Genomic DNA, 56,920 nt, shown 5'->3' on the forward strand with positions numbered 1-56,920 from the left:
CGGAGACATTCCCAACCGACAAGTAGGCCTGCAACTGGCTGAACAATACGGTGTTGACGGAATCATGATTGGGCGTGGTATTTTTAAAAATCCTTTTGCCTTTGAAAAAGCTGCCAAAGACCATTCTCCTAAAGAACTGCTAGGACTTTTGGCGCTCCAGCTTGACTTACAAGACCAGTACGCCAAGCTTGTTCCTCGTTCAATCGTCGGCTTGCACCGTTTCTTTAAGATTTATGTTAAGGGATTTCCTGGAGCTAGTGACTTACGCGTAAAATTGATGGGAACGAAATCCACGGCTGAAGTCCGTGAAATTTTGCGCGACTTTTATCAGCATGAGCCTAATGAAGAATAAAAAAAGGGTGTCAATCAAAAATTGACATCCTTTTTTTACTTACAGATCTGAAACGATTTAGTAAGCGCGACAACTATAAGCAATGGGTTCTGCGTAGTCAAAACGTTTTTTAAAGTCTTTTGTTTTAGCGTACATACTATAAAATTTTTTATTTTTTACTGATTAGCCCTACCCAATCCGGGCAAAGATTTGTCACCTGAATGCTACGATTCTTTTCTGATTTTTCTATCCATCCTTGTTCTAAAAAATGGCTGCATATGTTTTTTCCTAGTGAACCAGCCAGATGAAAGGTCCGTTCACTCCAATCCATACAAAGTTTTCCGACCAGACCTTCTGTGCGTCTCATTCCAATTCCTGCAAAAAATTTCTTACCACAATCTGTTACAATAACCTCGTATCCTTTTTTTTCAACATAACTATTTTCGATTAAAAATTCAAACAAGCTTACACCAAATTTTCCTGCCAAATGAGTATAACAGGTTCGGGCATCGCTTAATTCTACATATTCTTGTTTTTGATTGTATGACTGAATTGTTTTGGGTGCTGAAACATTCATTAGCGACTCAAGTATTGTCGCAATAGATTCATCCACTAAACCGTAATAGACATTTTTCCCCTGTTTATAGGTCTCAATCCACCCTGCGTCCGTTAGTTTTTTCAAGTGATAGGATGTGGTACTAAGAGAAACATGACCTTTTTTTGACAGTTCTGTCACCGTGTAATAACGATGATCCAACAACACCGTTAATAGTTCAATTCTAGTTGGATCACTAATAAGTTTTAACGTTTCGGTAAGATTCGGTACACCGTCCATAGCTTTCATCCTTTTTTTACACTTTGACTGTCATCAAAGTATTTTTGTGATAATTTGGACTTATTATAACAGAATGGAGATGTGAATAATATGACAATCAGTCCACAACAACAAAAAAGAGCCGCAACTTTTCAAGCAATGCACACACAAAAAGAGCTTTTCATTCTACCCAATATTTGGAATGCTGGAGGTGCAAGAGCGGTTGAAAAATCCGGATTTAACGCACTGGCAACAACAAGTGCAGGCATCGCTTTTGCAAATGGCTATCCAGATGGAGAATCGTTCCCTTTTGAGCAGTTGATTGCAAGTGTCCAACAGATTACTAGTCGGATCACCATTCCCTTATCTGTCGACTTTGAGCGCGGTTATAGTGAAAATCCTCAGAAAATACAGGAAAACACGAGACAATTACTTTATGCAGGCGCTGTGGGGCTAAACCTAGAAGATGGACTGCCAGATAAAAAAATTTCTGAGTCTCACTCCATGCAAGAAAAACTGGCTGCTTTGACACCACTCAAAAAAGAGTTGAATCTTGATTTCCTAATTAATGCAAGAATAGATACATACTGGAATCAAATAGGCACACCCTCTTCACGATTAGCCGAAACAATTACTCGAGCCAATCATTATATTTCTTGGGGTGCCGATTGTGTGTTTGTTCCGGGAAATATTCCACTTAATGAATTAGAAGTTTTGCTAAAAGAAGTTGAAAAACCTATTAACATTTTGCTAAATAATGAATTAAAAAATATCCCTAATCTCCAAAAAATTGGCGTCAAAAGAGTCAGCTTGGGGTCCGCATTAAGTCGAAACAGTATCCATAATTTTTTCCATCAAATGAAAGAGATAAAAGCAGGGCATTTCGATTCATTATTGGATGACTCACTTCCATATGAGTCCGTCAATCAATTCTTTATAGATTAAGAAGCATTATTGCTGAAATTTGTTAAAAATTATCATTTCTATATCATGCAGACTTTTCTGAAAGCAAATAGTTTAAGTTTCACACACTCCATGTCGTAAGCGAATGGCTATTTTTTGACACGGATTCTTTTCAATAGTAATATGGCGTTAATAGAAATTTTTAGTGATAATTTAGGCAGAAAGAAGGAATACACTTGGTAAAAAAAGTCGCGTTAATCGGTGATCGTAAAGAAAAAATAAATCACGCCAATATTGAAAAATGTTTTGCATGGGCGCAAAAAAATCAACTTGACATCCGCTATGAGTGGCTGTCTACAAACAAGCTCTGCCTGAATCACATAGAGTCTTTTGATGGCGTATGGCTCACTCCTGGTGGTCCATATCAAAATGACGAAGCAGTCCTTGCTTTAATCTCACACATGAGACAAAGAGAAACGCGCCCCTTTTTAGCAAATTGTAGCGGATTCCAATATTCTTTAATGGAGTATTTAAGGAATGCTTGTGGCGTTCAGGACGCGACTACAGAAGAGCTTGATCCCCTTTCCCCTCATTGTGTGATTAGTAAATTGTCTTGTTCTCTTTCAGGCAACCTGGCACAAGCATTGCATCTACCAGAAGACTCAATTTTGAAAAGTATTTATGGTACATCCGATATAAAAGCACGATACAACTGTAATTTTTCTTTAAACCCACTATATCAATCGTATTTTAAAGCATCTGCAGACTGGAAAGTTGCAGCCACGCATTGTGATGAAATCCGAGCATTAGAACTGACCAACAAAAGATTTTATCTCATTACACTTTTTCAACCTGCAATGGATTGGGCCGATTACGATGACTTAAATCCTATTGTTGCCTCTTTTTTCCACGCACTCTAGCTAGATGAAAGCCTTATTCACAAAAAAATCATCCCTGTTGAACTCCGACATATCAGAAGAAGTTCATAGAAATTTCTCTTCAAACTTTAAGAATTTCAACCGATTGCTGGAGGCCCCTTCAGCTCATTTTTTATTTAAATAGTTCGCTCCTAAAACATACTTTTGGACGCTGCACCATCAGTATTGATAAAAAATATGACGCTTTTCCCATCCTCTTGCTTTCTCACTATTTATTCCGTTTGCCAATTAGTAAGTCTCAAAACATTTTCTTGGCTTCTATGTTTCTGGTCGAACCCGCTTACAATATAACACTATCTTTTTAATTTAACGTAAACCCTTGTAGGGCGCGATTCTTTTTGTGTTTTTAAAGCAAGCAACTCAATCTAGTCGACTTTTCACTTGTTTCATTCGACATTTTGAATGTACGCTCTACAGCTGATAAAAGGCGCCACAAAGAATGCTCAAAACCGGCTGTACTTTTTGTAGTTGAAAGAAAAATATGGGCTAAAAAGCCCCTTAAAACCTTTCTCAAAGCACTCTAAAAAAAGGGAGAGAAAAAAGGGGTTAACACTTGCTATATAAGAGTTTTGAGGTAATAATATTGAGAAGATACTTCTTAAAAAATTACCTTGGCACAATTAGGAGGAAAATAAATGCTAAAAAAAATAGTCAAAGCCAAACCTTTAGAAAAAAGGGGCGAATACCCTTTCAATTTAGCCTGGCTCCATCAGACAGATGAACTAGCGTTTAAAAAGCCGCTCACTTTTCTTGTTGGTGATAATGGTGTCGGAAAATCAACACTGCTTCAAGCAATTGCGATTCAAAATCAGCTCCCCCAACTAACAAACGAACGATACGAAGAGGATCCCGAGTATCAGACTATTGCCAAACTAGCAACATATTTGAAATCCCATTGGGACATCAAATCCAAGCAAGGGTTTTTCTTTCGAGCCGATGACTTTATCAGCTTTATCAGGAAGAACAGACGACTTCGAAAAGAATTAGAAAATGAATTAGATTTACTCGATGAAAAAGGAGTGCCAAAACTGGCATTTGAAAGACAGCCCTATCAAAATTCTTTAACAGCACTAAAACTCAGCTATCCAAAAGAACTCCACCAGCTCTCACATGGTCAATCGTTTTTGTCGCTATTCAAAAGCAGGTTGTCTCCCAATAGTTTGTATTTATTAGATGAACCTGAAACCCCACTAAGTCCACAAAATCAACTAACCTTGTTGTACATGATTGACGAACAAATTAAGCAAGGCTCGCAATTTATTATTGCCTCTCATTCTCCCGTATTGACAGCCTACCCAGATGCGGATATCTATGCGATTAATCCCGATGAAATCAGGCAAATAGCGTATGAAGAAATTGAAAATGTTGAATTTATGAAAAACTTTATGGCCGACCCCAAACGATTTATGCATTATACATTCAACCAGTAAACTCATCCCTTGTCCTTATCCTTGTTCATCGGTTGACTCAATGGTTATTCATGCACTCGCCACTGAACAAAAGTCTATAACACAACTATCTCACACTCTAGTTCTTTTTTATTGTTTTATTACCCAAATTTTTTTAAATGACTATCCGCCCAATAAACAAATACGCATCTCGCAGGATCCCCCTCACAACTAAAAAATATTCAAGCTACCATTGGAAAAAACTGTCTGAAATTACAAAAGCCACCGTCCACATACTTGGACGGTGGCTTGAGACGCTTTAAATCAGGTTTGGAAATATTCAGTTAAATATCAAAGAAGCTTTTTTGAGATTTTGAATAATCGCTTATTGCTGTCTAATACACAATGGCGCTTTTCTTCAATAAATCTCTGATTATTGGCGAAACCTTATTATTTTAATGCATGAAAACGTTCAATTTAATAATTTGGATAAATGATTCGCATATTTTTCCATGCCAGATATCTTTATAACGTCCAAAATGCTCTCTAATTGACCAGATTCGACTTTCTCGCCATTTTTTTTCAAAATTAATAAATAAAAAAATTTATTAATCATTTTCAGAAAAAAGTTCTCTGGATTGGTAGATTCTTGCTCTATTATTTCACAATATTTTAAAGCTACATTGCTTAAATTATTTTTAAAACAGATTATGACAAAATTGACTAATATAACCATTATAAATTTTTTTTCTTGAAATGAATAGGCGTCTATACCTTTTTCTAATATTGATTTGATCATCATTAAATTACTATCAATATCGTATAATGCTATTATTTGGCTATATAATGATAATTTTTGATAATTCCATGATAATAATTCAAATAACTGTGTTTGGAGTACTCTTTTTGTTTCAGCTTGTAAGTTTTGTACATCATTAGAAAGAATTGAAGTTAATAATTGTAGCAGTGACTCTAAAAGTTTTTTGTCCGTTTTGCTATACGCTAGATTCACATTGGTTACTTTTAATAAATTCTGGAGTCCATCAGTATCATTTTTATAGAAGTAATCACTTATTTCTGAAACCACCGAATGGATAGATTTTTCATTTGAGATTTGCTGGAAAAAATAATTTATATCAATATTATTTTTTTCTAATAGTTCCACTAATACTTCTACTGTAACACTATGTAAATTTCTTTCTATTTTTGAGTAATAGGAAACTGTCACTATATCGTGACAAAATTCTTTTTGTGTCTTACCTTTTTTTATTCTTTCTATTCGTAGTAAATATCCAACATCCTTATATGGTTATCCTCTCAAGCTCAATTAGTAATATATGACATTATATCATTTTATTATTCGTATTAACTATACTGAATGAAGTAATAATAAAATAATCTATTGTTTGATATATTAATAAAGGAGAACATTATGAGAAAAATCGTAAAAATATTTTGGAAAGAACATCTAATTACTCTGCTATTCATGTTAGGATCTGGGATTAGCACAACTATAGTCAGCTTTGTCAACGCTTCGATTTTAAATTCATTGATTAAATTCAATTTGCATTCATTTTTAATCAGCATTTCAAAATTAATTGTAGTTTACATGTTTTTTTTACTATTTACTTACCTTAAAATACTACAATCTAGAAAAACCTCACAAAAAATGGCAAAATTCTTAAGGGATAAAATAATTGATGAGGTTTCAAATTTTTCACCTAGAGAATTTAAAAAGAGTAAGGTAGGGGATTATACTTCATGGTTAAGTAACGATATAAATCAAATTGAAGATCAAGGATTTACTGTTTTTTTTGAACTACTCTCCAATATAATTAATTTATCATTAGCCCTAATTTCATTGTTATATATCCATTGGTCATTGTTTATAGTGACTATTATAGAAATAGTTATTATTATTCAGTTACCTAGATTATTTAAGAAAAAAATGGCCGAATCTACTAAGGAAATTACAAAAGCTAATGAAGGAGCTCTTTCTAAGACCACAAACTTATTATCAGGATTTTCGACTTTTTATATTTTTAAAAATTTAATGTACCTCAGTTCAAAATTAAAACATGAATTTTTAAAAATTGAACAAACAAAAAATAAACAAACCCAATTTTTAGCAAAAATTGCAATTATTGGTGGATTAGGAAATGTTATTGGTCAAATAATATCGTATAGCCTAACAGGTTATTTAGTTCTATTGAATCTGTTATCTGCAGGCATACTAGCTACAACTGCCTCATTATCTGCTAATGTATTTAATACGGTTGGGAATCTTAGTCAATATATTGCAATTATCAAAAGTGTTGAACCGTTGTTTGATAAGATAGATATATCTTTAGAAAAAACTAGAATAAAAAATAGTCAGTTGAACAAAATACAAAAAGGAATTGAATTAAGAAACCTGACATTTGGTTATGATAACATGCAACCTATTATAAAAAATATGAATTATACATTTGAATTAGGGGAAAAATACGCACTATCAGGCGAGAGTGGTTCAGGTAAGTCTACTATTTTAAATTTAATCATAAAGGACTTACAACCTACTGATGGAAAAGTGTTGTTGAATGGCTTAAACATCAAAAATTTATCTTCTCAAGAAGTACTTTCAAGTATTACATACATTGAACAAACACCTTATATTTTTAATAACACAGTAAGAGAGAATATTTCTTTAGGCGATCCTATAGAAGACGAAAAAATAAAAAAAGTTTTAAAATCTGTTGGTTTAAAAAAACTTTCAGAACAATTAGATACTGTTATTACAGAAAATGGTGGGAATTTTTCTGGAGGACAAAAACAACGATTAGCATTGGCCCGAGGTCTTGTGAGAAACAAAAACATCATACTTTTAGACGAAATCACATCAAGTTTAGATGTAAAAACTGCTGTATCTATCGAAAAATTTATTTTGAGCATTCCCAATATTACAGTCATCATGATTTCTCATCATATAAGTGAAGAGATTAAACAACATTTAGATGGTATATTAAAACTAGAAAAAAAGTAACCCACTATTTAAAAATCCGTGGACTATCTATTTTTTTAATCCAACATTTCCCTAATTATATTTTTGCATATTCAGCATAAAAAGCATACTCATTATTGGCTTGCACCGTTAGTTTGGCATCATAGACACCATTAATACCTAAAACTATTAAATTCATTTAAACCTGTCTTCCATAACAAAATCTAGAGAATTAAGTATATCGAGCTTTGGGTAAAAGCAATTTCATTGATTAACATTGCTTTTTATCATCTCTTTTACCCAGTTACTGATTTCTACATTCTCCTGACATACAAACTCTTGACCTCTAAAAGCAGATTGAAAATAATCAGTTTTCCAAGAGTTTTCATTGTGGTAAGTTATTGTTTTATTCTGGAATATATCCGGTAAATCCCACTTACTTCTTGACATACCATTTTTAGTTAACACCAGCGAATCATCATATTTTTCAAATACTCCGTACCCTTTAATTTTATTATCTATTGTTAAATTTTCAGTTCCTATATAAATACAATTATTGGCATTATCTCTCTTATTATTATTCATATGAGGGTGATACTCCAGCCAATCAGGAATTGGATCGTTTTTAGTATAAATCTTTCTTTCAACTTCCAGCCATCCATAAATCATATGGAAACCATCACCTTTACAATATTTCAGTTGTCCCTCTTTATCAAAGTAAGTCCTATTAAACCAACCAAAAAATAAGAATATATCTCCTTTTGAAACGTGTGCATTTGTTAAAACTGTTTGAGCTGCTCCAATTTGTCCAAAACTACCTCTCCAACTCTCAGATCGTAGATATGCATCCACATTTATATCAGGATCTAAATGGCACTTTATTTCTTTAGAGAACATTTTTTTATTCTTCCCATAGTGAATGTTTTTGCTTACTTTAGCTATAAGTTCCGCTAAACTTTCTTTACTTTCTTTACAATAATAAACATCATCATAAGTAATTTTTTCATCATCATCTCCCGGAATAGGAATACTTACGATTTTATTATTGGGTAAAATTATACTAGGCAGTCCCCCAGCCGCAGAATCTGTACCTTTTCTACTTAAAATAAGTTTCATTATACCTTCACCCCTTCACTTCATCTATATAATATATTCAGGATTATTTCCATTTGTAGTACTAGTATAACACGCGTGGCACCCATAGCTACCCGTACAGTAAGCGCTATGTTTACAGCTTTCCCTTCCATCAGATTTTCGTGTGAAAATTGACTATTCTTTATTCATCGTTTGAATTTTTTTATCACTAAAAAATAACTCCATAATTGAACCGCCTTTGCCTTTAATACTGTCATAAGACTTTCGACTAACATCTACACTGATACAAAGCTGTTTAAGATAAGGAATTTTGTGGAAAGTTTGAAAAACATCTTGCTGAAGAATAAAAAATAAAATTGTAGAAAAACTATTTTATAGTTTATGTCTTTATAATCAAGATTTAAACCCTAAAATTTGTCACCAAATTGGGGCCCCCGTGCTAAAAAAAGACACCCTCCAACGAATTGGAAAGTGTCTTGACATTATTCATTGACAGGTACTCGATTTCTGAAGAAATCTCCGTCCCATACTGTATTCGTAATGACTACAGCAATTAATTATTGAGAACTTATCGTTGGACAAATATTCCCATTTTTATCCTTTACTACCCCCACCTCCGAGTCCAGAAGAATAGGGTTCGCAATATCCTAAAGTGAAGCTAATGGCAATACTTGCATCAACTACATTACCACCGGTTTTGAAGACTTTATACCCAGTTTCATTAGCAAACTAATGTTAACTGCTAACTAAATTTCTTATTATACTATTCCTTAATATACTCGGAAGCAATTGGGAAGTTTTGTTTGCAATATTCATAAACAATTTTCGCGTAGTCTTGAATTTCTTTTTGTGCATCATGCTCAATTCGCTGATTAATAAAGTGCATCACAGATTGTAATGAAGCCGTCCAATACCATCTCACATATAAGCCATAGGCTGGAAGAAATAATCTAGCTTGCTCTGGGGCAACACCATTTTCAATCGCATTATCATATAAGGCTAAGCCCTGATTAACATAACCTGTTAATTCATCGGTCAATCTTTCCCCAGTCTGATAGTCAAAATAATCTCCGCTTCCTTGTTTAGAATTTTCTGGTTTTTGTCTCCAGCAATCCGGTTTTGGGATATAGAAAGTTGGTTTTTCTGTTACGTATCTTCTGCTAGACTCATTCCATCCTTCTAAAGAATCCCCTGTTCCTTCTTGATGAGAAGATCCGACAATATACTTCCACCATTGTCTTGCAACCATCAAAGGCGCATAAATTTCAAATTGAAGCATTGCATGACGAAAGGGAGAGGTATGATCATTACTAGCTAGAAATCGAATTAATCGCTCATCCTTTTCTGATAACTCAAAAGACTCTTTTGCATAAGAAACTCTAGCCGCATTGACAATAGTCAAATCACTGCCCATAACGTCTACAAGTCTTACATAACCATACTCATTAATCATTTTCTTTTCATCCTTTTTCATACTATTCCTCCCGATGGCTTACTCTTTTCTAATTCTATCATGAGAAAGTGACCTAATTCTACACTTGTTCTTAAGTTATCATGTCAAAAAGAGCAGATCATGGAGGTGGTATCTAAAAAAAGTAAGGCGGATAAACGTGAAAAACTTTAGCCTACTGGTTCTTTTAGTAAATCTCTAGTAGAAAATCTAAGTCCAATTTTGTCTAGTTTAAATTGATCTCTCGAATGGTCTGCTGTTCTCCAGCCAGCATTATCTATTCCAATACTTAAAAATGGTATTTTTTTGACCACCAGTTAATAAACCACTTGTTACAATATCTGATGTATCATAAAATAATAATCTATTTTTGAAAAATTATGACCAAAATATTTCATTCTAATTTTCTCGGCATAAGCTATGGTTATATTGCTGGTTATTACAGATTCTGGGCATCCAGGCACTTCTTTTAATTGTTTAACCGGATTTCCTCTGTATTTTTTCTAATTTCTCCTACTACAATCAACTAATTTGTAATAATTATGATTTTTTATGATATTCATAGTTACTCTCCTATTTAAGTTGATAGATATTAAAAGACTGTTTAGGCTTTAAAAATTGGAAACTCTTTTTCAAAGAAAACCCTGCTTTTTCCATTATCAGTTGTATCTCATTTTCTGCTGTACAATGCCCGGTTCTTCCTTCGACAAATTTGGTATTTGGCAAAAATTCTACGATGACCACAATTCCTTGCTGTGTCAGGTTCTTGCTTAAATTTGAAAAATATTTTATTGGTCTCTGAATATCATGAAAAACATTTCTTAAGAAAAATAAGTCTATCTCCTGTTTCTTAAAGGGCAGATCGTCCTGATTCGGTGTGATTAAGATAGGAAAAATATTTGGAATGTTCTTTTTACGTGATTGTTTTTTTACAAATTCCAGATGTCTTTCATCCACATCCAAAGCAAAAACTTCACTAAATTTATTCATTTGTGCAAATTGAAAAGAATAAAATCCGCCTCCACAGCCGATATCTACAATTTTTTTTCTACCATAAACATCTATTTTTTCAAGAACACTTTCTCCAGTTGCTTCTGCTTGTTTATTAAGATAATGCAATAATATATCGTAAGTAACTCCCATAAATCTCCTTTCCAAAATATAGCTTTTTATAAAAACTATATATTTATCAACAAAATAAAGTTGACATTCGTACAATAATAAAACATTAAATCGATTGATTCCTTATTAACTTTTGACCATTTCCGTATCAACTAAAGTATCTTGAAAGTTTTCTGGTAATTTCTGTACTAATTCATTTAATCCCATAATCACGTCTTTATAAGTAAAGTACCCTGTTCTAAGAAATTCTTCTATTTCATTAGTCCTTCTTCATATTTTGGCAGATTTTTACCTATATAAATCTCGGGAGGAGTTACATTTTCATCTACTAATTTCCAAAACTGAGTTCCCCATTTCTGAACATTCTTAGACTCTCCACATTGGATTCGTATCATTATTTCAATTTCATCTAATCCTATATTATTAAGCTCTTGTCTCATTTTTCTCATAACTAACAAACAGTCTTGTTTGTTGTTGTAAAAATAAGTCAATATGATCATCCTATACATTATTTGGATTTTTTTTCCATGCTTCAATAAACTCTATAATATTTTTCATTTACATTCTCCTATTTCTGAAGAAATCTCCATCCCATATTGTATTCGTAAGCGAATAAATTCGCAACGACTCCCGCAATTAACGTTTTGAAAAAAACTGTGAAGCTTTACGAGCTTTTTTAAGACCTGGTTTGCTATGCCAAACCTTGAATAGATTTCAAAATGCTTTAAAATCAATATTTTATGCTAGTATTTAAGAAGAAAAACTTCATTAAATTGGATTAAATTTTAAAAATCGTTACCAAAATCTGTAACCAAATAAGACTTGCACGTCAGAAGACACTATTATTAAAATCCAATGTATTCCTATCAAAAATTTTATCCTGTGATTTCTTCTTCAAAATGATTGGTTATCTCAATAGACATATTTTTATTTTCCAATTTGTTGAGACTCATTTAAAACTTTCGGAGCTTTATCAGCCCCAAAATAAAAAATTAATATTGCACTATTGTGTATACGTTAAATGGGATTTTTTCTTCTTTCATTAATTGGATGTATTTTCCAAAAGGAACACTCCTTGTATTACTTCAGCATCTCCACTTTGATATCTCGGGTGTATAATAAGTGTTTTTACTGGAGATAGTTCTATCATCTCTTCCAATAATGTCTCTAAATCATGTTGATACTTTTTTTCACAATTAATGGCGTAAAATCTTCACGGTCCTCTTCAGTTAACCATGGTGTTGGTACAGGTAACGGTTTATCAAAGTCTGCATCAATAACACCGAAAAGCCACCACTCCATCTCACTATCTTCTAATTCACCTAATGTATACCATTTTCCTTTTAAGCTATCCTGAAATCTATTTAGGTCATTTTTTACTAAATGTTCACTATTCCCTATTTTTTTCACCCTTTCAGCATATTCTCCTGGGGTTCTTCATAGTGTTTTCTAGCAAAAATTTCATCTACTAACTGATATTTTTGCTTTTCTGCTTGATTTACTACTAATACATCTATTGAAAATGACATGTTATCTCTCCTTGTCTATGGTAATAAATACCAATCTAATTTCAAATTAGTTACAAGTTCTACTTTCAATTCATGATATCCTCAATAATTCCACAAATTATTAAACTAATTTAATATAAGAATAATACTTACCCAATGTATCTTCAAAATATGATTTGTTTTTTCTTTTTATAGTCACTGTAGATAAAAACTGTTTAATTTCTTTATCTGCTTCTCCAAGAAACTCATCCATATCAAATGAGTATACATTGTATTGACTGTCATCATAATAAGATATTTCGCCACAATCATTAGGTGATAAACCCATATAAAATTCTGGAGTTTTCGTTCCTCTTAAGTGAAAATGATGATTCTCAAAGTAATCAGATAGATAGTCTTCATAATCAAATTGTTCTTGTAAATCTGAAAAATCATCCATTTTATCGAATAATAAATCTCTAGATTCTGCTATCGAATTTGTAAATGGAAAAGGAAATGATTCTACTTTTAAATATTCCTTTTTCTCTGCAAACCATTCTATGAAACTTGATACATCCCACTCTAAACTAAGTAAGGATACGTCGCCATAGTGCAGAGTAAATTCTCCCCATAGTTCTAACAAGGCTGATGATTCATCTTTATATGGATTATCCTTTATCTTTAGTTTTATTCTCAAATTTTCCATAACTATTTCCCTCTTCTCAATTTATTATATTGAGAATTACTGATTTTTCCTTCTTTCAACCAATTTCTCAACACATCAGCTCCACCTTTTTTATCAGTCAATTCTGTCCCTTTTATTTTATATCCATGCCATCCACCTGCTCCATCAGGCTGAAATTCATAGATTTGACCATTTTTTAATCCATATTTTTGATTTCCAACTTGTTTGGATTCATTTAGAACTTTTTGAGCTTCATCAGATCCCAAGTCCATTTCAGATCCCCATCCACCTTTGCCTTCAGGTGTATGTTTAGGGCTAGAAACGTACTTTCCATTTGGATATAAAGCATCTTGACGATTACCATAATTATTCGCAAAGCTATAGCTAACTGATCCAGAGGTCACACCCATTTTACGTATTGCATCAGTTACTGTTCCTGCTCCTATTACCGTCGTGGTTGTTCCTATTGCAGCAGCCCCTTGACTAGCACCAACTAATGCCAGTGTTCCTCCCGAGAAATAAGTTCCTGCCAAGTCTAAACCGTTAATCCCCAGTCCTAATAGAACTTCTGTTACTCCTGCAACTAATTGCGGTAACACTTCTTTTAGTTGTTCTAGTCGCTTAGAATCGTACTCTTTATTCGCTTGCGCCGTTAGTTTGGCATCATACACACCATTCTTACTAACAATTACGCCATCCCCTGCACCTAAGTTTATCGGTTCCACACGTAAAAGATTACCCTTATCATCAAATATTAGGAGTTCATTTAGCGAATTAATCGCTTTGTTCCACTGGTTAATTGGAGTATTTTTTAAGGCTTCTCGCATGATTTTTTCATAATACACTTGTGCTGCTTTCGGTAATTGTAGTTCAGACATTCCTTTGTCCAAAGCTGCCTGTTCTCTTGCTTCTGGATCAACTTTCGCCCACTCGTCATTCACTCTGTTTTGCCAATTGGATTCTACTTTATTAAATCCATGTCCATTCCATGATCCTGCACCAATTTTTCCAGTAGAAGGGTCCCCTCCAAGTAATTGAAGTCCTTCATTCATTAAATTTTTACTTTCTTCTGTTCCAGCAAAGTAGGACGGAGATTTTCCATTAAATGCAATCAATTTATCGAGTTTTTTCTGAATGATATCTTGTTCTTTTTCATTGGTTGAAATGGAATCATTCAGGCTGTTGATTCCCTCTTGATAATCATATCGTATCGCTTGTTGCATCGCAATATCAATTCCTCGATACCACGTTTCTTGGCTCATTTTAGAAGATTCTAAACTTTTAATCATATTATTCTTTTGATCAATTTGTTTTTGTAATTCATCAGAATCTAAAGACTTTCCACCGCACATTGAAACGTATCCATCAACGTACGCTTGATTCGCTTCTTCCACACTGTCTGCATGCATCACCATTGCTTTCGCAAGAGTTGGATACATGGATGACAAATATGATTTAATCGAATCTCCTGTAGTCCCACTAATTCCAACTTCTAAGCCAAAAGCACTTGCCACCGTATTGAGGTTCTCTGCCCCTTCTCTTAATGACTGACAATAAGATTTAATTTGTTGAGTCTGTGTGCGAACTTCCCCCAGATTCATTTTTACCATGTGCATCCTCCTTTCTTAGCTCATTTAGTTCTTGTTCATAAAGTGATTCATTCTCTTCCTCTAAAATTGTTTTTCGTTTTGAAAAATGATGCATAATCTCACCGCTGCTTTCTAAAAAGCGTCGCTCATTTCTCCTGTTTTCTTCAAGCCCTTCTTCAAATAAATATTGTTCGGATTCTCCGTAAAAGTACTCCAAAACCGCTTCTTTATTATGTCTGTCTTGAATATAAGACTGCTGAATCTCATCTTGCTGGTATTCAAATTTTTTTCGGTTCAACAGTAGTTCATCCTGTGCCTCTTCATTCCGTTTTCTTTTTAAACGAATCTCCTCTAACTTCATCAAATTGTTCCTCCACTTAAAAATTGATTGACTGGAGATTGTTCCAACTGATTTTTAATTTGCTCATCTGTTCGCATAAAGGTTGAAATAACACTTTGGATGGCTTTTACATCTCGATTCAATAATTGCTGTACCATCATGGTATTCTGTGTTAAAGATTGAAAGGTACTTTTAGCGTCACTATTTCCTGAAATGGTTGTGTCATCTGAAAACGTCACAGTCTTTGAAATAGACAGTTTATCACTTGCTTGACAAATCTTCGTTGCTTGATTCTGTGCAACCATTGGATTGACTTCAATTGTGCCCATTACTTTCCTCCTCAAATTTTTTTATTTAACAATACTGTGGCTTTTAATATTAAATCCCTTATATATTGCTGTTTTCAATTCTGAATCCTTCATTGTCTCGTTAAGATTTTTTTCAAAAAAACTTTCCTAACATCAGCTACACTTACGTTTACCTCACCGTTCACCAATTTTCTATTGTACTGACGTTTCATCAAAATAAATAATTTTTTAAACTTACCACACAAAAAATACCCCGATAATATACATAATAATTATATTATACCAATTTCCTAAATTTAAGAAAGAAATCAGCAAAACGCTGATGCCTTAAAACTATTAAATCCATTTTAAACTGACTTTCATACCAAAATCTATACAATTTGGTAACCAATCATTTATTGGTGTTAGTATCAAAACGAATGACTCTCGATTATGTACTTCAAACCTTGAAGAAAATAAGGCATTCTTATAGTCGCATACGTCTTATACATACCCTAGGATTTAGCGTATATGCCGTTTCTATGGTTACGTTGATGAAGGTTGATCGTAACTTTATCTCAGAAATTCGAGAAGAGACACTTGAGACCTTTTTGATTTCACTCGATTTCTGAAGAAATCTCCATCCCATACTGTATTCGTAAGCGAATAAATTCGCAACGACTCCCGCAATTAACGTTTTGAAAAAAACTGTGAAGCTTTACGACGTTCTCCATTGCCATGTAAAATTTTGAAGATGGAAGCTTTAGAATGGTTAGCGCTTGGCTATCGTCTAAATAGATTTGTTCATTTCCAGATAAACCGCCACCACTAACAGTAAATTTTTTACGTAAAACGTTCAATTTGGTGAAACTATCAATTTGAGTTTGAAGCCTCTTATTTTCTTTTTTTAAGCATTGAAACTCTTTTTTACCGCCCATTTTATCTACACCATAATGTTCTAATCTCCGCATCTGCATCTTATTTTAAACGATACTTTGCGCTAAAAGAGTTTGTTCGATTGAGATACCACCATTTAAATCGGAATAAACTACGATATCTCCGTATCTATTAATATAATTGCCTTTTTTATCTACTTTGAACTGATCTCTTGAATGACCAAATAACTTCCACCCTTTATTATCGATGCCTATACTTAAGAATGGTATTTTTTCTGACCACCAGTCATCCATCCGCTGGTTACCACATCCGATGTATCATAGATATTGACAATAACCCCTTTATAATTTTTAATCTGTGCATCCGTTAAACCTAATCCAGCAGCACCATAAATTATGGCATTATATCCTTTTAAAACAGCAATATAGATAGCTTCTTCGCCACCTAGTGAGTGCCCTGTGGTAGAAATAGTGTACCCATTTTTTTAGAATAACGTTGTTCAATGACATTAGCATAATCTAAAGCAGACTAACAAGCACCGTCTCCATGCTTGTCATTTTGAGCTATTTCTCGAACATCTGTTTTAACGTCTTGCCAACTTGATGTTCCTGCATAAGAGATAGTAATATCTTTATTAATTACTGATTCAGGGTAACCAGCTACTTTTTGTAATTTTTTACTATCATAGGACCGATATTCTTTCTTTATTGTAGCTGTTGTCATTGCTTGCATACTATTACCTTTGGGGATTTGTTCATTTCCTATTATATCTTTATCCGTATTTACGACATCTAGCACTAAATGATTAGTGTCTTCTATTATCTGATTCTTCCTTACTTGCCCTGATTCCACATCATATGAAGCTCCTGAAAGCAGTCTATTTTGATCCATCAGTTAACCCTACCTTCATAATAAATGATAGATTTCTCAGGCATTACTTCATTTGTTTTTTCTTTTTTCTTTTCTAAATAATACGGACCATCCCCATTATATTCGCCGATGTGATAAATCAAATTATTCGTTTCTGCAGAAATTGTGTCTAAAGATACATCGTCCTCATAAATATCATTAATCGTAAAATATGCCTTAACTGTATTCATTGGTGTAATAGAAAATTTTGTAAACTCAACTTTTTTAATATCAGAATAAATTTGAGCAGATTTTAATTTTTCTAAATATTCTATATCTGTCAAATTACCTTTCCCTTTATTATATTCTTTGTCAATTTCAGCTACTTTAGTTTTATCATCAGTGTATAGTATATAATTATCATACAAATAATTAGCTAAATCAGTTTGAATCTCTATTAACTCTTGTTTGTCTTTCTCTCTTTCCATGTACCACTTCCCTCCAATTATTAAACCTAATAAAATTATTATAGCTAACGCTATGAATGTGTTCTTTTTCATTCGTTTCTCCTTAAAGTAAAAGTAGTTTAACTATACCATAATTCATTTTTTTGAAAATCACATATATACTAAAATAAACTTATTCTCCACCTGTATCCGAGGGCTTTTCTTTTAAAACTTCCATTCGTATATTGGTTATTTTCGCTTCATTTGTTTCCTCATCCACAGAAATAGAATCAGCTACAAAAAAATTTTTTCAATCAGGAATTGTTAGAGGAATTATATATGTTTGTATCGGACTAATAATTTTTATACAAATTCAATATATGGTATTTTACTTATTGGCGTATTGAATTCATTCAGTGATTTATTTGGTAAATATATTACCCTTTGTGTAGAACCATTTATTATATTGTACCTGAATCAAAAATGGAGAGGGCGTTATCTGTAAATTTCATAGTTACCAGTGGTATTAGTATGTTTGCTAATTTTTTAGGTGCAACACCTCATAAGCTAAGACATACATTTGCGACATTAGCAAAAGAAGGCAACTATGGCAGAGGTTTCACAAGCTTTAACTCATTCTGATACAAAGACAACCGAAGTGTATATCAATACACCAAAAATTGTAGATTTGTCCACTCATCAGAAATTTGAGAAACGTTTACAAGAAGCCAAGACACAAATTAAATAACAAGAAATAACGTAGAATACGAGTGCGGAGAAAATAGAAAAATCTAGTACACAGCAAAACTCGTACCCGTTTACGTACCTATCCGTATAAAAAAGACCCCCTCCAACGAATTGGAAAGTGCCTTGACATTATTAATTGATTGGTACTCGATTTCTGAAAAAATCTCCGTCCCATACTGTATTCGTAACGACTCCAGCAATTAACGTTTTGAGAATTGTGAAGCTTTACGAGCTTTTTTAAGACCTGGTTGGCTATGCCAAACCTTGAACAGATTTCCAAATCCTTTAAAATAGAGATTTTGAACTATCATTTCAAAAGATGAATTTCATTCAATTGGATTAAATTTTAAAAGCTCGTTACCAAAATCTGTAACCAAATTAAAAACTTGCACGTTAGAAGGCACTATTGAAATTAATTTATTATCACTGTATCTGATAGGACTCAATAATTGTAAATTCGTATACTCCATCTTTTTTTACTATATTTACAACGATTCTATTAAAGTAATTTCCAGATAAATTTTTTCGCCGATACACACTTAAATTTTTTTCTTTTTTCAATTCTTTCTTTAAAAAAGATGTACTTCTATCATAAGAATAAGTTATAGTGTTAGAACTGTATCCTTCATGCAATAGTGATAAAAAATACTGTGCTATAGCATCCTCTGAAATATCTTTCTCAGATATATTTCTAGAATATATTTCTTTTCTTTGTTTCACTTTTGGCTCTATTTTCTTTTTAAATAAAAGTTTACTATCTGATTTAATTAACGAAACATGACCAAAATTCAACGTGCTCACATGGGACACCTTATAATGAATTCCAAATATAATTATTCCTGCCAATACTACTAGGCATAATATTACCTTGATTTTCTTTTTTTTCATATTTTTATCTCATTTCATTATTGCCATTGATTAAGTTTAATATAAAGGATGCAAAAACTTTTTGCTCCTCTTTAGAAAGTTTGTTATATTTAGGTGAATTTATAAATGTATTGTAATCTCCTTGAAGTTTCACTATTCCCTCACCATAATCTCCATTACCTATATTTTTAATAAATTCTTCTGCTCTATTGGTTTTACCAGAAGAAATATCGTGATTATAATTATTTATCGCATTAATAATATCATCATTCTTTAATCGATTAAATATATTAACAGCATCTAAATCAGCTTTATAATCATCAGGACCCATACTTGGTGCAACACCATTAGTCCCAACTGCATCACCAATATAGCCAGCATTTTCATCTAATCCTTCAATTCCAAAAATAGCACCAATAATAGTGCCAGACTCATCTTCAAAAAATGAATTATTTTGATAAGATGCAATGATAGCTGCTAAATGAGAGAAGTCTGTCTTGCTATTATATCTGTTCCACATATTCAAAATTCTATCTCGCTCAGATTGATTTAAGTTCTTCCATGCAGTAGGTTTATTCAGCGAGTTATAATAGTCTTCTACTGTTAACGCACTACTTGAAGACATACCATTTTGATTCTGAATCATAGAAATAAAATTACTAACTTCTTTGTCAGATATTCCCAAAGATTTTAATAGTTTACGAATTTCTTCTTCATTAACACTCCCCGAAACATAGCTCCATGCAAATCCATTATACACTGGTGATGCTAACAATTGCCAAAATAGTTTTTTGCCTTTTTCTCCCTTTTCATCCATTAGATTTTGATATATTTTATAGATTAAAGAAGCTTCTTCTTCACTAAATCCATACTCATTCATAAGGTTTTTCTTGAATTCAAGTTCTTCTTTATTCCACTCATCATTCACACGTTTCTGCCAATCAGATTCTACTTTATTAAATCCATGTCCATTCCATGAGCCTGCACCAATTTTTCCAGTAGAAGGGTCACCTCCAAGTAATTGCAGTCCTTCATTTGCTTTCGCAAGAGCTGGATACACGTAAGTTTACCTCACCGTTAACCAATTTTCTATTGTACTGACGTTTCATCAAAATAAATAATTTTTTAAACTTACCACACAAAAAATACCCCGATAATATACATGATAATTATATTATACCAATTTCCTAAATTTAAGAAATAAATAAAAAAAGAAATCAGCAAAATGCTGATGTCTTAAAACTATTAAATCCATTTTAAACTGACTTTCATACCAAAATCTATACCGTTTGGTAACCAATCATTTATTGGTGTTAGTATCAAAACGAATGACTCTCGATTATGTACTTCAAACCTTGAAGAAAATAAGGTATTCTTATAGTCGCATACGTCTTATACATCCTCCCTAGGATTTAGCGTATATGCCGTTTCTATGGTTACGTTGATGAAGGTTGATCGTAACTTTATCTCAGAAATTCGAGAAGAGACACTTGAGACCTTTTTGATTTCACTCGATTTAAGAATAGTCCCCACTGATATTTTAAAAGTCGTACCCAAAGGCATAAAAAAAACACCTTCCAACTGAATGGAAAGTGCCTTGATATTATTAATTGACTGGTACTCAATTTCTGAAGAAATCTCCGTCCCATACTATATTTGTAAGCGAATAAATTCGCAACGACTCCAGCAATTAATGTTTTGAAAATTCTCTACTTCAAAACAAGAAATATTAAATACCTATTAATCCTTTTATATTAATATTTACGAAATATAAAAATACTTATATGATGATAAAACTCCATTAAATTGGATAAAGTTAACACCAATTAACACCATAAAATAGACTAGTCATTTATTTGAATTCTTTTTAACTATACCTAGCACCCCAGTCGCTAAAATCCCTGCAGTTGCCAAAGAAAGTTGCTTTCCACGATTTCTACAATTCTTGCAAATACTAATTTTTGTCGGTGATGTAATCGTCTTACCACAAGTCAAACAGCATCTTTCCTTCTCATTATTACTATTCTTCTTCATGATCTAGGGCTCCCTTACTTAGTAAACTGAATTGTTTTCCCTCTTTCATTTCATCATTGATATTCAGCCATGAATCTTTATTTTCTATAGTATATCGATAATTATCATGAATTGTTTCTAGTAGACTGGGAAGTTCTATCTTTTTAACATCAGGTATTATATTATTTATGAACGGCAAACGCTCAAATGTATTCGAAATAATATTTCCGGTTTCACCAATATTCCTACTAGAATACAGCTCAAAAATATACTTTACAGCCTCCAGCCGATTGTTTGCGACTTCCTCATTATCAAGAGTTAAATCAATATATGTTTGCATGCCAACTATTTTTAACAAAAGATTGATATCAGATAAAATAAAATTAGCATGCCTTTCAAACGTACTGTATCTGTACATGGGTTTTTTTAGTATTTTTTTAATGTGATTCTTATTTGAGATAAGGTCTGCTTTAATGGCACTTACTGCTTGTTCCATGCTATCAGAAGCAGCTTCTAATAATTGAATTTTCCGATTTAAGTCATCACTCTTTTTAAACTCTAGTATCTTTGTACGAGCAGTAAAAAATGGTGCTAAAATACTATTGTTTCTATCCCAGTGAAGCTGATATTCTTGTATTTCCTGTATATCCACTACAATTTCATATATCTGCTTAAGTTGTGCCTGGACAGCTAAATCTGTTAAAGTACGCGCAATATTTTTATCTACAACTACTTCTTTCAAAGTTAGATCTTCCACACGTTGATTTGAATTAGTACTATCAACTATTACTGCTCTCAGATTTCCTTCAATTTTCTTTGATTCTCCAATTTTAAAAATGCCAGACTTTATTTTTTCTTTAGTATCATTCGATAAACTATCAAAATCTGGTTGATAAACAAAACCATTTTTACTACTGAATAGAAGCTCTTTAAAATTAATAGAAGTTCCCGCTAAGCTAAGTAGGCTATTTCCGTCTAAACTAAAGATATTACTTAGCTCTCCGGTTCCTCCTTTTTCCATGTACTGTGAGAGTAAAAACTCGTAAGGACTACTTATCTCGAAAATATCTAAAGTATTTTTATCAGTATATGAAGTAAATAATTCAAAATTTTTAATATTGTCTTTTATAGTTTTAGATATCTCAAAATTTTCTTTCTGCTCATCCACTATTTATACACATCCTTTTAGGAGTCTAGCACTTCAAACTCTGGTAACTCATCAATTAATTCTAGAGTTTTCTATTCATTCTTTAAATTGTTACTCTTATAATAATAGCGAAATATAAGTATCAAGTCTGTCTTCACTAATTTCAAATTGAGAAGATATTATATCTTCTTTTCGGATTAAATATCTAAAAGGAAACATAGATGCATGATTGTTAATTTGTTCAACAGTCAATGAATCACCAACGTAATTTTGTATAACTACAAGTACCAAGAGATTTAGTTGAAACTCGTTAATAATCTCTAATAAGTTCTCCTTAAAAACATAATGATTCTTACTACTTCCTTATGATAATATCTCCCAACTCTTCAAACCATTCAAAACAGCATTGACTCCCTTATAAACTGACTCTGCACTTCCATATGAATTTCTCATTTCAGATAAAATAACACTAGATTTAAAAGTATCAGACATTTTTAAGTATCTCCCAACAAATATTGTCGTTTCACTAAAGAATGGAAACGCTAAAGAAGTCATCAAATATTGATAGATAATCTTATCATTTTTATCTGATACATTATATTTGGCTAATACTTCTTTTTGAAAAGTAGATGCTTCTTTTTTACCACCTGACCATACTCTAGTCAAATTATTTATTATCTTTCAACGACCTTTCTTTCCTTTAAACTCTTTGGCTAAAACATCATCTAATATTTCAAATGTATCAGGTATCGAATACTTAACTAAAAGCTTTGCTGTTAAGTCTAAGTGGTCAAATCTCAATGGGCGAAATAAACCGACTGTTTTCCTCACTCTACTCATTCCTTACCTTGTTACTTTAACAAATGGTACAAGTACTTCTTCAATGCTTGTCCCACCATGCCCAACAATTTTATCATTTTTAGTGATAAATGCATAATTTTTTTTCGCAATTAAAGGATAATAATTCTGTGGTAAAAACTGGCTATCCCAATTCTCGCTTACTTCAAAATAGTCTTCTCTAGTTCTATTTCGTATACTTTTATCATCATATACTCTGACTCTTTCTCCCTTTGAATTCGCTAAGACACCTTGATTAATCCTTCCAACAACTTGAGATTCGATATTTCCATGATCTGAAGTTATATATATTTCAAAATCATTCTCAATCAATTCTTTTAAAAATGATAGTAAAAATCCTTTATTCAACCAATAATTTAATTCAGAATGAACCGACCATAAACCTTGTTGAGCAGCATGCATAAATCTATGTATACTATCTATCACACAACCAACAATTTTTTTATTTCTTAGTATATGTTGTAAGTCCATTTCCAAATAATTATCACTTCCTAGAGCCCTTTGATAAAAAATATCAGACTTGTCAAACCCTTTATCTATCCAAAATTCTTTCCATTGTCTTTCTTCATAATTTGTTGTCCTAATAGTGTCACCAAAATTCAGCGGTATTTTTCCAGAAAAAATAGCTTGTCTTGATACCGAGGTTATCGAAGGTATCCATGCTAAAGTTGGAGTCACTTCTGTTTTAAATTGATTATCTATAAGATAGTCGTTTATTATATTCCACTGAGTAAAACACATTCCATCCATTACAATTAATACCTTTTTCTGATTATAGTCACTATGATTCATAAAATCAATGTTTTATGTTTTTTTAAAATAATTAAGAATGATAAATAAAACTATTTTTTATAGGTATAGCTAAATCAGTCATTTTTTCTCATCTCTTTGCACTTGTAATAATGATTAGTTATCTTTAGAAATACTTAAAATAAATTTCACGAATAAGGTAATTTTAGCATTCTGTGGACTATATTTTTTAACCCAACATGTCTAATATAACAGAAATCAAAATTATATTTTTGCATAATTTTTTCTACCTTATTTATCAAATAAAGGAATTTTAACAATTACTTTTCCATGATTTAATTGATTGTTAGTTATTTCAATTACCCCACCATAAGATTCAATAATTCGAGTTGAAAACGTTAAGCCTAATCCATAATGTTTATTGTGACGTGCTTTGTTCTCAGTGTAAAATAATTTTTTTCCTCGTTCTAAACTTTCTTCAGTAAACCCATTACCAAAATCTTCAATCGTAATAAGCAAATGCTTTTCTTCGGTCTCAATTGTTATCTTTACTTTTTTGTGCTTTGGTGTTCTTTCATGTGCATTAATGATAATATTCCCAAGTGCTCTGTAAAAATCCGATGCATTTACATAAATTATTTTTTCTGCAATTGTCACCGTACAGACATCTATTTTAATTATTGAAAATGCTCCTGGCTTCTTAAATTCATCTATAATATCAGCTATATTTAAAGATTGCACGCTATTATCTTTTTGTTCTTTATGATTAAGATTCGAGTCAATAATCAACTGTATATAGTCTTCTATTTCCTTAATAGATTCCTCGATATCATTGTAACTCTCCAAATTCTTTTTTTCTTGATTTTCTAAAGCTAAAAGTTCCGTATTGCCTTTCACTACAGTCAAAGGTATTTTCAAATCATGTATTAAAAAACTGATTTGCTCTTCTTTTTCTTGCTGCAGTTTCATATTTTCATTAACAGAGTTACCTAAAGCTAAAGAAAGATGCTCTAACGCTTTATAAACCGACTCATATTCCTTCAACTCAAGTATTACGCTATACCCTAGTGAAAGGTTATATCCAAAAGAATCCTTATGATTTGTCGGAGATTCCTGTAAATACAGACTTGAAGAACAAAAAGGAAGAAAAGCGTCAGCAAAATTATTATTCTAAGGAACTCATTCAGCAAGTGTTAACTTTGATGAAGCAAGAATATGGGGTGCGAGACTATACGTTACTTTCTTTGATTTATCAATTAGGGGCAGCCAAAGGAGAAATCTATCCCTTGGTCTGGTCAGATATTGATTTCAAAAATAAGATGATTTCCCTCACGTATAAATTAGTAAAAAATAAAGCTACCGGAAAATACGAGCGGGTAAAAAGAATGAAAAACTCCTATCGCTTTCGAACTACCCAGTAGCGGATTCCATCATTGAACTATTGGCAAAATGGGAAAAAGTGCAATTTAGTGAACTGCAATAAGTCAACATTTTCCCAACTAATGATCAATTTATCTTCACCTATACGACTCAAAAGAGAGAACTGAACCAACCTTTGCATCCAGACTGTCTTAACAATAAACTTGATGCTCTTTCAAAGAAATTTGACCTTCTCAGAATAACGCCCCACGGCTTGCCACATACTTTTGTCGGTGACCTTTTAAATAATGGTGTGGACAATTTTATCGTAAAATCTCTCGTAAATTATGCAGAAACCTCAAATATGATTCAAGAAGTTTACGGACACACGAACGACCAGACAAAAATAGACACGCTTAAACCCTTAAAAGAATACAGAAATGCCTATCAAAATGAATAACTGGTTACGAAGTACGAAAAAAGTCGTTACCAAACAAAAAAAGACACCTTCCAACAAAATGGAAAGTGCCTTGACATTATTAATTGACTGGTACTCGATTTCTGAAGAAATCTCCGTCCCATACTGTATTCGTAAGCGAATAAATTCGCAACGACTCCAGCAATTAACGTTTTGAGAATTGTGAAGCTTTACGAGCTTTTTTAAGACCTGGTTAGCCCAACCATTTTTTCAAACAGCTTCACAATACTTTAATAGCAACGATTTAGAGCGATAAAAACACGAAAAATTTTATTGACTTTCAAATTATTTGAAAGCAATGGTGTCAATTTTTAATAAAATACTGCGAGCCGATTCAATTCTAACGACCAATTTCTCATTATCAATCAGGCTCTATCTAAAAACTTTTAGCTATCCTATTCTATATTATCTGATTCCAACTTAAATAGTTTCTCTATCTCTTCACCAATTTCTGTTACAAGTCCTACAACTAACGCATTTCCCATCGTAAAATACCGATTTGTTTTAGTGATTCCCTCAATTTTTGTCCAGCCTTCCGGGAACATATTAATTAATTCTGCTTCTTCAGGGGAGATTAATCTTTTTTTATTATTTCCTGGATCTCTAACAACATGACTCATTCTAGAAATTGTATGCTCACTCGTGACCATTGTCCTTGCTGGTTCGTCCAAACTGTCAGGATAGGCGATTGCTCCCATTCCATATTTATAAGGATGACCCGTTTTAGATATTTTTATTTTTCGAAAACCCGCCTTTAGCTCAGCAAACTTATTTTTTTGCTCCTTTGATAAATACAATGAATCATCTTCAATATTCGGCTTGATTATTGTTCTTAAAGTACATTTGGGTCTCATAACTGGTTGATAGTTTGCCATATAGACATGACCATCAATCATAAACCCAGTTTTTCTAAATCCTCTTTTGATTCTAAAATTATCTGAAAAATCCTTTAATTCAAGTTGATTCATAAGAGAAATTTCCTCAAAATCATGTATTTCTTTATTTGCTAATGTACTAGATAGAGGAGACATATTTGTTAAAAAGTTACGTATTTCATCTTCGTTTTCCAAATTTATATTTTTCATATTCTTCATAAAAATACTATCTTTACGAAATGCAAAAATAAATGTACGCCGTCTTTTTTGTGGAAAGCCATAGTCTGAAGCATTAATCATTTTCCAGGTTACACCATATCCCAAATCTGATAATGTACGTAGCATTATCCCAAAATCTCGTCCAGGTTGTACTGTAGTCACACCAGGCGAACTCAGAAGTCTATCAACATTTTCTAAAAAAATATATTTTGGCTTTTTTACCTCTATCGTTTTACGGATATCCCACCACAGCACCCCTTTTTTTCCTACTATTCCTTTTGCTCCTGATGCAGCAACAGAATAATCCTGACAAGGAAAACCTCCTACCAGTAAGTCCATATCTGGAATACAGGTCTTATCTATCTTACTAAAATCTTCATTTGATGGTTCAATTTCAGGAAAACGTTCTTGATATATTTTAAAAGCAAATTGATTCTTACGTGAAGGTTCAAACTGATTGGCCCAAATAATTTCAAAATTAGGACTCGCATTTTTTAAACCAAGATGAAAACCTCCAACGCCCGCAAACATTTCAGCAACTCTAATATTTGAATTATTCATTTTGATCTATTAATTCTCTCTCTCTCTTCATCGATGATTTTTATTGCATCTAAAATTTCATTTTCACTATATTCGATGGATAGCGTATTATCATCGATAGCTTCATACATCACTCGTTCTTTTTCTTTCAATCGCTTATAAACTTTTTCATCTATAAAACCCGGTCGATTGCTGAAAATATCCTCTGCTGTTGTCTGTAGATAGTGATACCGAGTATATTGATCTGGTTCAAGTCCCAGGCGATGAATACGATCTCGAGACTGAAGCATAAAAGTCAAATTAAAATCAAACTCAAAGTAAACTGCATCATGAACTGTTTGATGCAAGGATATGGATTCTCCCAAAGTTTGTGGATTTGACACTAATATTTGAACATCGCCATCTCGAAACTCATCAATTAATTTAACCCTCTCGGATTTTTCTGTTCCCCCATAAACCAAGTTAACCTTATAGCCCCTCGACCGCAACTCGTTCGTTATTTTTTTGATTGTATCAACAAAAATTCCCCAAACAAGAACTTTTTTACCTTGATTAGCAATGTCGGAAACAAGCTCTATTCCACGAATGAATTTGGAAGAAACCATAGTATCAAAATTGATATTTGAATATATATCGTCATTAGTAGACTGAGCAGCACCCAACAGCTCATTAAAATCTTTTTCTGAAATTCCTTTTATATCACCATCATCATCGTAGGACATTAATTCGCTGTAATTAATTGATTCATTTACAAGAGATGGATTAGTTGATGCTTGTAATAATCGAATGAGTTTTGCAAAACTTGATGATTCATTAAAATAGATGGCTTCTGCCAAGTCTAATTGTTCTGCAGTTGGAGCAACTAACTCTACATGGTCTTCTTCTGCTGGTGGTACTGACAAATCATTTTTATTCGTTCTCCAAAAAAATGGATGTATTTTCCGATTGATTTCTCTAACCAATCTATATTTTGGATCCACAAGGCTTTGAGAATCCCAACCAAAGAATGAACTATACTCATTTCCGTATAAAATATGCAAAAAGTTATATATATCTTGATAAGTATTCGGAATTGGCGTCCCAGTTAGTACATATTTAAATTTAGGAATTTGAGCTATTTCCAAGGCTTTGGCAGCTCGCTTACCATAGGGATTTTTTATGCGATGTACTTCATCAAATACAAGCATCGTTTTACCATCAATAACTTGTTTCAACTGATCCACATAGGAAGGTAAAGATTCATAATTTACTAAAACTAAATTACTAACACCCCAATCAGTATTAAGTTGATATCTAAAATCATTCGAACTTTGACAATCGATTGGACGCAATTTCTTTTTATCACCGAATACAGCTTCGAATTCTCGTTTCCAACTGTCAAAAGCATTAATCGGTGATATGACCAATATTCTAGTAACTCTTTCATTCTCAGGAGCACCAATTCGATTCAAAAAAGCAAATACTCCTAGTAACATTGCAGTTTTTCCTGCTCCAGGAACTGAAAAATTTGCTGCGCGAGCCATTTCATATTCATAATATGCTGCGCGGAGATGAAGATCATATAATGGGCGTTGTACTTCGCTTTGAACAATTCTAGAAAATTCTTCGAATGAAGCCAATTTGTCTTCAGGAAATTTTTCTAACTGATCTTTGTAAACTCTCCCTAAAATTTTATACTGCTCAATCGAATACTTATTTCGACTAATAAATTCTTTGACTGCATCAGATATGTTCACTTCAATGCTTTTAAGATTAGCCCGTTGCTGCGTAACCAAAATAATTCGCTCAATATCCTTATATGTTGTTGTAAATTTAATAGTTTGATTATCGTCCTCGAAAAACTGATCCAAATCACTACCACGTTTTAACTTACGATCATTACTTGTTAATTTGCTCAAAGTAGTATCATATCGAATAACAGAATTTTCTTTCATCATAAAAGTAATTGAATTTTCTGTGAAGGTTGGCTCATCATCCTGAATATCTTGATACTCAATTTTAGATTGTGTTTGATATTTTGCTATTTCTTCATAAGCAAGATCAGACGCCTCGATTACTTTAACCCCAGGCTCACAGTCATTCCATAAACGAGTAAAGCGTTCTCTGTAGGAGTTCAATCGAGATATCACATTTATGCTTTTATCCCACGAAACATCTACACTTATGCTTTCATAGTTTCTACTGATTCCACTTAAGGTTTCATTTGCTGATCCACTAAATAATACGCATTCTTCACCTGAATGAATCAATCCAAATTTATCATGGAAAATACCTTTATCTGTCAATGCTACCTTTACCCGCGCACGGCCTGATGCAATCATGAAAGCTAGGTTTCCTAGTTGTTGCTGCATTTTAGTATTCAATTTATCATTACGCTCCGCTAGTTTCAAAGGTTTAATTTCATTTAACAAATTATACCCGTCTTGAATCCTATGATAATCATCAGCACTGATTTCTTTAGATATGATAAATTCAACTTTCCCACCATTTTTCGCTAATTCTTCAAGCCCTTCGGCGTACAAATCCAATCCAGCAGAACTAAAATAGCCTGAAACTCTTTGGTAGAGATTAGCCTCCGATAATAATGGTTGATAAAATAATTCCACTAAATCAGATATATATTGTGGTTGAATTGTTTGTTTAATTTTCTCTGAAAATTTCATTTAATCAATTCCTTATTTAGTTTAAATACTACATCCTTAATGTCTTGGATAACACCTTTTGCTTCAAGTCGCTCATCTACAGTCAATTCATCAAAATCTTCGGGTCTCATATCTTCGAGAGTTTCAAAAATATTTTCAAGCTTTGCAAGAGCTTTCATTCGTTTTGAGTCATTCTCTCCTTTATAAATCAGCCGTTCTGCAGAACGGTTTAGTGTATCTGCTGATTTTTGCAACTCTTCATCATTTGAAAAAACAATTTTAATATCATTTGCAGAGTTAATAGGCTTCTCCTCAAAAGCATCCACAATAATATCGACTTTTGAGTCAACAGCGTCCACATAATGTTCTAAACGTTCAGAGTCTTTAAGGATATTCTTTTTTATATCCCGCATTACCCGGGTTGTATCCTTTTGTTCTTCATCTGATTTCAGAACTGCTAGATGAACCAGTACAGCATCGGTAACAACCTCCTTGTTTCCTGAGTTCAGTTTAGTAATCGTACTTTCGATTTCTTCTATCGGCCCATCTAATTTTAAATCTCTGGCCAAATAGAATTTATCAACTTGTTTTTCTTCCGAATCTTTACTTGGTGAAACAATATTGAGAAACTTAAGAATTAATTCTGCAAGTCTTATGTCGCGATTAATTCCCCTCGTATTTCCTGCTCCAGATGCTTTTTTATATTCTTCAACAGTCATGAGTTTTTCTACTATAATTGTATTGTATACGTCAAAAATCCGATCAATAGGATCATAATTAACTCTCTCTTCTCGCCCCAGCTGTAAATCCAGTTCTAACTCTTTAATTTTTTTTTCGTCTACTTTAGCATCAAGAGGCAGGACCACAGCACTAAAAGTTTTTTCAATATTATCTTCTCTTTGAAGCATCCTTAACGCTGTAAAACGTCTATTCCCATCTATTACACGTCCATCAGGCAGAACAACACCTGGCTCTTGTTGAGATTTATCCTTAATTGATTGTACGGTGTCTTTCAGTGCTTGTTGGTTTGAATCAAATATAAACTTTTCAAAGACCTCGTTATATTTAGTATCACCAGCTTCAGGTTCTAGCATCCCGAATTCAGCCTTATATTTCTTATATGCAGTATTGATACGGCCATTTTGATCATTATAATAAAGATATTTCAATGGTATCGCATAAACAGCATATGTATCTCTAATCTGACCAGGAACTGATAATTTTTTATTCTCATTTGTGGGATTCAGCTGATTTGCTGCTACTAGCTCTAATAAATTCATATACCTAAAATTCCCTTCCACTTTTCATTCTAGTAATAGTCTTATAGAAAAATATTCATTCACTTGATTATACCTTTTTCTATAGCAAAAATATCAGAAAACTTATCACCTCTTAATATTTGTACTGTAATCTCAATTTTTTATAAATTAATTTGTTACTCCAAAGGATTACATTTAGACCTACTATAAAAACAATGCAGCAATATAATATAAGGCTGGTACAAAGTCAATATTCGAGACATTTTTTAGTAAAACTACTTTCAACACAGAAATTTCATTACCTGCTCTCAAACCAGTCCTCCAGATCGTCTGAACTAACTTTTTCATACAACTTAATCAATGCTGGACGCACTGTCTGGATGGCTTTAATCAGCCCTTCCCCTTCAACTCGTGTTGTGAACGTTTTGGCAGTTAGCTCTTGAGATAATTGATTAATCAACTCACTGGTTTCTTCGTCATCTGAAAGAATATTGATCAATTTACCAATTACGTATCGTTCTTCAAAGACTTGATCTGTGAAAAAATCAAAACTCGCGACTTCTGTTTTCACGAGATGCTTCATCGTCTTCTTATCTTCATAATTGAATTCTCCCGCCACATCCATATATTCTAAGATACCGCTTGTAATAACGGTAACTGCCTCATCTTTCTTCTGTTTAGATAATTCATCGGCAATCGGTAAATTTTTTATCTGATCACGTACCATTTTTTGAAGTTCTTCTTTAATGACTTCTTGTTGCAGTTCATAAAAATAATCATCCATAAACTCCTCACATGGATAACCAACTTCATTTTCCCATGCCGGATTTTTAAACTCCCCAGTGTAAAACTCTTCTTTGATTGCTTTCACAACTTCTGGATGTTCTTGCACAATCCTGTTCTGCCCTTTTAACTGCAAGTAGTCCGCAATATATTCTTCAATATCACCAAAGTAAAACCAGCCTACCGGTTTCCCACTAATACTAGATAATTGGTTAATGACACTTTCAGGGGCTAACGCATAGCCTTGAACATACGAGCTGATTGTTGGTTTCTTTATTCCCAAGCGATTGCCCAACTCTGTAAAGGAAAGATTCATACTTTCTTTGATTTCTTTGATTCGTTGTCCTACCTTCACTTTATCCGGTTGCAATAAACCAAACATAGATTACTTCCTCCTTGTCCATTTTTACTCATTATACCACTCGTATAAAATTTCGTATATATTTTTTGCTGAATCTCTTGACTTCGTATAAACAAACGTATAAAATACAAATCATAGATGGCCGTCTATATTTTTTTAAACCAATCGTATAAATTATCGTATATCAAAAGGAGGGCTATTATGCCAATTAAAATCAATGATCTCACCTTACCAAAAGAAAAACTCGAAAAAGAATACCAAGTTGTCAATGTTACTCGTTGGCAAAAAGATGGAGAAATTCTAGGTTGGAGTTATGAATGTATCCTACCAAAACTGCGCTATGAGAAAATCAGTGTCAAAGTCAAATCTGAAAATCCTATAATTACTCCGGAAGAACTTACCCAACAAAGTTTAGCCATGGTTACATTTACCAATTTAGTAATTGCACCTTGGGGTCGCTCTAACGGTCAATTCGTCAGTTATGGTTTATCGGCCACAGCAGATATGGCAACTTTGGTTCCGAAAAAACAAGGTTCCACTACGCAAAACTAATTTTCCTATGGGTTTGTTGGGTGCTTTGGACGAAACGGCGGGGCAGCGCCATAGAGCCGCTTCTGTCCGTTAAGACCACCCAATAAACACATAGGCTGGAAGGACTGCTTTGCAGGACTTCCACTTAACTTGATTTATAGAACAACATCTAGAGAAAAATGATGGTTCTTTGACAACTGAATACTCACCAAGGAGTGATGATTTTTGAAAGCTTATAATCAAAAAATCATTGAGACTACCACGTACCTTGAAATTAATGATTATGAATCAATCATTACTCCCAAACAAAAAAAGAAAATATTGAAACCAATCCAAAGCGAAAGAAAGAATTAGCTTGGCTTTATGAAGAAGAGAATCCAACTACCGAGAAAAGAAAACACTATGATGACCTATCTGCTCAAGGGCAATATGACAGCTTAAAGCGAAAACAAAAACACTATCAAAATATGCGCTATGAAATCGCCCGACTCATAGATATGAACTTTAACAATCAGACAAAATTTTTAACCCTCACTTTCAGAGAAAACATTCAAGACATTGCCTATGCGAATAATGAATTTAATAAATTTATCAAACAACTAAACTACGAGCTCTATCTCACAAAAAAATCTAAACTAAAATACCTTACCACGTGGGAAAAACAAGAACGAGGTGCCATCCATTATCACATAATTTTATTTGATTTTTCTTTTATCTCCGTCAATCGCCTTACTACCATCTGGGGACATGGATTTGTCAAAATCAACAAGATTGATGTGGATAGTATCGAAAATCGCGGACGCTATATCAGCAAGTACTTCGATAAGGACTTGGATATGAAAGAGCATAAGAAAAAAGCGTTCTTCAAGTCGCGCAACCTCAAAGTACCCAGCGTCACAAAGCAACTCGTGGATCAACCTTTTGACATCACAAATCAAGACGTCCAGTATTTTACAGTGCGATAAATGAAGGTGGAAATCCTGAACAAGTGATGGATTTTCAAGAAAGCATTGTTCGCTATACCAAGATAAAAAAATAATTCATTATTCCGTACGCAAAATTCAAAGGGAGTGAGAATATGACCGAAATGAAAATTTTACTCAGTGATGATTAGATGGGCATCATTTCTACTCAACTATTTGATTTAATCACAACTGAAATCAAAAAGATTAAGACACAGGAAAACCTGCAACATCGCTATATGAATAAGAAGCAAACTTGTCACTATTTACAGGTTTCTAATAATACGTTAGATGGCTGGATTAAAGAGGGCTTACCCTTCATTCAAATCCACTGATCAAATAGATTTGATTGTATCGCCATTGATTAATGGCTTGCAATCCTAGCAAAATAATTCCGACATCGTTATGCTCCATGTATAGTATTTGATTTCGGCTCGCAAATTCGGAGGGAAATACTATGGCGATTAGCAAAACAGAAAATGTGACTTACCGTTTACGGCTTTACTATCCACTTAAATATATTTATCAAAAACTACTTAGAATAAAAATTATTAATTAACTTCTCTGCTTGTTCTTTTTCAGGTATAAGTTTCTTTTCAATAATTTGTAAAAATTCACTAAGTTCTTTGGGTATTTCTTCTAAATCAGAAGCTATTTCATTAACTTGATTCTTTAATCTATCTGCCTTTTTCATTTCATCTATATCTTCAAATATAGGTTTATAATGAACAAACTTATTTCTTAACAAATTTATCTTCTCTATTTTAACACGCAAGTTATCATCAAATTCATTTCCTGTACTCAAAAGAAATAACCATGTCATTTTCCCTTTAATGTTAGTTGAATTTAAAACTTGAAAAATATAATCCTCTTCAAAATCATGGCATTGACTCAATATTTCTGTATAAAATGAATTGAATTTATGTTCAATTAAAGTTCCACATAAAATTATTGCCGTTTGGTTTCTAGACTTTTCTTTTTCAGATTTGATTGCTTTTTCAAAATCTTCTTCAAAAGTTATTGAAACATTAAATAGTCCCTGTAATCCTTCATTTAACTGTTCTTCAACAATTTTGTCCACATAATTTAAATCATCAATTTTCTCATTGTCTATTTTACCACTGTAAACGAGATGACTCAAAAACTGTTTGAAAAAAAACTCTCCTAGTTCTGATTCTATTTCTCTCAATTCATTTTCTGTATATTTTTTATCACCCTTATTCTCAACCATTTAAATTTCCTCCAGTAAGTTTAAATTTTTTCTGTATTCTCCACAAAAAATAATAATCTTCGCTTTTTACATCATAACCTTTTGATTTTTCCAAAAACTTGCCAATATGATTACTTATTGGTATTGCTCCTGATAATCCTATATTAGTTAAAGTATCTAATCCATAATATTTGCCAACAGAAAAAGTAATTAATGGGAATCCAATATTACTTCCTATATTTTTCCACCTATGCTTGTTAATATACTTTTTATTTTTTTCTACACTACTATTTATCTTATTAATTTTTGGCTGAATAACATCTCTTTGAAAATCTTCATAACTTTCCTTTGTCATATCAAATTTTTTTATGTCCTTTGAAAATTCATCCCTAAAAACTTTAAAAGAAGATAAGTCGCTATCTCTCAAACTAATTAGCTTTTTATAGTCAGTATCTTCTATATAGGGAAACGCATAATCCACTTTCTCTAAAATTTGTGAGTCAGAAACATTTTCTATTTTTCTTACCGAATTAGATAACATATTAATAATTTCCCCATCAATACTTCTATTCGATAAATACGTTTTAGAAGTATCCTCAAAGAAGATTTTGCTGTAAAAAATGTCATTTAAAATAGGTGTTACATAAGTAGGTACTATGCAATAGTCAAATATAAACTTCCTTTGTTTTGACGTCAAACAATGTTGTTTTCCACTTTTTATATTTCGTAACTCTATCCTTCCAAAAATATTATTCAAAAAAGTACTATCTACTATAATCAAATGCATCTCATGTTCAAATCCATATTTCAAGTTTTCACAAACTCTGACATAAAAATGATCCTCTTGATACGCTAACTCAAATTTAATTCCTGTTTCAATAAGTTTGTCTATTTTCAACTGATTATTTAAAATTAATTCTCGAACTGTATCTTCCTTTACTTTGTTTTGTTGATAACAATCTGCACATAAACAAATATATTCTGAATAAAATGAGACTATGTTCTTGTCTATTAACGGTTCCATGATAATTAAACTTTCGATATCAAATAACAATTCATCCATATTTATAAAGTTTTTTTCCATTAAAGTATTAATGTGTTGGTCTATAGGTGATTTCAAAGCAGTCTTATCCGCATATAATACTGCAAAATCCAAAGTTTTTTTTAATTGTTCTTTTCTACATTCAAAGCTGGCACAAGGAATTGGTCCACCAGATATCGTTCTGCCTGTTTCAAATTCAAAAAAACTTTCTTTGTTAGATTTATCATCAATTAAAACACCTGACAAGTCTTGAATCATATCGAATAATTGGTCTTCATTCAAATCAGTGATTCTTTTTATATTCTTTTCTCTATTTAAATCTTTAAATCCATAGTGTGTAAGAACTGACTTTACTTTCGACATTCAATCCCCTCCTATTCTATTTATATAACCTTTTTCTTCAATAGTTTTCAAGTTCCAATATTATTAGCAATATTTTAAATAATAATTACTCTACCTATCTAACTTTACTCATTTCCATTCATCATCAAATTTTAATAGAGACATGTTTTCAACTATTTGATTTGGTTCTCTAGTGGATTCTTTTTTACTTTCTTCAATCTTTATAATCATAGTCACTTGAATTATTGCTTCTCTTGTAAGTATCAATAACTCAAGCGTCATTTTTTCAAAATCATGAAAACTAATATTATATGCAAACTCATCAATTTTAATATCTTCCTCATTTTGAGCAAACTCATAATAATCTAAAATTTTTAGATATCTATGCTCCATGGCATTTCTCACATCAGACATTCTTTTTAAGATAGGATCAATATGTTTATCACCATACTTTGTCTTATTTTTCAAATCTTTGTATATCCACCACAATCCATTAAAAGCATAATTTTCTCTTTGAATAGATTGGATTTCTTTTCTTCTTTCTTTATTCCTAACATCTTTGTACCATAAATTCACAAAACTAATTCTTCCATCTGGTATTTTCAGTTTTAAATATTTATTTAGAAAATAAGCGATTTTATCAAATATTGAATATATACTTCGATAAGCTGCCTTTACTTTTTCAATTCCTATCCCATACATTGGATAATCAAACGTATTTATTAAATATACATCCTTATCAGAATAATGTGTTGATCTATCAGTCAATCCTTCATAAATCCAAAATCTTGCAGATACATACTCTTGCTTAATTTGATTAAAAATACCATGATATCTTGGAAACCACACATTTTCTATATCTTCTACTATTTCTGGTAAATGTAACGGATCATAACCAACTTCTATTTCAAAAAAATATCATTTACTTGATTGAGAGACAAACCATGTGCCCCAACCCATTTTCTGTAAGCCTCCTCCTCCTTAGACATATTTTCTATAGGTTCTAAAAAACCAGTTAAAGAAAACTCCGTTTTTAAGTATTCCAAACTAATACTACTCTTAATCCCATCTAAATATTTATTAAAAATTACTTGAGCCATATCTTTTTCAGGAAATGTTACTTTTTCATCTAGAATACTTTCTAATAAATAGAATGCGTAATAAAACATAATTTTTCTATGACTAGCATCAAAATAGGCATAATCTACTATTTTTAAAGCTAAGTTCCCAAGAGCCATTGGAAAATTCAATTCTAAAACCTCATTCAAATTATTAATCGATTTTACATATCTACCACATTGGGAAAGAATGTTTCCATAATTAACAGTTACCTGTAGAAAAAGTCCATCTATATAAGCTTTTGAAATTTCATATGCTTCCGTACTTAACATCGACACCTCATCATATCCCAACAAACACAAGTCCTTTATCACTTGAAACAAATAAAGGCACCGTTCATAAGTCTGTTCTACAGCATCCGTATTTCCCTCTTTTGATAAAATCCCCATTAAGCTGGTAGCAGAGCAATACAAATAACTAGCTTTCATCATCGTTTCTAGCTCTTCTTTATGTCCTAAATCAAAACATATACCGCTTAATTTTAAAGATGTGATTGTGTCGCCAGAATCCAGAGCTTGGTCACATCTAAGTTGCATATCTTCTAGCTTTTGATCTTCCCACCATTTTTCGATTTTTAATTCCTCCCTTGAACACAGTAAAGTTACTCAATATCCTTTAATTGAATAATTTCGTCAATCACATCTATATAGTGACACTCATTGTTCACAATCCTGTCGACGCTTCTTCAACAGTTTATTTTTATCGTTCTTTATGTTTTCAATATCCTTTCTAATGAATGTAGTCAAAAAAAAGTAGAAACTTTGCTTCTTTTAATTCGCAAAATCACAATCAATACTATAATTAATTGTGGTTTTCCAAATTTATTGATAGCTAGCAACTTTTTTATAGTAACTTTTTTATCACTACAAGTTTGGTTAAAAAAACTTTGAATCTTGCTATTAGAAATATTCTTATTTACCTTTAAAATTTTAACACTCTTAGATAAATTAAAAATATGGTTCATATTAACTTCAGTTCCCTTTATCGAAAAACAATAAAAAATATTTACAATTTGACAAAATGAATAATAGTTATAGTATAGCTCAAAAGAAAGCAAACGTAAAATCATATTTATAATTTTAATACTACAAAAATACCGACTCTATTTGCTGTAGAGTCGGGAAGGATAAATTATTATCGCTTCGTGGCGATATAGTACTTATTTCAATTGTTTCATTCTAACTTTTTCTGCTCCAGCTAACTCTTCAAGCTGATTTTCTACATTAAACATCAAACTAGAAAATTGTTGGTAAAAAGTAATAAACAAGATTGAGTTCGCATGGAATTCTCTTACAATCTTCTTCTTGTTTAATGGTTCTTCATTTTAAAAAAATTCATGAATACTATTCAACGGTTTCTCCCATGAATTTAGTTGTTCTATCGTTTCTTGCAACCGATAAACACTTTGATAGCTAATTTTTTTACTGGTTGATTATTATTCGTTAAGTAGCTAGCTTCCTTATTTCCCATCTTCATTATCTCCGTTCAAGTTTACTATATTTTTTTCAAAAGAACTTTCTTTTACTTTAAAGTTATAAATTACTTCTAATATTGCACCGTAATCTTTATGAAATAGAGTGAAGATTTTTTCTATCGCATAATAATTCTTAACCATTTCTTCACATTTTAATTCTTTGTTACTCTCATCATAAAGTGCAGAATCAAAAAATTTATCTACAACTTCCAACGCTTTATACCACGAATCCAGCTTTAACAACTCATACTCTAGTGTTACTGATTTTAACTTTCTATTCATTCGCTCTTCGTTCTATGCGTTTATTGCATAAGACAACTCATGCGAATATTGCATAAAAAGTCAATATGCAAAAAACTCATAACCTAAAATAATGGTGAGATGATACTATGTTTCAACGCATTCGTAACTTACGTGAAGATAATGATCTAACGCAAGAACAACTTGCTAGACTTTTAAATGTCAGCCAAGCAACTTATTCTCGTTATAAACAAGGAGAGTTAGATATACCGATTCAGTCTTTAATCAAGCTTGCACAATATTATTCCACTAGCATTGACTATCTGGTAAATTTAACAAATACTAAAACACCCTATGATAACTTATCTGTAAGTATTTTATATTTACAATCCAACTTCTATATCCTTACAATTTCCTTTTCAAGCTCCTCTATGAACATTTCTAAGTAAATAGAATCATTCGCTTCACTAATCATATAATTATTTTCTTTTTTGTTATACTGAAATAATCGAATGTCTTTCATTTTTTTGTCCTTATCTATTCCATAATAAATGATAGAGGAACCTTCCAAAGTCAATCCTAGTTCACCAAAATTTTTTGTAAACACTTGATGCTCACCTTCGTTTTCAATATACATTGGAAATCCAAAAAATAAATTACTATTCTTCTCATTTACTGAAAAAGGAATAACATGCAATCTGTTTTTCTCAACTTCTGCATAAATATAATACATTATTTCTAATTGATTGTGGTTTTCACTTTGTTCAATAAATTCGTCTTTATATCGTCCAGCATATAAATTAGGCATTCCCAACATTGAAGTATAGACTAAATGTCCTACTCTTTTTCCATACGTTCCATTGTTTAGAACATACTTAGCTACCGCTAACCACATCATATCGTCATATGTACGTTTTGCTGGTGGAATAGCTTCAAAAATAGAAAAAAGTATACTATCACTAAGTTTCACGTCAAAATTCTGCTCAATCAAATCATATAAATATTCATCAGCTCTCCCATACAAAATCTGATCTGGCATCATTTTACCTAACAAAGCTATCTTTTCTAACTTATCTCGTTTGGGAATACTAACCCCTTTTTCCCAATTATTAACAGAGCTTCTTGGAGAATTACCTATTAATTTCCCAAACTCCTCCATACTATAACCTAAATTTGTCCTAATTTCTCGTATTCTATTTGCAACCTTCTTTTTATTAGGCTTCATAATCATTGTTCTTTTCAACTAATATGCTAAATCTACCATAACAGATTCTATATTTAGAGTAAAACACATTTGTACTATTTTTCGTACTAAAACATATTAACAAGCCATCTATTCTTGTTTTACACTATTTTTATACTAAAATATGTACTAAAAAGAAAGAAGGAATGTAAAAATGGCAGTAAAAATTAGTGATTTAGTTTTACCTGAGAACAAATTAGAAAAAGAGTATCAAGTAGTACAAGTAACAAAATGAAAAAAAGACGGTGAAGTACTAGGTTGGACATATGAATGTGTCTTACCAAAATTACGCTTTGAAAAAGTTAGTGTAAAAATCTCGAGTGAATTTCCTGTTATTGCTAAAGAAGAACTGGAAGCTCCAGGAATGGCATTAGTTTCTTTTGAGGGATTATCAGTTTCTGCATGGGGCCGTGCTAATGGACAATTTGTTAGTTATAGACTTTCTGCTACTGCAACCTATGTAAAACTCATTACTCAAAAATAATGGGAAAGCAATTTTTTACCGCCCATGAAGTCATTCAACAAGTTCATGGGCTTCACTCTCTATCTACGTTAAATAAGTGGGCAAATTTTATTCAAAAAGAATGTGATTATACTTTTCAATACGAATACATCCCCTTTGTCAGTCATGGACGAAAGGGACAAACGAAACATCATCGGAAAACAAGGGTACTTTCTACAGAAGAAATTCAGAAACTTCAAGAAGTCGCTCATTTAATTCCGAAAATCGGACGCAATAAAGCTTTAAGACAATTGTTTGATGTTCACGAGAAAGTTGATTTGATGAAACATCATGAACTCATTAACTTTATTACAGAGATTTTCAATGAAAAATTGATAGAAAGAGATAAGATTATTCATGTGCTAGTCAGACAGTATAATGACTTAGACAAACGACTCATTGATTTATCCCATAGAGTAAAACAGATAGAGAAAACTTACGTACCTGATTCTGATAACACTTCCAGCGGGTGGTTTCGACGGAAGCGGTAGGGCAAGCAAGCCCAACACCGCTTTCCGCTCGAAAACAACCACACGATGGACGTATTGTCTGGAATAAAGGTACAAGACTTTGTCAGTCATTCACCACTCAATTTCTAACTTTAGGAGTGATAAACGCTGTATACGAGTTACAATCAGAAAATCATTGAAACTCCTACGTATATAGGAATTTGGGAATATGAGCAACCAATCTATTCAAAGCAATCAAAAATAGAAGAAACAAAAAAAGAAAAACTTGAACGGCTAGAAGATAAAACAACACGAAAAAAATTTGATGAACTATCTGCACAAGGACAATATGACAGCCTAAAACGAAAACAAAAACATTATAAAACGAAACGATTTGATATTGCACGATTAATTGACACAAATTTTGACAAACAAACGAAATTTCTAACATTGACCTTCAAAGAAAACATAGAAGATATTAAATATACAAATAGTGAGTTCAAAAATTTATTAAACGATTAAATTATCAATTATATAAAACCAAGAAAGCTCAAATTCGCTATTTAGTTACGTGGGAAAAGCAACAGCGCGGAGCTATCCATTATCACATTATTCTCTTTCACTTCCCTTACGTTCCTCATAAACAGCTTTTAAACACTTGGGGACATGGTGAAGTTAGAATTAATAAAATTGATGTGGATAGTATCGAGAATCGAGGAAGATATATCAGTAAATATTTTGATAAAGGTTTAGAGCTAAAGGAACACAAAAAGAAAGCTTTCTTTAAATCTCAAAATTTACGCCTTCCTAAAGAAACAAAAAAGCGAACTAACACACCTTATAATATTGCAAATCAAAAAGTATTAGTAACGAAAGAATATACAAAAAAGAAACCATTCTTTTTTAGAGAATGGAACTTATACGAAGTCACGGAACCAATACTTATGTTTGAAGAAAGCAAAGTTCGTTACACAAAAATCAAAAAAAACGGAGTAGATATTCATGAATGAACTCACTATTCTATTATCCAAACAACAACAGCTACATTTACAACAACCATACATCAATTATTAACAACCGAAGTTAACCAATTTAGAACAGAATTTGCTTTAAATACACGTTATATCAAAAAGAAACAACTCTGGCACTATCTCAATTTATCCAACAACACCTTAGATAAATTAATTGCAGAAGGTTTGCCCAAAATCAATATTCAAGGGGTTGTTCTATATGACAAAATAGAAGTTGATTGCTGGTTAAAAAAGTTTAGTCAGTTAGCTTGAAGCATGTTCACTCACTTTATAGTAGTCTTACATTCTGACGTGCAAGAAGGAAAGTAGGAAAAACTATGGCAATAAAAAAAATGAATAATGGAAAATATAAAGTAAATGTCTACATGGGTGATGGTTTCTCTCGATTTGTTGCCTATGCCGATTCAAAAGAAGAAGCTATGATTCTTGAAAAAGAAGTGAAACTTCAAAAACTAAAGGGAGAATTCAAGAAAAAGAAAGGCGATTACACCTTTAAAGAAGTTTATGAAATGTGGTGGAAAAAGAAGTATATTATTACTAACCATCATGAACAAAGTACGTTAGACCGAACGAAAAGTGTTTTTCGCCTTCACATTCTCCCTTATTTAGGAGATAAAAAAATAAAGCATGTTTCATTTGATATTCTAGAAAATCTTCAAATTTTATGGGCATTTGGTGACGAAGAAAAGAAGATTAAACCGTATGCAAATTTCAAAGTTTGTGTATCTTATACAAAGCAAGTAATGAAATATGCTTTATTGAAAGGCTATATCACCACTAACCCTTATGAATTATTGGAAATGCCTGTAAATGAAGCACTCAAACGAAAAAAATATTATTCTATAGAAACTGTTCAAGAATCTTTAGAGTTAATGAAAAAAGAACATGGCTTTCAAAACTATACCCTCTTAGCTTTAACTTATTATTTAGGAGCAACAAAAGGTGAAATTTATCCTCTTATTTGGGCTGATATTGACTTTCAAAAACAATTAATCTCTTTATCACATAAGTTAGTTAAGAACAAAGAAACTGGCATATATGGGTGTGTAGAAGGAATGAAAAACTCCTATCGTTTTCGAACTACCCAGTAGCGGATTCCATCATTGAACTATTGGCAAAATGGGAAAAAGTGCAATTTAGTGAACTGCAATAAGTCAACATTTTCCCAACCAATGATCAATTTATCTTCACCTATACGACTCAAAAGAGAGAACTGAACCAACCTTTGCATCCAGGCTATCTTAACAATAAACTTGATGCTCTTTCAAAGAAATTTGACCTTCTCAGAATAACGCCCCACGGCTTGCGACATACTTTTGTCGGTGACCTTTTAAATAATGGTGTGGACAATTTTATCGTAAAATCTCTCGTAGGTTATGCAGAAACCTCAAACATGATTAGAGATGTTTATGGACACACGAACGATCAGACAAAAATAGATACCCTTAAACGTTTAGAAGAGTATAGAAATGTCAGCCAGAATGATTGATTGGTTGGTTACGAGTACGAAAAAAGTCGTCACCAAACTCGTTACCAAATCAAAAAGACACCTTCCAACTGAATGGAAAGTGCCTTGACATTATTAATTGATTGGTACTCGATTTCTGAAGAAATCTCCGTCCCATACTGTATTCGTAAGCGAATAAATTCGCAACGACTCCAGCAATTAACGTTTTGAAAATTGGCTTGCTTTTCTTGCCTTTTTCAAACCTGGTTTTTTACGTTCTACCATACGAGCATCACGTGTAAGAAGTCCAGCACGTTTTAATGCTCCGCGGAAATCAGGGTCAACTTCTAGTAACGCACGAGCGATACCGTGACGAGTTGCGCCAGCTTGTCCAGCATATCCTCCACCGTCTACGTTTACAAAGACATCATACGCACCTTTTGTTTCTGTAACGCCAAAAGGTTGGTTGATGACTTCACGTAAGTCAGCATGTGGAATGTATTCTTCGATTGTTTTGTGATTCATAGTAATTTTTCCTGTACCTGGTACTAAACGTACGCGAGCTACAGATTTTTTACGACGGCCTGTGCCTTGATATTGTACTTGAGCCAATGGGTTTCCCTCCTTAAATTAGGTTAGTTAAATCTAGTACTTCTGGTTGTTGTGCTGCATGTGGATGTTCTGCTCCACCGTAAACGTTCAACTTAGACAATTGTTTGCGGCCTAAAGTGTTTTTAGGTAGCATTCCTTTGATAGAAGTTTCGATCAGTCTACGAGAGTTTTTAGCACGCAATTCGCCAGCTGATACTGATTTCAATCCACCTGGGTATTGGCTGTGACGGTAATACATTTTGTCTGTTTCTTTTTTACCTGTTAATTTTACTTTGTCTGCATTGATCACAATCACAAAGTCACCTGTATCCACATGTGGTGTGAATGTTGGTTTGTTTTTTCCACGTAGTACAGATGCTACAACTGCTGATAGACGTCCTAAAGGAACATCTGTTGCATCTACTACGTACCATTTACGTTCTACTTCGCCTGGTTTGGCCATATATGTTGTACGCACGTTAATTTCCTCCAATTTTTCTTCTGATGTTTGACACAATAAGTTTCCGGGGCTCATCGTGGGGCAAACAATACCATTTATCATGATACAGTGAATCCTTGATAAAGTCAATATGATTCGAACAATCTAGTCAATTTTATCGTAAAAAACTTGATCCAGATACAATCCCTCTGGATGAGCAGTGGGTCCCGCTAGGTTTCGGTCTTTGCTGGCAATGATTGTAGGCATGCTTTCTGGGTCTAGGCGCCCATTGCCCATCTTGAGTAAGGTTCCGACCACAATTCGAACCATTTTATACAAAAAGCCATCTCCACGAAAAGTAAATAGTAATTCGTCTTCATCTTTTCGATACTCGACTTTTGCTTCATATATAGTTCGAACTTTGTCTTCGACTGAGGTGCCTGACGCACAAAAAGCACTAAAATCATGCGTTCCTAGTAAATAGGTGCAGGCTTTTTGCATCGCTGCTATATCGATTGGATACGGAAAATAGCTGGCATAAAAACGTTTGAATGGACTTCTTGGTTTGCCAATGTCCACCCGAAATTTATAGGTCTTTTCTACCACGTGATAACGAGCATGAAAATCGTCTGGAACACGTTCCACACTTTTAACAGCAATGTCTTCTGCTGATTGAGTGTCAAAAGCAAAGCGAAACTTTTCTAAATTTGGAATTTCTTTGTAATCAAAGTGAATGACTTGTCCTTTGGCATGTACACCCGAATCTGTGCGTCCAGACCCAAAAATTGTAATGGGTTGCTGGTTGTTCAATTTTTTTAAGGTCTTTTCCAGTTCTTCTTGAACGGTTCGGGCGTTATGTTGGATTTGAAAGCCACAAAAATTGTGACCGTCATAAGCAATAATCGCTTTATATCTGGGCATAAAGCCCCTCCTTTTGTTGTTTATTTAACTACGGATGAGTAAGAGTACCGCTGTTAGGATCACAAAGACCAGCGCTACGCTAGTGTCTTTCATCTGCCAGTGAAGTACGCGGTACTTTGTCCGTCCTTCTCCTCCTTGGTATCCTCTTGCCTCCATCGCTAAGGCTAAGTCCTCCGCACGGTTAAAGCTGCTGACAAAGAGCGGAATCAGTAATGGGATAATCGCTCTCATCTTTTGCATAATACTCCCTTCATTAAATTCCACCCCACGCGCTCGTTGTGCATTCATAATTTTTTCTGTTTCATCCATTAAGGTTGGAACAAAACGCAAGGCAATTGAGAGCATGAGAGAGACTTCATGCGCAGGGAATTTTACCCTTTTAAGCGGTTGAAGCAATGATTCAATGGCATCTGAAAGTGACAATGGTGGCGTAGTCAGTGTGAGAAGCGTCGACATAAAAATAATCAACACAAAGCGACAAAAAATGAAAATGCCGTTTTGCACACCTAGAGAGGTCAGAGAAAAAATGCCCCACTCAAAGTAAGTTTCGCCACCTTTTGTAAAGAATACTTGCAGAATAACTGTAAAAAGAATCAGCCAAATCAAGGGGCGCACACCTTTTAAGAAAAAGCTAACGCTGACTTTTGATAAGGCAATGGCTAAAATGGTAAAAGCAAACATGCAGAAATAAGAAGCGATATTATTACATAAAAAGATAATGCCAATAAAATAAAAGCTTGCCAGTAATTTTGCACGTGGATCCAAGTGGTGAACAAAAGAGTCGCCTGGAATATATCGTCCTAATAACAATTTATTCATGCTTTTATTCCTCCTTGTTCCATTTGTTTCGTCAGTTCAGCGACCAACTCTTCCAACGTCAAGGGGATATGTGTAAATTGCATTCCTTTTTGCTGAAGCTTAAAGGCAAAGGCTGTTGCAGTTGGAACCCCTAATTGTTTAGACTCTAGCCACGCAACATCTTGAAAGACTTCTCTCGGTGTACCCGATTTTACAATTTCGCCCTTTTCTAGCACAAAGACTTGTTCGGCGTATTCAGCCACATCATCCATCTGATGGGTCACTAGAACGATGGTTTGTTGATGTTTTTGGTGCAATTCATGGAATAACTCAAGCATTTCTTTGCGCCCTTTTGGATCTAGCCCAGCTGTTGGTTCATCTAAGACGAGGATTTCAGGTTTCATTGCTAGTACCCCCGCAATAGCGACACGTCTCATTTGTCCCCCAGATAGCTCAAAGGGAGAGCGTTCTAAATAAGACTCATCCAATCCAACTAATTGAATCATTTCTCGTGCGATTTCCTTTGCCTCTGTGTCGGATACTCCAAAGTTTTTTGGGCCAAACATAATATCTTTCTCGACCGTTTCTTCAAAAAGCTGAGCTTCTGGAAACTGAAAAACTATTCCTACATGTTTTCGAATTTCTTTTAAATTTTTATTTTTGCTTTCTGGTACAATGACACGCTCACCGATGAGTACCTTGCCTGACGTCGGTTTGAGCAAGGCATTTAGATGTTGCAAGAGCGTAGATTTCCCACTACCTGTATGCCCAATCAGCGCGGTATAACTTTGTGCGGTGATTTTTAAATCAATATCATACAAAGCTCGTTGCTCAAAAGGGGTTTGTGGTTGGTAGGTATAGCCTACTTTTTCGAATTGAATGTCCACAGCCAATCCACCATCCCTTCTTCTGTAGTGTAATCCTCCGGTACTTGATAGCCTTTTGCAACTAGTGCGATTTTTAGCTTTTCAGAAAAAGGCAAATCCAAGCCCATATCAATCAACTCTCGACCATAGGCAAAGATTTCTTTCGGGGTTCCTTCTTTGAGCAATTGGCCTTGCTTCATTAACAAAATCCGATTGGCATTTGCGGCTTCGTCAATGTCATGCGTAATTGAAATCACCGTCAAATTTTCTTCTTCTTTAATTTGCTTGATTGTTTCGACCACTTCCTGACGTCCTTCTGGATCAAGCATACTCGTTGCCTCATCCAAAATAATCACATCTGGCCTTAGTGCCACAACGCCAGCAATCGCCACACGTTGTTTTTGGCCTCCAGATAGTCTGGAGGGCTCACGATCCATAAACTCGTCCATCCGTACTCGTTTGAGCGCATTTTGCACACGTTCAACCATTATGTCTCGCTTGATTCCTTGATTTTCTAATCCAAACGCAACGTCATCTTCCACCGTTGCTCCGACAAACTGGTTATCGGGATTTTGAAAGACCATGCCAATCCTTTTACGTGCTTCCCAGACACTCTCTTCTGTAAGTAATTGTCCATCAATCCAAACCTCGCCACGTGTTGGCACCAGTAACCCATCGATAATTTTTGCAAGTGTAGACTTTCCCGAACCATTGTGCCCAATCACTGCAATCCAGTCTCCACGTTTTATTTTAAATGAAATATCGTTTAAGGCTAAAACAGGCTCTGCCTCTTCTTCTTGCCGGTAATGATAGTCAATATTTTTTAATTCGATGATTGATTCCATTGACATTTCTCCAATTTTCTTCAATTTCTTTTAAACTCTGTATACCCACTTAGTATATAGAAAAAATGCAAAAAAATCTACGCGCAGCATCAGACTTCTGAATAAGTTGTCTGAATATTTAATAAATAGAGATTTAAATAAAATGGAATCGTATTTATACAATTTTTCTAAAAATATTCATCCCATAAAATCTTTAATTCATCAACACATTCGTCACGATTTTCATATATTTATGCAAAACATGAAGTTGTATACAAATCTTTCGTTTCGTATAATTTATTTAACAAAGATAAAGGAGTTTTAGACACTATGAAAAAAATAAATTCTAAAAAAATAATGGCAGCAACGATTGTCTTACTGAGCCTCTTGGTCGTTTTTCCAAAAGTAAAAGCATTAGCTGATAACATGCTAACTTGGGGTGGGGAAGAAAATATTAGCCAAATCAACCAAGCCTTAGACACCTTAAACACTAAACTGACTGCTAATAAAGCAACGATTGAAAACTTAAACGCAAAAGTTTCCAGTGGTAAAAACGAACTAGACAGCGCAAACCAAGCTGTGCAAACATATAGAAATCAAGTGAGTTCTTTAGAATCACAACTTTCTAGCTTGCAAAATCAGTTAAATGCCAAAAATAATGAATTAGCTGGCAAACAAAATGAAATTCAAGCAAAAATCTCTGAAATTAATCAAAAAATTGCTGAAGGCAATCAAAAAGTAAGCGAAAAACAAAAAGAAGTTGATCAAAAACAACAACAAGTAGCCACCTTAAATAATCAATTGGCTCAAGCAAATAATTCCGTCACTGCTTTACAAAATGAATTAGCTCAAACAAAAGCACAGCTTGCAGAACAAACACAAAAAAATCAAACACTAAGTGACTATGTTAAAAAATTAGAAAAAGCAAATAATGAGGTGCAACAAGTAAAAGAAAAGGCACAAACTATTGTAAACAATAATAAATAATCTAAAAAGAAGCGTCCTCTGTGAACAGAGGACGCTTCTTTTTTTTGATTTAAAAAAAAATACTAATTCCTATAATAGGGATTAGTTCCAAACAGACTTTCCGCACAACTTTATGATGAGTGCATACTCTCTGGCACAAACCAGAGAGCAGCCCTGAGCTAGACTCGGAGCATCCCACTCCAACATCATAACACTCTAAAAAGAAATCTCTATAAAGTGACGGTATAGTTTTTATTGAATTTTAAACAAGTTCGATGACAACCATAGGTGCTGCATCACCGCGACGTGGTTCTGTTTTTAAAATACGAGTATAACCACCTTGACGATCTGCATAACGAGGTGCAACATCATTGAATAGTTTTTGTAAAGCTGATTCAACAACGATTTCTTCATTTTCTTCACGAACAGTAGCGACTTCATTACGAACAAACGCTGCTGCTTGACGGCGAGCATGAAGATCTCCACGTTTACCTAAAGTAATCATTTTTTCAGCTGTTGAACGCAATTCTTTGGCACGAGCTTCTGTTGTGACAATACGTTCGTTAATGATTAGATCAGTTGTTAAGTCGCGCAACAACGCTTTACGTTGGCTGCTTGTGCGTCCTAGTTTACGATAACTCACGCTGGGTTCCTCCTTTTAGAAAGTTTTAATCATCCTGGCGTAAACCTAAACCTAAGTCATGTAATTTAACTTTAACTTCTTCCAATGATTTACGTCCTAAGTTACGAACTTTAATCATTTCTGGTTCAGATTTATCCGTTAATTCTTGAACTGTATTGATTCCTGCTCGTTTCAAGCAGTTGTATGAACGTACAGACAAGTCTAACTCTTCGATGGTCATTTCCAACATTTTTTCTTTTTGTGTTTCTTCTTTTTCAACCATGATTTCAGCATTTTTTGCTTCATCTGTTAGGTTTACAAAGATGTCTAAATGTTCGGTCATGATTTTTGCAGCTAAGCTAATTGCTTCTTGCGGCATGATGGATCCATCTGTCCACACTTCTAGTGTTAATTTGTCAAAGTCGTCTCTACGACCAACACGTGTGTTTTCAACTTGATAGTTAACACGACGAACTGGTGTATAGATAGAATCAACAGGAAGTACACCAATTGGCATATCTTCTTTTTTGTTTTCGTCAGCTTGAACGTACCCACGACCTGGTTTTACAACCAAACGGGCATGAAAAGTAGCACCTTCAGCAACTTCACAAATGTATAAATCTTTATTCAAAATCTCAACATCACTATCCGTTAAAATGTCACCTGCGGTAACAGTAGCTGGACCTGTAACATCGATTTCAAGTGTCTTTTCTTCTTCTGCAAAAAGTTTCAAAGCAAGACCTTTAATATTTAGAATAATTTGGGTTACGTCTTCTCTTACTCCATCGATTGTCGCAAATTCATGCAAGACCCCATCGATTTGCAGATTTGTAATTGCTGCACCGGGTAAAGAAGAAAGTAAAATGCGGCGTAGAGAGTTGCCCAAAGTCGTTCCGTAACCTCTTTCCAAAGGCTCGATGACGAATTTGCCATAATCTCTATCTTCATCAATTTTGGTGATTCTTGGTTTCTCAAATTCAATCATGCTTATCTATACCCCTTTCAAAACGAAAAGTGCGTTGTTCAATGACGTTTTCAAGTTCATACTCAAAATGAAAGGACTCTCATTAAACACGACGGCGTTTTGGAGGGCGGCATCCATTATGAGGAACTGGAGTGACGTCACGAATTGCTGTCACTTCTAATCCTGTTGCTTGTAATGAACGAATTGCTGCTTCGCGTCCTGAACCTGGTCCTTTAACTGTTACATCAACAGATTTCAAACCATGTTCCATAGAAGCTTTTGCTGCTGCTTCAGCTGCCATTTGTGCTGCGAAAGGTGTAGATTTTTTACTACCTTTAAAACCTAATGAACCAGCTGATGACCAAGCTAATGCATTTCCATGAACATCTGTAATCATTACAATTGTATTATTAAAAGTAGAGTGGATATGAGCCACACCAGATTCAATATTTTTTTTGACACGGCGTTTTCTACTAACTTTTTTTGCTGCCATGAAGTTCTAACCTCCTTCACTTACTTATTATTTTTTCTTACCTGCGATTGAACGTGCTGGACCTTTACGAGTACGTGCGTTGTTCTTTGTATTTTGTCCGCGAACTGGCAAACCACGACGATGACGGATTCCACGGTATGAACCGATTTCCATCAAACGTTTGATGTTTAAGTTCACTTCACGACGAAGATCCCCTTCAACTTTCAATTTGTCCACTTCTGCACGGATTTTATCTGTTTGTTCGTTTGTTAAATCACGAACACGAATTTCCTCTGAAACTCCAGCGTTTGCTAAAATTTCTTGTGCTGTATTTTTACCAATACCATAGATATAAGTAAGAGAAATCACAACACGTTTATCACGAGGGATATCTACTCCTGCAATACGAGCCATTATTCGTTACACCTCCTATTAACCTTGACGTTGTTTATGTTTTGGATTTTCACAAATGACCATAACACGTCCTTTACGACGGATCACTTTGCATTTTTCACAAATTGGTTTTACTGATGGTCTTACTTTCATGATTATACCTCCTTGATTTTACGGAGTACAATTATTTAAAGCGATAAGTAATGCGACCGCGAGTTAAATCATACGGTGATAATTCCACAGTCACTTTATCTCCTGGAAGAATACGAATATAGTGCATTCTGATTTTTCCAGAAACATGCGCTAAAACTACGTGTCCATTTTCCAGTTCTACTTTAAACATTGCATTCGGCAAAGTTTCGACGACTGTACCTTCAATTTCAATCACATCATCTTTCGCCACGCATAGTACCTCCTTATACTTGTTTCGTGCGCTACACACGATAAAACGGCGGAAACTCTTGCTCCACCTAAGTTACTTCAACTAACGTATTATACCATACCCTCATACGAAATTAAAGTTAGACTTGACATTTCTATTACACAATCAACAGAATGACGAGCTTAGAGTAAACACGCCAGAATAGAGAGCATACATGCTGGCTTTACAATTAGTTTTTATCAATGATTTTTTCAACATCTTTAAAAACATCATCAATTGCGCGATTTCCATTGATCGTGTGCAAAAGGTTTTGTTCTTCATAAAACGCTAAGATTGGTTTGCTATTTTCGATGTTGACGCTTAGACGATTTTTAACCGTTTCCGGTTTGTCATCTTCACGTTGGTAAAACTCATGTCCCCCACAGCGATCACAGGTACCTTCTACTTTTGTCGGATGATTTAATTTATGATAGGTTGCCCCACATTTTTTACAAATAAATCTTCCAGCCAAACGTTCTACTAAAACTTCTGCCTCTACATCGATATTAATAACGGCATCAAGCTTTTTGTTTAATTGTTTCAATATAGTTTCAAGTGCTTGTACTTGATCATATGTCCGAGGAAAACCATCTAATAGAAATCCTTTTTCAGTATCAGCTTGGGCCAAGCGATCTTTTACTATACCATTCGTCACTTCATTTGGAACCAATTCACCCTTATCAATGTAGGATTTAGCTTCTAGTCCCATTGCGGTTTCGTTTTTCATTGCTTCGCGGAACATATCTCCAGTGGAAATATGTGGAATATGATAGGTATCAATAATCCGTTCAGCTTGAGTCCCTTTACCAGCGCCAGGCAGCCCCATTAAAATGAGATTCATACGTCTTCCTCCTTAAGTATGAGGACGCGTGTTGAGGAAATCCTCAACACATGACTCTTACTTGTTGATAAATCCAGTATATTGGCGTTTCATCATTAAACCTTCTAATTGTTTCACTGTTTCTAGTGCAACTCCAATTACGATCAATAAACTTGTACCACCCAAACCGATTGATTGAGGCAAGTCCCAAAGTTTTTGGGCAATAATTGGTAAAACAGCAACCAATCCTAAGAAGATTGAACCTACAGTACTCAAACGAATTAATAAAGAAGAAATAAAATCTTCTGTCCCTTTTCCTGGACGTACACTTGGAATGTAACTTCCTTGTTTTTGTAAGTTCTCAGCAACTTTTTCAGGATTAACCTGTACGAATGCATAGAAGAAAGTAAAGGCAACAATTAGGACAGTATAAATCGTCCCACCTAGTAATGTCGAATAGTTAAACACCTGACTAAGAATTTTATACCAGCCTTCTTCACCGTGTGAATTACTAAATAGTTGTAATATCGCACTTGGAGTGGAAATTAATGAACTAGCAAAAATTACTGGAATAACTCCGGCAGCATTCACTTTTAAAGGCAAATAGCTGCTTTGAGGTGCTCCGGCAACACGTTTTGTATACTGAATTGGAATTTTTCTTTCTGCTTGTTGTACATAAGTAACAACTGTCACAATAAGTAAAATTGCAATAATCAGTAGAACAATGAATAAGATAGATTTCCAAAGATCCGCAGAATTAATTCGTACAAAGTATGTAGAATAGATTTGTTGGATTCCTTTTGGCAATCTTGAGATAATCCCTGCAAAGATAATCATTGAAACACCGTTTCCGATTCCTTTTTCAGTGATCTGCTCACCCATCCACGTCAATAACATCGTACCCGCCGTCAAGATAAGTCCAATACTAATATAAGAATATACATTGGCATTTTTCACAAAGCCTAGTGATACGTAGCGATTAAATCCTGCTGTTATACCAAAAGATTGGATAAACGCTAAAGCTAACGTTAGATAACGAGTCGCTTGATTTAATTTTTTACGTCCAACTTCCCCTTGTTTCGACCACTCAACAAACTTTGGAACAATGTCCATTTGTAACAACTGGATTACAATCGAAGCTGTAATATATGGCGAAACTCCCATTGCAAACAATGAGAAGTTTTCCATTGAGCTCCCACTAACTGTGTTGAGCATTGTAAAAAGTGAGTTGCTACTCAATTCTACAAGTTTCTTAGCATCAACACCTGGAACTGTGACACTTGCACCAATACGAAAAGCAAAAAGAATAAGAAATGTAAAAAAGATTTTATTACGAATTTCTTTCACTTTAAAAGCGTCTTTTACAATTTTCAGCATTAGATCACCTCGATTGATCCACCAGCAGCTTCAATAGCTTCTTGCGCAGATTTTGAAAACTTAGTTGCTTTTACTGTCAATTTTTTAGTGATTTCACCATTCGCTAAGACTTTAACGCCTGATTTTTCATTTTTCACAACACCTGCTTCAACTAAAACAGTTGGTGTTACTTCTGTACCATCTTCAAATTGATTTAGTGCATCTAAATTAACAACAGCATATTCTTTACGGTTGATGTTTGTAAATCCACGTTTTGGTAAACGACGGAATAAAGGTGTTTGTCCACCTTCAAACCCTAGACGTACGCCACCACCTGAACGAGAATTTTGACCTTTTTGACCGCGACCAGAAGTTTTCCCGTTACCTGATGATGTACCACGACCTACACGATTACGCACTTGACGTGATCCTTCAGCGGCTTTTAACTCATGAAGTTTCATTGATTTGGCACCTCCTTAAAAGTGTTTCTCTTTAAATATTATTATACTTCTTCAACGTCCACTAAATGTGAAACAGTATTAACCATACCCTTGATTGCTTCATTGGCAGGTTTTACAACAGTGCTGTTTAGTTTTTTAAGCCCTAGTGCTTTCACTGTATCACGTTGATTTTGAGGACGTCCGATTACACTACGTTTTAACGTAATTTTTAATTCAGCCATTTTAATGTCCTCCTTATCCGATTAATTCTTCAACAGTTTTGCCACGAAGCTCAGCTACTTCTTCAGCACGTTTTAATTGTTTCAATCCTTCAACTGTCGCACGTACCACATTAATTGGTGTGTTTGAGCCTAGTGATTTACTTGTAATATCTGCAACGCCTGCTAATTCTAATACGGCACGAACAGGTCCACCAGCAGCAACCCCAGAACCGGCAACAGCAGGTTTCATTAAGATACGTCCACCGCCGAACACTCCGATTACTTCATGAGGGATGGTAGAACCAACCATTGGTACTTCCACAAGATTTTTCTTAGCATCTTCAATTGCTTTACGAATTGCTTCAGGTACTTCTTGTGCTTTACCAGTACCAAATCCAACATGACCGTTTTTGTCACCTACGACAACTAATGCAGCAAAACGTAAACGACGTCCACCTTTTACAACTTTAGTTACACGGTTAATAGCAACAACGCGATCTTCTAATTCTAATTGTTTTGGATCAATATAAACCATGAATGGTGTTCCTCCTTCTTTTAAAATTCTAGTCCATTTTCACGCGCTGCTTCTGCTAAAGCTGCAACACGGCCATGGTAAAGGTAACCACCACGGTCAAAGACTACTTCTTTAATTCCTTTTTCAGTTGCTTTTTTAGCAACTAACGCACCAACAGCTTTGGCCGTTTCAGTTTTTGTTCCACCTGAAATTTCTTTATCTAAGGTAGAGGCACTTGCTAGCGTCACACCCGCTACGTCATCAATTACTTGCGCGTAGATGTTTTTGTTAGAACGGAAAACGTTCAAGCGTGGGCACTCAGCAGTACCAGAGATTTTTGCGCGGACACGTTTGTGACGGTTTAAGCGCACTTTGTTTTTGTCTGGTTTTGAAATCACAATTGTCACCTCTTTGTATTTTTTCGCTGCCAATTGGCAGACTGAACGTGAATACTCTGACACAGTCTAGACAATACACATCGTATAAAGTGTCTATACTGTGCACAAACATTCAACGATTATTTCCCAGTTTTACCTTCTTTACGTCTTACGAATTCACCAGCATAGCGAATTCCTTTGCCTTTATAAGGTTCTGGAGGACGAATTCCACGGATATTTGCCGCAAGTTCGCCAACATGTTCTTTGTTAGCTCCTTTAATTACTACTTGAGTATTTGCAGGAACTTCGATTGTTACGCCTTCAGGAGCAACAACTTCTACCGGATGTGAATACCCAACATTAAGTACAAGTTTTGATCCTTGTAATTGTGCACGGTACCCAACCCCGATTAGTTCTAACGCTTTTTGGAAACCTTCGCTCACACCAACAACCATGTTGTTTAGGTTTGCTCTCATTGTTCCATGTAACGCGCGATTTACTTTTTCATCGTTTGGACGAGTAAGGTTGATTTCGTTTCCTTCGATATTGATTCCAATTTCAGAAACAAATTTACGAGTCAACTCACCTTTAGGTCCTTTTACAGTAACTTCATTTCCATTTTGTGTAACTGTTACACCTGCAGGAATAATAATTGTTTTATTACCAATACGGCTCACTTCAAGACACCTCCTTGTAATGTTATTAAATTACCAAACGTATGCGATTACTTCGCCACCGATATTACGTTCTCTAGCTTCTTTGTCAGTGATAACACCTTCAGAAGTTGAGATAATCGCAACACCTAGACCGTTTAATACTTTTGG

At 33.7% G+C, this 56,920-nt stretch carries 69 protein-coding genes and 3 pseudogenes (2 of these 72 only partly in view); 16 read left to right on the top strand and 56 right to left on the bottom strand.

The window, feature by feature from the left end; translation table 11 throughout:
• Positions 1–352: the end of a tRNA dihydrouridine synthase gene (locus tag CBF30_RS10670; RefSeq protein ID WP_126826559.1), read on the top strand. It extends 623 nt beyond the left edge of the window; only the last 352 of its 975 coding nucleotides appear in the window; the start codon falls outside the window, past its left edge; its stop codon occupies positions 350–352.
• Between the two features lie 148 nt (positions 353–500).
• On the opposite strand, the gene CBF30_RS10675 is transcribed toward CBF30_RS10670, so the two are convergent.
• Complete coding sequence (locus CBF30_RS10675; RefSeq protein ID WP_170169010.1) at positions 501–1,166, bottom strand: ArsR/SmtB family transcription factor; 666 nt, start codon at positions 1,164–1,166, stop codon at positions 501–503.
• A 90-nt stretch (positions 1,167–1,256) separates the two neighbouring features.
• Between CBF30_RS10675 and CBF30_RS10680 the strand changes: the two genes are divergently transcribed.
• The 3 genes from CBF30_RS10680 to CBF30_RS10690 all read left to right on the top strand — a co-directional run bounded on the left by CBF30_RS10680 (position 1,257) and on the right by CBF30_RS10690 (position 4,416).
• A complete protein-coding gene (locus CBF30_RS10680) occupies positions 1,257–2,090 on the top strand; it encodes an isocitrate lyase/PEP mutase family protein (RefSeq protein ID WP_126826566.1) in 834 nt (277 codons plus the stop codon).
• Between the two features lie 194 nt (positions 2,091–2,284).
• Positions 2,285–2,968 (top strand): CTP synthase, encoded by a 684-nt coding sequence (locus CBF30_RS10685; protein ID WP_126826569.1) that lies wholly within the window; start codon positions 2,285–2,287, stop codon positions 2,966–2,968.
• A 653-nt stretch (positions 2,969–3,621) separates the two neighbouring features.
• Positions 3,622–4,416, top strand: coding sequence for an AAA family ATPase (locus CBF30_RS10690; RefSeq protein ID WP_126826572.1), 795 nt, complete (start codon positions 3,622–3,624; stop codon positions 4,414–4,416).
• Positions 4,417–4,846: 430 nt separating this feature from the next.
• Here CBF30_RS10690 and CBF30_RS10695 read toward each other — a convergent pair whose 3' ends face one another.
• Positions 4,847–5,653 carry a helix-turn-helix domain-containing protein gene (locus CBF30_RS10695; protein ID WP_281273622.1) on the bottom strand — a complete coding sequence of 269 codons (807 nt, stop codon included), beginning with the start codon at positions 5,651–5,653 and terminating at the stop codon, positions 4,847–4,849.
• 153 nt (positions 5,654–5,806) lie between these two features.
• Here CBF30_RS10695 and CBF30_RS10700 point away from each other — a divergent pair, with 153 nt between their 5' ends.
• Positions 5,807–7,396, top strand: coding sequence for an ABC transporter ATP-binding protein (locus CBF30_RS10700; RefSeq protein ID WP_126826579.1), 1,590 nt, complete (start codon positions 5,807–5,809; stop codon positions 7,394–7,396).
• A 222-nt stretch (positions 7,397–7,618) separates the two neighbouring features.
• Here the strand turns inward: CBF30_RS10700 and CBF30_RS10705 are convergent, their stop codons facing one another.
• From CBF30_RS10705 to CBF30_RS10775, 16 genes and pseudogenes are all read right to left on the bottom strand, one after another.
• Positions 7,619–8,470: an Nmad3 family putative nucleotide modification protein gene (locus CBF30_RS10705; RefSeq protein ID WP_126826582.1), complete on the bottom strand. Its 852-nt coding sequence runs from the start codon at positions 8,468–8,470 to the stop codon at positions 7,619–7,621.
• A 573-nt stretch (positions 8,471–9,043) separates the two neighbouring features.
• Positions 9,044–9,145: pseudogene (locus CBF30_RS12195) on the bottom strand (gamma-glutamyltransferase); the annotation flags it as partial.
• Positions 9,146–9,212: 67 nt separating this feature from the next.
• On the bottom strand, positions 9,213–9,923 hold the full coding sequence (thyX, locus tag CBF30_RS10715) for an FAD-dependent thymidylate synthase (RefSeq protein ID WP_126826586.1): 711 nt from the start codon (positions 9,921–9,923) through the stop codon (positions 9,213–9,215).
• A 191-nt stretch (positions 9,924–10,114) separates the two neighbouring features.
• Positions 10,115–10,253, bottom strand: a pseudogene (locus CBF30_RS12005) (triacylglycerol lipase); the annotation flags it as partial.
• Between the two features lie 219 nt (positions 10,254–10,472).
• Positions 10,473–11,117, bottom strand: coding sequence for a class I SAM-dependent methyltransferase (locus CBF30_RS10720; RefSeq protein WP_126826589.1), 645 nt, complete (start codon positions 11,115–11,117; stop codon positions 10,473–10,475).
• A 155-nt stretch (positions 11,118–11,272) separates the two neighbouring features.
• Positions 11,273–11,512, bottom strand: coding sequence for a hypothetical protein (locus tag CBF30_RS10725; RefSeq protein ID WP_126826592.1), 240 nt, complete (start codon positions 11,510–11,512; stop codon positions 11,273–11,275).
• A 676-nt stretch (positions 11,513–12,188) separates the two neighbouring features.
• Entirely contained in the window at positions 12,189–12,431 is a 243-nt protein-coding gene (locus tag CBF30_RS10730; protein WP_126826595.1) for a hypothetical protein, read from the bottom strand.
• Positions 12,428–12,550 carry a hypothetical protein gene (locus CBF30_RS12115; protein ID WP_281273620.1) on the bottom strand — a complete coding sequence of 41 codons (123 nt, stop codon included), beginning with the start codon at positions 12,548–12,550 and terminating at the stop codon, positions 12,428–12,430. The genes CBF30_RS10730 and CBF30_RS12115 overlap by 4 nt, the downstream gene beginning before the upstream one ends.
• 100 nt (positions 12,551–12,650) lie before the next feature.
• The gene (locus CBF30_RS10735; RefSeq protein WP_126826598.1) at positions 12,651–13,214 is read right to left on the bottom strand and encodes a hypothetical protein; all 564 of its coding nucleotides are present in this window, start codon (positions 13,212–13,214) and stop codon (positions 12,651–12,653) included.
• Between the two features lie 2 nt (positions 13,215–13,216).
• Positions 13,217–14,803: a hypothetical protein gene (locus tag CBF30_RS10740; RefSeq protein ID WP_126826603.1), complete on the bottom strand. Its 1,587-nt coding sequence runs from the start codon at positions 14,801–14,803 to the stop codon at positions 13,217–13,219.
• Positions 14,754–15,143, bottom strand: a complete 390-nt coding sequence (locus CBF30_RS10745; RefSeq protein WP_126826607.1) for a hypothetical protein — start codon at positions 15,141–15,143, stop codon at positions 14,754–14,756. The genes CBF30_RS10740 and CBF30_RS10745 overlap by 50 nt, the downstream gene beginning before the upstream one ends.
• On the bottom strand, positions 15,143–15,451 hold the full coding sequence (locus CBF30_RS10750; RefSeq protein ID WP_126826610.1) for a TIGR04197 family type VII secretion effector: 309 nt from the start codon (positions 15,449–15,451) through the stop codon (positions 15,143–15,145). Before CBF30_RS10750 ends, CBF30_RS10745 begins: the two co-directional genes overlap by 1 nt.
• A gap of 575 nt (positions 15,452–16,026) precedes the next feature.
• Positions 16,027–16,347 (bottom strand): hypothetical protein, encoded by a 321-nt coding sequence (locus CBF30_RS10760; RefSeq protein WP_148112263.1) that lies wholly within the window; start codon positions 16,345–16,347, stop codon positions 16,027–16,029.
• A gap of 45 nt (positions 16,348–16,392) precedes the next feature.
• Complete coding sequence (locus CBF30_RS10765; protein WP_126826616.1) at positions 16,393–16,599, bottom strand: hypothetical protein; 207 nt, start codon at positions 16,597–16,599, stop codon at positions 16,393–16,395.
• Positions 16,600–16,834: 235 nt separating this feature from the next.
• Positions 16,835–17,197, bottom strand: a complete 363-nt coding sequence (locus CBF30_RS10770) for a hypothetical protein (protein ID WP_126826619.1) — start codon at positions 17,195–17,197, stop codon at positions 16,835–16,837.
• Positions 17,197–17,715: a hypothetical protein gene (locus tag CBF30_RS10775; RefSeq protein WP_126826622.1), complete on the bottom strand. Its 519-nt coding sequence runs from the start codon at positions 17,713–17,715 to the stop codon at positions 17,197–17,199. Before CBF30_RS10775 ends, CBF30_RS10770 begins: the two co-directional genes overlap by 1 nt.
• A 493-nt stretch (positions 17,716–18,208) precedes the next feature.
• On the opposite strand from CBF30_RS10775, the gene CBF30_RS12010 reads away from it, so the two are divergent.
• Positions 18,209–18,349 carry a PolC-type DNA polymerase III N-terminal domain-containing protein gene (locus CBF30_RS12010; protein ID WP_245975071.1) on the top strand — a complete coding sequence of 47 codons (141 nt, stop codon included), beginning with the start codon at positions 18,209–18,211 and terminating at the stop codon, positions 18,347–18,349.
• A gap of 422 nt (positions 18,350–18,771) precedes the next feature.
• Here CBF30_RS12010 and CBF30_RS10785 read toward each other — a convergent pair whose 3' ends face one another.
• The 8 genes from CBF30_RS10785 to CBF30_RS10815 all read right to left on the bottom strand — a co-directional run bounded on the left by CBF30_RS10785 (position 18,772) and on the right by CBF30_RS10815 (position 25,027).
• Positions 18,772–19,236: a hypothetical protein gene (locus tag CBF30_RS10785; protein WP_126826625.1), complete on the bottom strand. Its 465-nt coding sequence runs from the start codon at positions 19,234–19,236 to the stop codon at positions 18,772–18,774.
• Positions 19,237–19,240: 4 nt separating this feature from the next.
• Positions 19,241–20,275: a hypothetical protein gene (locus CBF30_RS10790; RefSeq protein ID WP_126826628.1), complete on the bottom strand. Its 1,035-nt coding sequence runs from the start codon at positions 20,273–20,275 to the stop codon at positions 19,241–19,243.
• A 788-nt stretch (positions 20,276–21,063) separates the two neighbouring features.
• Positions 21,064–21,249 (bottom strand): hypothetical protein, encoded by a 186-nt coding sequence (locus CBF30_RS10795; RefSeq protein ID WP_126826632.1) that lies wholly within the window; start codon positions 21,247–21,249, stop codon positions 21,064–21,066.
• On the bottom strand, positions 21,236–22,396 hold the full coding sequence (locus CBF30_RS10800) for a hypothetical protein (protein WP_126826636.1): 1,161 nt from the start codon (positions 22,394–22,396) through the stop codon (positions 21,236–21,238). Before CBF30_RS10800 ends, CBF30_RS10795 begins: the two co-directional genes overlap by 14 nt.
• Before the next feature lie 342 nt (positions 22,397–22,738).
• A complete protein-coding gene (locus tag CBF30_RS10805; RefSeq protein WP_126826639.1) occupies positions 22,739–23,041 on the bottom strand; it encodes a hypothetical protein in 303 nt (100 codons plus the stop codon).
• A 15-nt stretch (positions 23,042–23,056) separates the two neighbouring features.
• Positions 23,057–23,206 carry a hypothetical protein gene (locus CBF30_RS11860; RefSeq protein ID WP_170169012.1) on the bottom strand — a complete coding sequence of 50 codons (150 nt, stop codon included), beginning with the start codon at positions 23,204–23,206 and terminating at the stop codon, positions 23,057–23,059.
• 12 nt (positions 23,207–23,218) lie between these two features.
• Entirely contained in the window at positions 23,219–24,025 is an 807-nt protein-coding gene (gene pglZ / locus CBF30_RS10810) for a BREX-3 system phosphatase PglZ (RefSeq protein ID WP_126826642.1), read from the bottom strand.
• A gap of 249 nt (positions 24,026–24,274) precedes the next feature.
• On the bottom strand, positions 24,275–25,027 hold the full coding sequence (locus CBF30_RS10815; RefSeq protein ID WP_126826646.1) for a sensor histidine kinase: 753 nt from the start codon (positions 25,025–25,027) through the stop codon (positions 24,275–24,277).
• Positions 25,028–25,110: 83 nt separating this feature from the next.
• Between CBF30_RS10815 and CBF30_RS10820 the strand changes: the two genes are divergently transcribed.
• On the top strand, positions 25,111–25,404 hold the full coding sequence (locus CBF30_RS10820) for a site-specific integrase (RefSeq protein WP_148112264.1): 294 nt from the start codon (positions 25,111–25,113) through the stop codon (positions 25,402–25,404).
• Positions 25,405–26,215: 811 nt separating this feature from the next.
• Here the strand turns inward: CBF30_RS10820 and dcm are convergent.
• From dcm to CBF30_RS10845, 4 genes are all read right to left on the bottom strand, one after another.
• Positions 26,216–27,475: a DNA (cytosine-5-)-methyltransferase gene (gene dcm / locus CBF30_RS10830; RefSeq protein WP_126826653.1), complete on the bottom strand. Its 1,260-nt coding sequence runs from the start codon at positions 27,473–27,475 to the stop codon at positions 26,216–26,218.
• Positions 27,472–30,117, bottom strand: coding sequence for an SNF2-related protein (locus CBF30_RS10835; protein ID WP_126826656.1), 2,646 nt, complete (start codon positions 30,115–30,117; stop codon positions 27,472–27,474). Before CBF30_RS10835 ends, dcm begins: the two co-directional genes overlap by 4 nt.
• Positions 30,114–31,376, bottom strand: a complete 1,263-nt coding sequence (locus CBF30_RS10840) for a ParB/RepB/Spo0J family partition protein (RefSeq protein WP_126826659.1) — start codon at positions 31,374–31,376, stop codon at positions 30,114–30,116. The genes CBF30_RS10835 and CBF30_RS10840 overlap by 4 nt, the downstream gene beginning before the upstream one ends.
• Positions 31,377–31,653: 277 nt before the next feature.
• On the bottom strand, positions 31,654–32,520 hold the full coding sequence (locus CBF30_RS10845) for a helix-turn-helix domain-containing protein (protein WP_126826662.1): 867 nt from the start codon (positions 32,518–32,520) through the stop codon (positions 31,654–31,656).
• 180 nt (positions 32,521–32,700) lie between these two features.
• Here CBF30_RS10845 and CBF30_RS10850 point away from each other — a divergent pair, with 180 nt between their 5' ends.
• The 3 genes from CBF30_RS10850 (at position 32,701) to CBF30_RS10860 (ending at position 34,327) form a co-directional block, all read left to right on the top strand.
• Positions 32,701–33,051, top strand: coding sequence for a hypothetical protein (locus CBF30_RS10850; protein WP_126826665.1), 351 nt, complete (start codon positions 32,701–32,703; stop codon positions 33,049–33,051).
• A 446-nt stretch (positions 33,052–33,497) separates the two neighbouring features.
• Entirely contained in the window at positions 33,498–33,995 is a 498-nt protein-coding gene (locus CBF30_RS12015) for a rolling circle replication-associated protein (protein ID WP_245975072.1), read from the top strand.
• Between the two features lie 149 nt (positions 33,996–34,144).
• Positions 34,145–34,327 (top strand): hypothetical protein, encoded by a 183-nt coding sequence (locus CBF30_RS10860; protein ID WP_245975073.1) that lies wholly within the window; start codon positions 34,145–34,147, stop codon positions 34,325–34,327.
• Between the two features lie 197 nt (positions 34,328–34,524).
• On the opposite strand, the gene CBF30_RS10865 is transcribed toward CBF30_RS10860, so the two are convergent.
• The 5 genes from CBF30_RS10865 to CBF30_RS10880 form a co-directional block, all read right to left on the bottom strand.
• Entirely contained in the window at positions 34,525–35,223 is a 699-nt protein-coding gene (locus tag CBF30_RS10865) for a hypothetical protein (RefSeq protein ID WP_126826668.1), read from the bottom strand.
• A complete protein-coding gene (locus CBF30_RS10870) occupies positions 35,216–36,607 on the bottom strand; it encodes a hypothetical protein (protein WP_126826671.1) in 1,392 nt (463 codons plus the stop codon). The genes CBF30_RS10865 and CBF30_RS10870 overlap by 8 nt, the downstream gene beginning before the upstream one ends.
• Positions 36,608–36,715: 108 nt before the next feature.
• Positions 36,716–37,435 carry an LA2681 family HEPN domain-containing protein gene (locus CBF30_RS12020; RefSeq protein WP_245975074.1) on the bottom strand — a complete coding sequence of 240 codons (720 nt, stop codon included), beginning with the start codon at positions 37,433–37,435 and terminating at the stop codon, positions 36,716–36,718.
• A gap of 53 nt (positions 37,436–37,488) precedes the next feature.
• Positions 37,489–38,241, bottom strand: a complete 753-nt coding sequence (locus CBF30_RS12025; protein WP_245975075.1) for a hypothetical protein — start codon at positions 38,239–38,241, stop codon at positions 37,489–37,491.
• Between the two features lie 923 nt (positions 38,242–39,164).
• On the bottom strand, positions 39,165–39,461 hold the full coding sequence (locus tag CBF30_RS10880; protein WP_126826674.1) for a hypothetical protein: 297 nt from the start codon (positions 39,459–39,461) through the stop codon (positions 39,165–39,167).
• A 107-nt stretch (positions 39,462–39,568) separates the two neighbouring features.
• Between CBF30_RS10880 and CBF30_RS10885 the strand changes: the two are divergent.
• Positions 39,569–39,775: pseudogene (locus tag CBF30_RS10885) on the top strand (helix-turn-helix domain-containing protein); the annotation flags it as partial.
• Between the two features lie 41 nt (positions 39,776–39,816).
• Here CBF30_RS10885 and CBF30_RS10890 read toward each other — a convergent pair.
• Positions 39,817–40,644: a helix-turn-helix domain-containing protein gene (locus CBF30_RS10890; protein ID WP_126826679.1), complete on the bottom strand. Its 828-nt coding sequence runs from the start codon at positions 40,642–40,644 to the stop codon at positions 39,817–39,819.
• A gap of 501 nt (positions 40,645–41,145) precedes the next feature.
• Between CBF30_RS10890 and CBF30_RS10900 the strand changes: the two genes are divergently transcribed.
• From CBF30_RS10900 to CBF30_RS12040, 4 genes are all read left to right on the top strand, one after another.
• The gene (locus tag CBF30_RS10900; protein WP_126826681.1) at positions 41,146–41,655 is read left to right on the top strand and encodes a hypothetical protein; all 510 of its coding nucleotides are present in this window, start codon (positions 41,146–41,148) and stop codon (positions 41,653–41,655) included.
• Positions 41,656–42,167: 512 nt separating this feature from the next.
• Positions 42,168–42,623 (top strand): rolling circle replication-associated protein, encoded by a 456-nt coding sequence (locus tag CBF30_RS12200; protein WP_425469871.1) that lies wholly within the window; start codon positions 42,168–42,170, stop codon positions 42,621–42,623.
• A 338-nt stretch (positions 42,624–42,961) separates the two neighbouring features.
• Positions 42,962–43,735: a site-specific integrase gene (locus CBF30_RS12035; RefSeq protein WP_245975076.1), complete on the top strand. Its 774-nt coding sequence runs from the start codon at positions 42,962–42,964 to the stop codon at positions 43,733–43,735.
• 134 nt (positions 43,736–43,869) lie between these two features.
• Entirely contained in the window at positions 43,870–44,133 is a 264-nt protein-coding gene (locus CBF30_RS12040) for a tyrosine-type recombinase/integrase (RefSeq protein WP_245975077.1), read from the top strand.
• A gap of 177 nt (positions 44,134–44,310) precedes the next feature.
• Here the strand turns inward: CBF30_RS12040 and rpsI are convergent, their stop codons facing one another.
• The 6 genes from rpsI to CBF30_RS10945 all read right to left on the bottom strand — a co-directional run bounded on the left by rpsI (position 44,311) and on the right by CBF30_RS10945 (position 48,551).
• Positions 44,311–44,703 carry a 30S ribosomal protein S9 gene (gene rpsI, locus CBF30_RS10920; protein WP_126826685.1) on the bottom strand — a complete coding sequence of 131 codons (393 nt, stop codon included), beginning with the start codon at positions 44,701–44,703 and terminating at the stop codon, positions 44,311–44,313.
• A 13-nt stretch (positions 44,704–44,716) separates the two neighbouring features.
• Entirely contained in the window at positions 44,717–45,217 is a 501-nt protein-coding gene (rplM, locus tag CBF30_RS10925) for a 50S ribosomal protein L13 (RefSeq protein WP_390221329.1), read from the bottom strand.
• A 69-nt stretch (positions 45,218–45,286) separates the two neighbouring features.
• Positions 45,287–46,042 carry a tRNA pseudouridine(38-40) synthase TruA gene (truA, locus tag CBF30_RS10930; RefSeq protein ID WP_126826691.1) on the bottom strand — a complete coding sequence of 252 codons (756 nt, stop codon included), beginning with the start codon at positions 46,040–46,042 and terminating at the stop codon, positions 45,287–45,289.
• Between the two features lie 24 nt (positions 46,043–46,066).
• Positions 46,067–46,861, bottom strand: coding sequence for an energy-coupling factor transporter transmembrane component T family protein (locus CBF30_RS10935; RefSeq protein WP_126826694.1), 795 nt, complete (start codon positions 46,859–46,861; stop codon positions 46,067–46,069).
• Positions 46,858–47,727, bottom strand: coding sequence for an energy-coupling factor ABC transporter ATP-binding protein (locus CBF30_RS10940; protein ID WP_126826698.1), 870 nt, complete (start codon positions 47,725–47,727; stop codon positions 46,858–46,860). The genes CBF30_RS10935 and CBF30_RS10940 overlap by 4 nt, the downstream gene beginning before the upstream one ends.
• Positions 47,703–48,551 carry an energy-coupling factor ABC transporter ATP-binding protein gene (locus CBF30_RS10945; RefSeq protein WP_126826703.1) on the bottom strand — a complete coding sequence of 283 codons (849 nt, stop codon included), beginning with the start codon at positions 48,549–48,551 and terminating at the stop codon, positions 47,703–47,705. The genes CBF30_RS10940 and CBF30_RS10945 overlap by 25 nt, the downstream gene beginning before the upstream one ends.
• Positions 48,552–48,860: 309 nt before the next feature.
• On the opposite strand from CBF30_RS10945, the gene CBF30_RS10950 reads away from it, so the two are divergent.
• Positions 48,861–49,517 carry a hypothetical protein gene (locus CBF30_RS10950; protein ID WP_126826706.1) on the top strand — a complete coding sequence of 219 codons (657 nt, stop codon included), beginning with the start codon at positions 48,861–48,863 and terminating at the stop codon, positions 49,515–49,517.
• A gap of 241 nt (positions 49,518–49,758) precedes the next feature.
• Here the strand turns inward: CBF30_RS10950 and rplQ are convergent, their stop codons facing one another.
• The 14 genes from rplQ to rpsH form a co-directional block, all read right to left on the bottom strand.
• Complete coding sequence (gene rplQ / locus CBF30_RS10955) at positions 49,759–50,139, bottom strand: 50S ribosomal protein L17 (RefSeq protein ID WP_126826709.1); 381 nt, start codon at positions 50,137–50,139, stop codon at positions 49,759–49,761.
• 25 nt (positions 50,140–50,164) lie between these two features.
• Entirely contained in the window at positions 50,165–51,103 is a 939-nt protein-coding gene (locus tag CBF30_RS10960) for a DNA-directed RNA polymerase subunit alpha (RefSeq protein ID WP_126826712.1), read from the bottom strand.
• Positions 51,104–51,185: 82 nt separating this feature from the next.
• On the bottom strand, positions 51,186–51,575 hold the full coding sequence (rpsK, locus tag CBF30_RS10965) for a 30S ribosomal protein S11 (protein ID WP_126826715.1): 390 nt from the start codon (positions 51,573–51,575) through the stop codon (positions 51,186–51,188).
• A gap of 27 nt (positions 51,576–51,602) precedes the next feature.
• Positions 51,603–51,968, bottom strand: coding sequence for a 30S ribosomal protein S13 (gene rpsM, locus CBF30_RS10970; protein ID WP_126826719.1), 366 nt, complete (start codon positions 51,966–51,968; stop codon positions 51,603–51,605).
• A gap of 18 nt (positions 51,969–51,986) precedes the next feature.
• Entirely contained in the window at positions 51,987–52,100 is a 114-nt protein-coding gene (gene rpmJ / locus CBF30_RS10975; protein ID WP_009488082.1) for a 50S ribosomal protein L36, read from the bottom strand.
• Between the two features lie 31 nt (positions 52,101–52,131).
• Positions 52,132–52,350, bottom strand: a complete 219-nt coding sequence (gene infA / locus CBF30_RS10980; RefSeq protein WP_010052088.1) for a translation initiation factor IF-1 — start codon at positions 52,348–52,350, stop codon at positions 52,132–52,134.
• A gap of 208 nt (positions 52,351–52,558) precedes the next feature.
• A complete protein-coding gene (locus CBF30_RS10985) occupies positions 52,559–53,209 on the bottom strand; it encodes an adenylate kinase (protein WP_126826722.1) in 651 nt (216 codons plus the stop codon).
• A gap of 57 nt (positions 53,210–53,266) precedes the next feature.
• Positions 53,267–54,565 carry a preprotein translocase subunit SecY gene (secY, locus tag CBF30_RS10990; protein ID WP_126826725.1) on the bottom strand — a complete coding sequence of 433 codons (1,299 nt, stop codon included), beginning with the start codon at positions 54,563–54,565 and terminating at the stop codon, positions 53,267–53,269.
• Positions 54,565–55,005: a 50S ribosomal protein L15 gene (gene rplO / locus CBF30_RS10995; protein ID WP_126826728.1), complete on the bottom strand. Its 441-nt coding sequence runs from the start codon at positions 55,003–55,005 to the stop codon at positions 54,565–54,567. Before rplO ends, secY begins: the two co-directional genes overlap by 1 nt.
• A gap of 41 nt (positions 55,006–55,046) precedes the next feature.
• A complete protein-coding gene (gene rpmD / locus CBF30_RS11000; RefSeq protein ID WP_126826731.1) occupies positions 55,047–55,226 on the bottom strand; it encodes a 50S ribosomal protein L30 in 180 nt (59 codons plus the stop codon).
• Between the two features lie 13 nt (positions 55,227–55,239).
• Entirely contained in the window at positions 55,240–55,740 is a 501-nt protein-coding gene (rpsE, locus tag CBF30_RS11005; RefSeq protein ID WP_126826734.1) for a 30S ribosomal protein S5, read from the bottom strand.
• A gap of 20 nt (positions 55,741–55,760) precedes the next feature.
• Positions 55,761–56,117, bottom strand: coding sequence for a 50S ribosomal protein L18 (gene rplR, locus CBF30_RS11010; protein WP_126826801.1), 357 nt, complete (start codon positions 56,115–56,117; stop codon positions 55,761–55,763).
• Between the two features lie 119 nt (positions 56,118–56,236).
• The gene (gene rplF, locus CBF30_RS11015) at positions 56,237–56,773 is read right to left on the bottom strand and encodes a 50S ribosomal protein L6 (protein ID WP_126826737.1); all 537 of its coding nucleotides are present in this window, start codon (positions 56,771–56,773) and stop codon (positions 56,237–56,239) included.
• 30 nt (positions 56,774–56,803) lie between these two features.
• Positions 56,804–56,920: the final stretch of a 30S ribosomal protein S8 gene (gene rpsH, locus CBF30_RS11020; RefSeq protein ID WP_126826740.1), read on the bottom strand. It continues 282 nt past the right edge of the window; the window shows 117 of its 399 coding nt (coding positions 283–399); the start codon falls outside the window, past its right edge — the gene reads right to left on this strand; the stop codon is at positions 56,804–56,806.

Source organism: Vagococcus entomophilus, assembly GCF_003987595.1.
GTDB lineage: Bacteria > Bacillota > Bacilli > Lactobacillales > Vagococcaceae > Vagococcus_E > Vagococcus_E entomophilus.

Coding starts and splice junctions, on each gene's coding strand:
- CBF30_RS10675 (WP_170169010.1), bottom strand. CDS start 1,166: ATGGACGGTGTACCGAATCTTACCGAAACGTTAAAACTTATTAGTGAT.
- CBF30_RS10680 (WP_126826566.1), top strand. CDS start 1,257: ATGACAATCAGTCCACAACAACAAAAAAGAGCCGCAACTTTTCAAGCA.
- CBF30_RS10690 (WP_126826572.1), top strand. CDS start 3,622: ATGCTAAAAAAAATAGTCAAAGCCAAACCTTTAGAAAAAAGGGGCGAA.
- CBF30_RS10700 (WP_126826579.1), top strand. CDS start 5,807: ATGAGAAAAATCGTAAAAATATTTTGGAAAGAACATCTAATTACTCTG.
- CBF30_RS10705 (WP_126826582.1), bottom strand. CDS start 8,470: ATGAAACTTATTTTAAGTAGAAAAGGTACAGATTCTGCGGCTGGGGGA.
- thyX (WP_126826586.1), bottom strand. CDS start 9,923: ATGAAAAAGGATGAAAAGAAAATGATTAATGAGTATGGTTATGTAAGA.
- CBF30_RS12115 (WP_281273620.1), bottom strand. CDS start 12,550: ATGTCATTTTCAATAGATGTATTAGTAGTAAATCAAGCAGAAAAGCAA.
- CBF30_RS10735 (WP_126826598.1), bottom strand. CDS start 13,214: ATGGAAAATTTGAGAATAAAACTAAAGATAAAGGATAATCCATATAAA.
- CBF30_RS10740 (WP_126826603.1), bottom strand. CDS start 14,803: ATGGTAAAAATGAATCTGGGGGAAGTTCGCACACAGACTCAACAAATT.
- CBF30_RS10745 (WP_126826607.1), bottom strand. CDS start 15,143: ATGAAGTTAGAGGAGATTCGTTTAAAAAGAAAACGGAATGAAGAGGCA.
- CBF30_RS10750 (WP_126826610.1), bottom strand. CDS start 15,451: ATGGGCACAATTGAAGTCAATCCAATGGTTGCACAGAATCAAGCAACG.
- CBF30_RS10760 (WP_148112263.1), bottom strand. CDS start 16,347: ATGGGCGGTAAAAAAGAGTTTCAATGCTTAAAAAAAGAAAATAAGAGG.
- CBF30_RS10765 (WP_126826616.1), bottom strand. CDS start 16,599: ATGGATGACTGGTGGTCAGAAAAAATACCATTCTTAAGTATAGGCATC.
- CBF30_RS10770 (WP_126826619.1), bottom strand. CDS start 17,197: ATGGATCAAAATAGACTGCTTTCAGGAGCTTCATATGATGTGGAATCA.
- CBF30_RS10775 (WP_126826622.1), bottom strand. CDS start 17,715: ATGAAAAAGAACACATTCATAGCGTTAGCTATAATAATTTTATTAGGT.
- CBF30_RS12010 (WP_245975071.1), top strand. CDS start 18,209: ATGGCAGAGGTTTCACAAGCTTTAACTCATTCTGATACAAAGACAACC.
- CBF30_RS10785 (WP_126826625.1), bottom strand. CDS start 19,236: ATGAAAAAAAAGAAAATCAAGGTAATATTATGCCTAGTAGTATTGGCA.
- CBF30_RS10795 (WP_126826632.1), bottom strand. CDS start 21,249: ATGAAGAAGAATAGTAATAATGAGAAGGAAAGATGCTGTTTGACTTGT.
- pglZ (WP_126826642.1), bottom strand. CDS start 24,025: ATGAATCATAGTGACTATAATCAGAAAAAGGTATTAATTGTAATGGAT.
- dcm (WP_126826653.1), bottom strand. CDS start 27,475: ATGAATAATTCAAATATTAGAGTTGCTGAAATGTTTGCGGGCGTTGGA.
- CBF30_RS10835 (WP_126826656.1), bottom strand. CDS start 30,117: ATGAAATTTTCAGAGAAAATTAAACAAACAATTCAACCACAATATATA.
- CBF30_RS10840 (WP_126826659.1), bottom strand. CDS start 31,376: ATGAATTTATTAGAGCTAGTAGCAGCAAATCAGCTGAATCCCACAAAT.
- CBF30_RS10845 (WP_126826662.1), bottom strand. CDS start 32,520: ATGTTTGGTTTATTGCAACCGGATAAAGTGAAGGTAGGACAACGAATC.
- CBF30_RS10850 (WP_126826665.1), top strand. CDS start 32,701: ATGCCAATTAAAATCAATGATCTCACCTTACCAAAAGAAAAACTCGAA.
- CBF30_RS12015 (WP_245975072.1), top strand. CDS start 33,498: ATGCGCTATGAAATCGCCCGACTCATAGATATGAACTTTAACAATCAG.
- CBF30_RS10860 (WP_245975073.1), top strand. CDS start 34,145: ATGGGCATCATTTCTACTCAACTATTTGATTTAATCACAACTGAAATC.
- CBF30_RS10865 (WP_126826668.1), bottom strand. CDS start 35,223: ATGGTTGAGAATAAGGGTGATAAAAAATATACAGAAAATGAATTGAGA.
- CBF30_RS10870 (WP_126826671.1), bottom strand. CDS start 36,607: ATGTCGAAAGTAAAGTCAGTTCTTACACACTATGGATTTAAAGATTTA.
- CBF30_RS12025 (WP_245975075.1), bottom strand. CDS start 38,241: ATGCAACTTAGATGTGACCAAGCTCTGGATTCTGGCGACACAATCACA.
- CBF30_RS10880 (WP_126826674.1), bottom strand. CDS start 39,461: ATGAATAGAAAGTTAAAATCAGTAACACTAGAGTATGAGTTGTTAAAG.
- CBF30_RS10890 (WP_126826679.1), bottom strand. CDS start 40,644: ATGAAGCCTAATAAAAAGAAGGTTGCAAATAGAATACGAGAAATTAGG.
- CBF30_RS10900 (WP_126826681.1), top strand. CDS start 41,146: ATGGGAAAGCAATTTTTTACCGCCCATGAAGTCATTCAACAAGTTCAT.
- CBF30_RS12035 (WP_245975076.1), top strand. CDS start 42,962: ATGGCAATAAAAAAAATGAATAATGGAAAATATAAAGTAAATGTCTAC.
- rplM (WP_390221329.1), bottom strand. CDS start 45,217: ATGAGCCCCGGAAACTTATTGTGTCAAACATCAGAAGAAAAATTGGAG.
- truA (WP_126826691.1), bottom strand. CDS start 46,042: ATGCCCAGATATAAAGCGATTATTGCTTATGACGGTCACAATTTTTGT.
- CBF30_RS10935 (WP_126826694.1), bottom strand. CDS start 46,861: ATGAATAAATTGTTATTAGGACGATATATTCCAGGCGACTCTTTTGTT.
- CBF30_RS10945 (WP_126826703.1), bottom strand. CDS start 48,551: ATGGAATCAATCATCGAATTAAAAAATATTGACTATCATTACCGGCAA.
- CBF30_RS10950 (WP_126826706.1), top strand. CDS start 48,861: ATGAAAAAAATAAATTCTAAAAAAATAATGGCAGCAACGATTGTCTTA.
- CBF30_RS10960 (WP_126826712.1), bottom strand. CDS start 51,103: ATGATTGAATTTGAGAAACCAAGAATCACCAAAATTGATGAAGATAGA.
- rpsK (WP_126826715.1), bottom strand. CDS start 51,575: ATGGCAGCAAAAAAAGTTAGTAGAAAACGCCGTGTCAAAAAAAATATT.
- rpsM (WP_126826719.1), bottom strand. CDS start 51,968: ATGGCTCGTATTGCAGGAGTAGATATCCCTCGTGATAAACGTGTTGTG.
- rpmJ (WP_009488082.1), bottom strand. CDS start 52,100: ATGAAAGTAAGACCATCAGTAAAACCAATTTGTGAAAAATGCAAAGTG.
- CBF30_RS10985 (WP_126826722.1), bottom strand. CDS start 53,209: ATGAATCTCATTTTAATGGGGCTGCCTGGCGCTGGTAAAGGGACTCAA.
- secY (WP_126826725.1), bottom strand. CDS start 54,565: ATGCTGAAAATTGTAAAAGACGCTTTTAAAGTGAAAGAAATTCGTAAT.
- rplO (WP_126826728.1), bottom strand. CDS start 55,005: ATGAAACTTCATGAGTTAAAAGCCGCTGAAGGATCACGTCAAGTGCGT.
- rpmD (WP_126826731.1), bottom strand. CDS start 55,226: ATGGCTGAATTAAAAATTACGTTAAAACGTAGTGTAATCGGACGTCCT.
- rpsE (WP_126826734.1), bottom strand. CDS start 55,740: ATGGTTTATATTGATCCAAAACAATTAGAATTAGAAGATCGCGTTGTT.